Genomic DNA, 56,865 nt, shown 5'->3' on the forward strand with positions numbered 1-56,865 from the left:
GGGCATACGGGCGCGGGCCGTTGCCCTCCCCCTCTGTCCCCGCCCATGACGGGCACCTGAGAGCTTCACCCGCCCAATGTCTGTCGACACAGCGCGGGCTTGCACCGTCGGCGGGACGCGAGTGACCCCACGCCCTCTTTCCAGAGGCGTCTGTCCCGTACGGTCCTGGTGCCTGAGAGGTTCCGGGGAGGATTTGCTCCTTCGGCGCCGAACCTGCCGGTCCGGACTCTCCCGCACGGGATGTGCGACTACACGCGAGAGTTTACCCCGGCCGGGTTACCAGCCCCAGAGTTGACCGCGGCGTGTCACCTCGATCACGTTCGGCGGCCGGCCCATCCTCGTGGCCTGGCCATGCGGCGGCCCGATCCCCGCGGCCAGCCAGGCTACAGCCGGATCCTGTGGCCAGCCGAGCAGCGGCCCGATCCCGTGGCCGGCGGCCCAGCCCATCCGTGGTCAGCCGGTGCGGCGGGCCCGCCGGCGCTGCGAGAGGTCGTCCTCGACCTGCGGCTCCAGCTCCAGGCCGTCCGCGCGCTCCGCCTGGAACTCGTGGATGGTGCCGCTGATCTCGCGCATGGCCCCGCTGACCGCGATGCCGAACACCCCCTGCCCGCCCTGCAGCAGGTCGACGACCTCTTCGGGTGAGGTGCACTCGTAGACGGTGGTGCCGTCGCTGAACAGGGTGATTTTGGCCAGGTCGGCGACGCCGCGGCGGCGCAGGTGGTCGACGGCGACCCTGATGTTCTGCAGCGAGACGCCCGTGTCGAGCAGGCGTTTCACCACCTTGAGCACCAGCAGGTCCTTGAACGAGTACAGCCGCTGGCTGCCGGAGCCGTGCGCGCTGCGGATCGTCGGCGCGACCAGGTCGGTGCGGGCCCAGTAGTCCAGCTGCCGGTAGGTGATGCCGGCGATCTGGCACGCGGCGGGCCCCCGATAGCCGACGAGCTCGTCGGGCACCGACGCGTCCGGGAACAGGGCTCCCTGTTCACCGGCGCCGGCGTGCGCGGGCGCACCCTCCACCACGACAGCCTCCCCTCGACCGGCCTGACGACCGGCGACCGGAACCGACGGTCCTCCGTCCGGGGAACCGCCGGTCACAAGGTCGCAACGATGGGGGTTCACACCGTCACGACCGACTCCCCTCTGACGGTAAGTCCGCCCATGGGACGGGTCAACGCGACGCGCGGGGCGGCGAAACCGTCATGTGGAGGCGGTCGTCACGGTGACGACTGCGTGTCACTGAACCGATGACAGCGTTGACACAAAGTGTCTGACGGCCCGAGACAGCTATCGGCCAGAGATCTGCACGTGCAGGATGTCGACCGGCAGGTTGGGGAAGCCGTCGCCCGGGTTGTTCTGGTCGTCCTCGCCGCCGGCCGCGATCTTGCGCAGCACGTCCTGGCCGCCGGTGACGCGCCCGAACGGGGTGTAGTTCGGCGCCAGCTTGGTGTCCTCGGTGCAGAAGAAGAACTGGGAGCCGTTGGTGCTCGGGCCGGCGTTGGCCATCGCCACCGTGCCGGCCGGGTAGGTGGCGCCGGTCAGGTTCTCGTCCGGGAACGAGTAGCCCGGGCCGCCGCTGCCGGTGCCGGTCGGGTCGCCGCACTGCAGCACGTATATCCGCTGGGTGACAAGCCGGTGACAGTGCGTGAAGTCGTAGTAGTTGTGCTCCGCGAGGAAGCGGAACGAGTTCGTGGTGCACGGCGCCTTGTCGGTCAGCGCCTGGAAGGTGATCAGGCCCTGGTCGGTGACCAGGCGGGCGGTGTACGGCTTGGCCGCCTTGGCCGGGTCGAACGGGGGCAGCCCCTTGAATCTGTCGGCCGGCACCGCCTTCGTGTACACGCAGGCGGGATTGTCGGCGGCGGGCCTGGTCGCGGCGGCCTTGGGCTTGGCCGGCACGTCGAGCGTGTTGACGGACGGCGCCGCGCTGGCCGTGACGATCCCGGACAGGCACAGGACGGCGGCGGAAGCGGCGATCGCGAGAACCCGACTGGAGATCATCGGCACACCCTAGAGGCTGGCCCGTGACCTCGCCGCCTACGAAAGTCGGTAGCAAAGCCGCCGCGAGGCCGCGCCGCCTACGAAAGTCGGTGCCGAACGGAATGTCGCCAACAGCGCGAGGCCGCGCCGGTGCTTCGCACGGTTGCTGGATTTCGATCGCCGCCACCCGAAGCACACACCACCGAGCCGATGCGGCGGTCGAAATCCAGCAAGGGCGAGGCACCGGTCACGAGCGGCCTCGCCCGCCGCGGAACGCGGCGCAAAGTTACTGTTCCGCTCCGCGGAAGTCCTCGGGCGAAACCGAGTCCAGGAACTCGCGGAACTTCTCCACCTCGTCCTCCTGCTCGTCCGGGATGACGAGGCCGGCCTCGGCCAGCACGGATTCCTCGGCGTGGATGGGCACGCCCGCACGCAGGGCGAGCGCGACCGAGTCGCTCGGCCGGGCGGACACCTTGATTCCGCCGTCGAACACGAGCTCGGCGAAGTAGGTGCCCTCCTGCAGGTCGGTGATGCGGACCTGGGTCAGCTCCCGGCCGAGGGCGGCGATCACCTCTTTGAGCAGGTCATGGGTCAGCGGCCGGGCCGGCCGCACGCCCTGCTGTTCGATGGCGATGGCGGTGGCTTCCGCGTTCCCGATCCAGATCGGCAGGTAGCGGTCCCCATCGGTCTCGCGCAGCAACAGGATCGGGCTGTTCGCGGGCAGCTCGACCCGAACTCCGACGACGCGCATCTCGCTCATCGGGTATCGCCTCCCTCAGCGGGCTGAACCTTGGCGTCCCCGCACCTACGAGGATCCCCCACGGACTGTCTCGACGCTACCCGCCATGCGGGCACGACGCTTGCGGGCGGCACGTAGTCAAGATCACCCGCCGGCCACGCCGCGCAGTCCGGTCTTGACCAGAAGTGTATGGAGCGCAACCGAGAGCGACGCCAGTTCGCGCACGATCTCGTCCGCCCGCTCCCGCGCGTCCGGGTCGCGCTGCCGGTACATCGGGCCGACGATCTGGTGCAGCAGCCCCACCTCGCGGTCCGCGGACACCTTGAAGGTGCGCAGGTGGCGGGGCTCGATGCCGAACTCCCCCATGGCCACCACGATGCGGGCGACCAGCATGGCGTCCTGGTCGTAGAAGCCGGCCGCGCCGGACCGGACCAGGCCGTAGTTCTCCAACTCGGTCAGCAGCCGCTGATCGATGCCGGTCTCGGCGAAGAGTTCCTCACGGGTCATCCGCACCTCGTGGCCGGCGGCGAAGTCCTCTGGCGTGGGTAAGCGATCGACCCCGACCAGGGCGCGAGCCGGCTGGTCGGGGTCGGATGCCGCGTCGAGCTGTTCCTTGATCACCTTCAACGGCAGGTAGTGATCGCGCTGGGCGGCCAGCACGTAACGGAGCCGGTCCACGTCCACCTGCGTGAACTGCCGGTAGCCCGACGGCGTGCGCGCCGGACGCAGCAGCCCCTCCGACTCGAGGAACCGGATCTTGGAGATGGTCACGTCCGGGAACTCGGGGCGCAGCTGCGCCAGCACCGCCCCGATGCTCAGCCCGTCGCGCTGTGGCCGCCCGGCCGACGTCACTGGCCCCCCTGGCCCCCGGATCCCGGGCCGGTGAGGAACACCAGGCGGAACTTGCCGATCTGCACCTCGTCGCCGTTGGCCAGCACGGCCTGGTCGACCGGCTCGCGGTTGACGTAGGTGCCGTTGAGGCTGCCGACGTCGATCACCACGAACTCGCCGCCCTCGCGCCGGAACTCGGCGTGCCGGCGGGAGACGGTGACGTCGTCGAGGAAGATGTCGCTGTCGGGGTGCCGACCCGCACTGGTGGTGTCCTGGTCGAGCAGGAAGCGCGAACCGGCGTTGGGGCCGCGCTTGACCACCAGCAGGGCGGACCCGGCGGGCAGTGCGTCGACACCGGCGACCGCCGGCTCCTGGACTGGGGCCTCGACGCCCTCGGCGTCGGTGAGGAAGTCGGCCCGGAAGACAGTGGTCCGCTCCGGGGACTGCTCCGGCGGAACACCGGGCCCGTCGTTCGTGCTCACCTGAGCTCGCCTCCTGCTGGTGGATCCTTCGGGACCGCTCAAACCTACCGTGCTGGACTGACCGCGCCCCTGGCGGCTCCCCAACCAGCCGAAGAGCCTCTGGAAGATCGACATCAGCCCTGCTCCGTGAGTTCCGTGTAGTCGGCCGGCGTCAGCAACTGCTCGACCGCGGCCGGGTCCGCGACCGTCAGCTCGACGAGCCAGCCCTTGCCGTACGGGTCGGAGTTGATCAGCTCCGGCGTGCCGTCGAGCTCGTCGTTGCGAGCGGTGACCTCGCCGTCGAGCGGCGCGTAGATGTCGGACACGCTCTTGGTGGACTCCACCTCGCCCAGCGTCTGACCGGCGGCGACCTGCGCGCCGAGATCGGGCAGTTGGACGAACACCACGTCGCCGAGCTGCTGCTGGGCGTAGCCGGTGATGCCGATGCGCACCGTGCTCGGCGCGGTCACCTGCACCCACTCGTGCTCACGGGTGTACCTGAGGTCCTGTGGAACCACCTAACGAGCCTTCCTTCTTCCTGGTCATCGCCGCGTCGGCCGCACCGACGAGGATGTCACCCGGCGCCGCCGGACCGCCGCTGAGGGTGCCCACCGTACCTGGATCGTGATCAAACGGAGGCGAAGGAACAACACTGAGAGTGTTCCCGTCACCGCCCGTCCGGAGCAGTGACCCGGGACCTGCGTGAGCTCACGGCGGAGAGCGCTCTCTCTACTACTCGTTCGCATGGGCGCTTGGTCCGCAATGCCGGGTTGTCGGACGTGGGTGAACACCATTGACAGCACCGAAACGGCCGTGGACGATGCTGTGGGAGAGCGCTCTCCGAGCTCGGAATCCGCCGGGCGCTCCGGCTTCGTTCCCTGTTCCCCCTCTCGAGGAGCGTCCCCATGCACGTGTCAGCGCGGTCGGGACCGCACGGCCGAGTCGCCGCACTGCTGTTGTCCTTGCTCGTCGGCCTGACGCTGGTGACGTCGGCGGGCCCCGCCCATGCCGCCGCAACCCTGCTGTCCCAGGGCAAACCCGTCACGGCGTCCAGCCAGGAGAACGCCGGCACTCCCCCGTCGGCGGCCGTCGACGGCGACCCGAACACCCGGTGGTCCAGCGCGTTCTCGGATCCGCAGTGGCTCCAGGTCGACCTCGGCTCGGTCGAAGCCGTCGGCCAGGTGGTCGTGAAGTGGGAGGCCGCGTACGCGAAGGCGTACCAGATCGCGCTCTCCAGCGACGGCGCCAACTGGACGACCGCGTACTCCACGACCGCCGGCGCCGGCGGCACGGAAACCCTTGTCGTCGCCGGGAATGCCCGGTACGTCCGGCTCACCGGCACCCAGCGCGCCACCGGCTACGGCTACTCGCTGTTCGAGTTCCAGGTGTACGGCGACACCGGCGGCTCCGGCTCCGGCTGCGGCACCGACAACGCGGCCAAGGGCCGTCCGGCGACGGCCTCCAGCCAGGAGAACGGCGGCACGCCGCCCTCCGCGGCCGTCGACGGCGACGCGACCACCCGGTGGTCGAGCGCGGCCGCGGACCCGCAGTGGCTCCAGGTCGACCTCGGCTCGACGGCGACCGTCTGCCAGGTCGTACTGCAGTGGGAAGCCGCGTACGCCAAGGCGTATCAGATAGCCCTCTCCACCGACGGCGCCAACTGGACCACCGCCTACTCCACGACCACCGGGGCCGGCGGCACCGAAACCCTGGCCGTCAACGGAACCGCTCGCTACCTCCGCCTCACCGGCACCCAGCGCGCCACCGGCTACGGCTACTCGCTGTTCGAGTTCCAGGTGCACACGAGCGGCGGCTCCACGCCGCCGCAGCAGGGCGGCGGCGACCTCGGCCCGAACGTGCTGGTCCTCGACCCGTCCACGCCGAACATCCAGGGCCAGCTGGACGCGATCTTCCAGCGCCAGGAGTCGGCCCAGTTCGGCGCCGGCCGCTACCAGATCCTGCTCAAGCCCGGCACCTACAACGGCATCAACGCCCAGATCGGCTTCTACACCTCCATCTCCGGCCTCGGCCAGGACCCCGACGACGTCGTGATCAACGGTGACATCACCGTCGACGCCGGCTGGAACGCCGGCAACGCCACGCTCAACTTCTGGCGTTCGGCGGAGAACATGGCGCTCAACCCGGTCAGCGGCACCGACCGGTGGGCGGTCGCGCAGGCGGCCCCGTTCCGGCGGATGGACGTGCGGGGCGGGCTGAACCTGGACTCGGCCAGCTACGGCTGGGCCAGCGGCGGCTACATCGCCGACAGCCGGATCTCCGGGCAGGTCGGCAACTACGCGCAGCAGCAGTTCTACACGCGCGACAGCTCGATCGGCGGCTGGAGCAACGGCGTGTGGAACCAGGTGTTCTCCGGCGTGCAGGGCGCGCCCGCGCAGGGCTTCCCCAACCCGACCTACACCACGCTCGACACCACCCCCGTTTCCGTTGAGAAGCCGTACCTGTACCTCGACGGCACCGGCAACTACGCCGTGTTCGTGCCGTCCAAGCGGACCACCGTGCGTGGCGTGTCCTGGGCGAACGGGCACACGCCCGGCACGTCCCTGCCGCTGAGCCGGTTCTACGTCGTCAAGGCCGGCGCGACCGCCGCCACCATCAACGCGGCCCTGGCGCAGGGCCTGAACCTGCTGTTCACGCCGGGCATCTACCACGTCGACCAGACGATCAACGTCACCCGGCCGGACACCGTCGTGCTCGGCCTGGGCGAGGCCACTGTCGTGCCGGACAACGGCGTCGTGCCGCTCAAGGTGGCCGACGTGGACGGCGTCCGTGTCGCCGGCCTGCTGCTCGACGCCGGCCCCGTGTCGTCACCGCAGATGATCCAGCTCGGCGCCCCGGGTTCAACCGCGAGCCACACCTCCGATCCGACCGTGGTCCAGGACGTCTACGTGCGCATCGGCGGCGCCGGCCGGGCCGCCGCCGGCACGGCGATGGAGATCAACAGCAACGACGCCGTCGTCGACCACACCTGGCTGTGGCGGGCCGACCACGGCGACGGCGTCGGCTGGAACGACAATCCCGCCGACTACGGACTGGTCGTGCGCGGTAACAACGTCCTGGCCACCGGCCTGTTCAGCGAGCACTTCAAGAAGTACGACGTCGACTGGTTCGGCAACGGCGGCCGCACCATCTTCTTCCAGAACGAGAAGGCCTACGACGCCCCGAACCAGGCCGCCGTCCAGAACGGCCCCACCCTGGGCTTCGCGGCGTACAAGGTGGAGAACTCCGTGACCAGCCACGAGGCGTGGGGTCTCGGCAGCTACTGCAACTACACCGCCGACAAGACCATCCGCCAGGACCACGGCTTCGAGGTGCCCACCACCGCCGGGGTCCGCATGCACGACCTGACCGTCGTCTCCCTCGCCGGTGACGGCGAGTTCAACCACGTGATCAACGACGTCGGGCCGCCGACCGTCGGCACGGCGACGGTCCCGTCCACCGTGACGAACTACCCGTGATCTGACCGGGCGGCGCACACCGGCCTACTCGGTGTGCGCCGCGATCCAGTCGGCGTAGAACGGCACACTCGTGTAGATGCCGGCCTTCTCCACGCACGGGTGGCTCTGGCCGTGGCTGGTGGCGCCGACCAGCAGCCACCGGCCACCGGCCTCGACCACTGCCGGCCCGCCCGAGTCGCCGTAGCACGCGTTCGCCGTGCCGCCCTTGTTGTCCGTGCACAGCTGGCGCTCCGAATCGAAGCCCGCGCCGCAGGCCGACGGGTCGGCCGTGGTGGTGTCGAGTTGCTGGAGCGTCACCGGGTCGTCGCAGCCGTGCGTCATGCAGGTGCTCCCCCAGCCCATTTCGCGGATTTTCGCGCCGGTCGGCGGCCCCGCGCCGATCGCGATGGGCGTGGCATGGACCGGTTTCGCCAGGTGCACGAGGGCGATGTCGTTGTGCAAGTTGGTGTCCCAGCCCTCATGCCGGACGAACCTGTCCGCCTCGACCAGCTCGCCGCCCTGTGTTCGGTCGGTGGAGCCGATCCGGAACTGCCACTGCGCGGGATTCTCCACCCCGAGCGTGTCCGGATCGGTCACGCAGTGCCCGGCCGTGACGAGCCATCGCGGGCTGATCAGCGACGCGCCGCAGTGGTGGTTGCCGTTCTTGCTCTGCATGGACGCCATGAAGCCGTAGGTCTCGGTCGCGTCCGTGCCGCCGACGATCGCCGCCGCGGGCGCCGTCGATCCCAGCGTGGCCGCCGCGCCGACCAACAAGGCAAAGGTGAGGCATCGTTTCCTCATAGCGCTTCCCTTCACGAGGTCCTGCGGCGATCATGCCCAGGAACGGCTGAACGGTTCCTGAAGCAACCTGAAGAATGCTTCAGTGAGTACATTGTGGACATCCAGTCCCCGGCGAAAGGCGTGCGGTGACCCAGGAACGAGTGGCACTGGCCATGCAGGCCCGGCAGCGGCTGGAGGACCTGCGCGCCGGGGCGCAGTTCCTGAGCCTGCTGACGGCCGTGCACGAGAAGGGCTGGACGGAGTTCCTCGCCCAGTCACGGACCGTGGACGAACTGGCCGATTTCGCCGGACTGCCGGGGGCGCGCGTGCAGGACGTGCTGACGGCGCTGGAAGCGAACGGCGTGGTCGAGCAGGAGGACGGCAAGGCGCGGCTGACCGACCCGTTCGCGGCCGTCACGGCCGACGACGCCTGGATCCCGCTCGGCGACGAGCTGGCACAGATCAAGTTGGAGGCTCGGCAGGTCCGTGCCGCGGTCGAGGAGCCCGGGCCGCTGTCGCTGACCGAGGACGACGCGCTCGTGGTCGCCAACGCCGTCGGCGGCCACGCCACCGACGTCAGCCGGGCGCTGTACGCGCAGCTCCTGGCCCAGGTGCCCGAGATGCCGGAGATGGTTCGCGCCGGCCGGTGGCTGGATGTGGGGTGCGGCGTCGCCTGTGCCACCTTCACGCTCGCCACGACATTCCCGGAGATGCGGTCCGTGGCGGTCGAGCTGGTGCCGCCGGTCGCCGCCGAGGCCGTGCGCCGGGCCGAGGCCCACGGCGTGGCCGACCGCGTCGAGATCCGCCGGATGGACGCCCGTGACGTGCCGGAGCGGGACGAGTTCGTCGGCGCCTTCTGGGCGCAGCCGTTCTTCCCGGAGGCGAGCCGGCCCGCCGTGCTGGCGATGATCCTCCGTGCGCTCAAGCCCGGCGGGGTGTTGTTCCTGCAGGAGCTGGAGGCCGTGCCGACCGAGGAGGGCCGGCCCGCCTACGCCGTCCGCCGCCTGATCGGCCGCGGCCTGGGTGCGCGGTTCGGTCCGACCGCGGAGGACCTGGCCGAGGAGGCCGAGGCCGCCGGCTTCGCGCTGGACCGCATCGCCGACACCGATTTCGGCCGGATGGTGATCCTGCGCAAGCCGGCGTGAGGCCACTCAGTGGTTCGGCGGGGTCAGGCCGTAGCGGGCGACGATGTCGTCGAGCCACTCGGGGTTGCCGTACGTGAGGCCGTAGCGGGAAGCCAGCTCGGCGAACTCGGCCGTCTCGTGCAGCGCCGTCCCGGCCGGGGGCCGCACGGTGACGAGCAGCTCGCCGAGCTCTCGGAAGTAGCTCTCGAAGCCGCCCGGGGCGATGACCTCGAGGATGCGGCCGGGCTTGTCGGTGGCGTTCCACATGGCGTGCATCTGGCCGCGGGGCTTGGTGATGAAGCCGCCGGGGCCGAGCACGACCTCGGTGTCATCGGAGCGGAAGCCGATCTGGCCTTCGAGCACGAAGGAGTGCTCGTCCTCGCGGCTGTGCCGGTGCGGCGCGGTGATCGTGCCGACGGCGAACGGGTGCTCGACGATGGCGACGCTGCCGCCGTCCTTGCTCTCCAGCTTGAACGTGGCCCCGAAGCCGGGGATCGTCACGGATTCCCCGTCGCCGGGCTTGAGCGCGCGTGCGATGTCCATCAGTTGGCCCCCAGGTTCTCGGCGTGCGGGTTCTCGGCGTGCAGGTTCTCGGCGAGCCGGTCGAATTCGGCGGGCGGCAGCAGGCCCGAGATCAGCCGACCGCCGATGAGCCAGCTGGGCGTGGCCCGAACGCCGGCTTCCGCGCCGGCGAGTTCGGCCTCGGCCAGCCAGGTCTCGGCGGTGCCGTCGGAGAGCGCTTCCCGAAGCGCGTCGACATCGATGTCGGCCCGGGCGGCGTGCCGCTCGATCACGGCGGGGTCGCCGAGGTCCTGGCCGTCGACGAAGTAGGCGTGGAACATGCGGCGGTTGAAGTCGCCGGACTTGTCGGGCGCGGTGCGCCGGATCCACTCGGCCACGGAGAGCGCTCTCCGCGTGGTGGACAGCCGCGCCGGCCAGTTCAGGGCCAGCCCGGCGGCGGCCGCCTCCCGCTCCAGGTTCTCGTACATCGGCCCCACTCGCGGACCGGCCCGCAGGCCACCCTCCGGGATCTCGGGATGGATCTGGAACGGCAGGTGCACGACCTCGATCCCGTGCCGCTCCAGGATTCCGTTGCGGTGCTGCGCGATGTAGCAGAACGGGCACATGAAGTCGAACCAGTGCCGGACCATCGCGCCGCCTCCCGTCGAGGTTTCGTTACAAGTAACGACTGTAACCTAACCGAATCCGAGTTACAAGCAAGAGCTGTAACCTATCCGGTACGGTAGGCCCATGCCCCGAGCGCAGGACGACAGCGACCGCAACGTCGGCGGGCGGCCCCGGGACGCGGCCATCGACGAGGCCATCATCCTGGCCACCCGGGACCGGCTGGTGCGGGACGGCTACTCGCGGATGACCATCGGCGACATCGTGGCCGACGCCGGCGTGACCCGGCCGACGCTGTACCGCCGCTGGGCCACCAAGTTCGACCTCGTGGTGGACGCGCTCGACTACGGCTTCCGCCGGCAGCGCGACATGTACACCGTCGATCTGGCCGGGCTGGAGCCGCGGGAGGCGCTGGTCGAGGCGGTGAGGCGGCTCGATCCAACCTACTTCAACCCCGATGCCATGGTGCTGATGGGCAACTTCGCCGGCGAGGCCATCCGCACCCCCGAGCTGCTCGACATCCTGCGCACGCACGCCGTCGAGCCCCGCGTCTCGCTGGTCGAGGACGTGCTGGCCCAGCTCCAGGAGCGCGGCGCCGTCCGCGACGGCATCGACCCGCACACCATCGCGATCATGTGTTTCGGCAGCTACTTCGCCGCCTTCTACCGCGGCGAGCCGACCAAGGACCTTCCCGACCGCGTGGTGGCCGTGCTGTGGCCGGCGATCGCCGCCGACCAGGGGTGATCATGGACGTGCGCGAGGCGCTCTACACCACCCGCATGATGCGCCGGATGCGGCCGGACCCGATTCCGGTCGACGTGCAGGGCCGCATCCTCGACGCCGCGATCCGCGCCCCCAACGGCGGCAACGCCCAGCGCTGGCACTTCCTCGCCGTGGACGATCCGGCGCTGAAGGCCGAGCTCGCGACCCTGTACCGGACCGCCCGGGAGCGCGAATACGCCGAGATCGACGCCGGCACGCTCGGCCGGACCCGGCACGACCCCGTCGCGCACGCCGAGACGCTCGGCCGGATCAAGAAGTCCGGCGACTACTTCACCGAGCACTTCGAGGAGATCCCGCTGCTGCTGTTCGTGTTCGCCATCGACGACCACGGCGGCGCCAACATCTACCCCGCCATCTGGAGCGCCCTGCTCGCCGCCCGTGCCGAGGGTGTCGGCGGCACGATCACCACCGTGCTGCGGTACCAGGCCGACGAGGTCGTCAAGCTGCTCGGCGTGCCCACGGACGAGGGCTGGCAGATGACCGCCATGCTCGCGCTCGGCTACCCCCTCGGCCGCTGGGGCGTCGCCGCCAATCGCCGCCCCGTGCACGAGGTGAGCAGCCGCAACCGGTGGGATCGCCCGTACACGCCGGAAATCCCGTCGCCGCTGTGGGGGACGTCCGGTGATTGAGCTCTCCCGCACCCTCGACCTCTACCCTGCCCCCGATCCCGATGCGCCGCTCGTCCTCTACATCCACGGCGGCGGTTGGCAGCACGGAGACAAGGCCGACGACGCCGCGAACCGGTTGGCCCCCATGGCGGCGTTGGGGGTGAACGTGGCATCGGTGAACTACCGTTTGGCCCCCGGGACCACGTTTCCGGGGCCGGTGCACGACGTGAAGGGCGCCGTCCGCTGGCTACGGGCCAACGGCGAGAAGTTCGGGCTCCGTACCGAGAAGATCGGGGTCTGGGGCGCGTCGGCCGGGGCGTACCTGGGCTCGCTGCTGGCGCTGACGCCGGGACGGTTCGAAGGCGAAGGCAACCTGGACCGGTCGAGCGCGGTGCAGGCGGCCGTGCACTGGTTCGGCCAGGCCGACCTGGCGGTGTCGGCGTCACGGAGCGCCATCGAGGCCCGGCTGCTGCCTTTCGCGTTCGAGCAGGCCTTCCTGGGCGGCGACACGGCCAAGGCGGCGGACCTGAGCCTGCTGCGACACGTGTCCCCTCAGGCGCCGCCGTTCCTGATCTCCCACGGCGACCGGGACCGGATCATCCCGCCGTCGGAGAGCCAGGCGCTGCACGACGCGCTGAGCCGGTCCGGTGTGGACAGTCGTTTCCTGCTGCTGGGCGGCGCGGGCCATGAGGACCCGGCATTCGACAGTCCGGCCTCCCTGGCCATGACGGCCGCCTGGCTGCGGACCATGCTGGGCTAGTCGGCCAGCCAGCGTCGCCAGACGGCCACGTGCAGGATCACGGCCAGGCTCAAGGCGTTCAGGGTGGCGTGCGTGGACCAGCTCAGCGCCTGCCGCTCCGGCACACCAAGCGAGCCAGCGACGACAGGCAGAACCGACGACAGCACGGCCGTAGACACGACCACCAACACCAGGACAAGGCTGCGGCCAGGGACCTCGGTGAGCCGGATCGCCGGCCACGCCTCGAAAAGCATCGCCACCACGAGAATGGACCCGATCGCGGCGCCGGACACCTCGGCGATCCGACCGGGCTCCCAGCCGAGAACGTGCTCGGCGAACAGGTAGCTGACCCAGCCGCAGGCGACGACGGAGAGGTGGGCGGTCGCCAGGCGGAGGCCACGCCGGCGGATCCGGGCGAACGGCCAGCCGCGCAAGGCCACGTACCAGACCATCTGCCAGACCCCGAGCGCCGCGAACCAGCTGGCGTACGACTCGCCGGCCACCACACCGGCCGTCACGAGTCCACTGTAGAGCGCATAGCCGACGACCCCGCAGAGGACCAACGCCGCGACACCGGACCCGATCCGGCCGAACCCGCGCAGCGGCCAGCACTCGCCGACCAGCGTGAGCTGGAGGATGGCCCCGAAGATGCCGACCGCCAGGGGCACGGTCTCCGACAGCGACGGATGCCCCGGAGCGGGCGCGAAAATCCCTTGCAGGTCAACGCCTTCGACCAACGCCTGGCCGACGGTCGCCAACAGCACGCCGCCGACGGCGACGATCACCGTGTCGCCCAACCCCGACCAGCCGCCGGTCAGCAACGAGCCCGGCCAGTCCTGCCACCAGAACGCGATCATGGCGACGACGGGCAGCGCGAACGTCAGCAGCGGACCGAGCACCGTCAGCGAGTGCACCGGCCCGCCCCAGCCGACGGCCAGCAACACCGACGCCGGAATCACGAACAGCAGGCCCAGCAGCCCGCGCCGCGGCTGGGCCCGCCGGGCCTCGGCGAGCGCCTCGGGACTCATCGCGTCCGGGGCGCTCACCGAGGGGCGACTCGCGACCTCGGCTTCGACGACGTCAGATGACATGCTCGATCCGGATCGGCAGTCTGTGGTGCCGCTTGCCGGTCGCGTGGTGCACGGCGTTGGCCACGGCCGCCGCCGCGCCGACCATCGACACCTCGCCCAGCCCCTTCACCCCCACCGGGTTGAACTGGTAGTCCGGCTTGTCGATGAAGTCCACGTCGATCCGGTGCACGTCGGCGTTCACCATCACCGGGTACTCCTCCAGCGTGGAGTTCAGGAACCCGCCGAACCGGTCATCCACCATGGTTTCCTCACGCAGTGCGGCGCCGATGCCCCAGATCACGCCGCCGCGTACCTGGCTGGCGGCGGTCACCGGGCTGGCGACCCGGCCGCAGTCGGCGACGCTGACCACCCGCGGCACGCGAATGCGGCACGTGGTCGGCTCCACGTGGACCTCGACGAAGTGCGCGATCCAGCTGAACGTGACGAAGCCGGGGAACACCGGTCCGGCGATGGCCAGGTGGCCGACCTTGGACTGCGCCAACGCATCCGCCGTCTGGCCGGGGCCGAGCGACTCCACCGACACCTGCACCGGGTGCCCGACGTGGGCGACGGCCGTGGCGACGTCGACGTCACCGGTGTCGGAGACGTTGAGGTGCTTGCGCAGCTCCTGCAGTCCGGAGTGGACGGCCGGCAGCGCGGTCGCCGTGCCCCACGAACCGGCCGTGAGGTGCTGGGTGCCGACCGTGGTGTCGCCGACCTGCACGGTCACGTCGGTCACGGGGATGCCGAGATCACGGGCCACGAGGAGCGCGATGGTGGACCGGATGCCTTGCCCCATCTCGTGTCCGTCGACGGCGACGGTCACCCGGCCGTCGGTGTCGGCGGTGAGCGTCGCGACGGCGGCGGCCACGTTGCCGGGGTAGTTGCCGATGGCCACGCCCCAACCCACGAGCGACCCGTCCTCGGCCCGCATCGAACCCGGCTCGGGGTTGCGACCCGACCAACCGAACAGCTCCGCGCCGCGGCGCAGACAGTCGCCGACGTGGCGGCTGGAGAACGGCAAGCCGGTGATCGGGTCCGTCTCGGTGTCATTGGCCAGCCGCAGTTCGACCGGATCCCGGCCGACGGCGTGGGCGAGTTCGTCCACCGCTTGCTCGAACGCGAACATCGACGGACTCTCGAACGGCGCCCGCATGTAGCCCGGCGTCTGGACGTCGGTCTGCACGAGGCGTTGCCGCCCGCGGAAGGCCGAGTAGCCGTACAGCCGACCGGTGACCTCGGTGTGCATGGCGATGAACAGGTCGTGGCGGGAGGTCTGCTGGTCGACCTCGTGCACGGCGGCCAGGATCTTGCCGGTCGCGTCCGCGCCGAGCCGGATCCGGTGCTTGCTGGCCGGCCGGAAGCTGCCGTTGTGGAAGGTCTGGGTGCGGGCCAGCACGAGCTTCACCGGGCGGCCCAGCCGGCGCGACACCGCCGCCAGCGGTGCGATGTGGACCAGCAGCGAGTTCTTCTGGCCGAAACCGCCGCCGACGTACGGCGACCGCACCTCGACGTTCGCCGCGTCGATGCCGAGCTGCTGGGCCAGCCCGAACCGCAGGGCGTTGGCGTTCTGGGTGCCTTCGTGCACGACCAGCGTGTCGCCCTGCCACTCCACGACGCCGCCGTTGAGCTCCATCGGCACGGCGTGCTGCGGCGGGTGCTCGAAGGTGCTGTCGATCCGCACCGCGCTGTTCTCGATCACCGCGTCCGCGTCGCCGACCCGGATGTCGGCCAGGAACGGCAGCGGGATCGCCTCCTCCTGGACGAGCGTGGTCGCGCCCTCGGCGTCCAGGTGCAGGGCGAACGGCTCCGGCTCGTACTCGGCGGTGATCGCCTCGGCGGCCTCGGTGGCGGCGACCGGCGTCTCCGCGACCACGATGGCGATCGGCTGGCCGCGGTAGGCGATGTGGTCGTCGGTCATCGGCTGCAGGCTCTGGAAGCCGAAGCCACCGCCCATCACGAAGCCGGGACCGGTCAGTTCGTCGAACTTCGTCTCCACGAGCAGCACGCCCGGCACGGCCCGCGCCGCGCTGGTGTCCACACGGGACAGCCGCCCGCGGCCGACCTTGGCCAGCGCCAGGGCGGCGAAGGCCATCCCGGGCAGCACGCGGTCGGCCCCGTAGAGCGCTTTCCCGGTGACCTTCTCGTACGCGTCGACCCTCATCGGACGGCTCGCTCCCCGGCAGTGCGCACGGCGTCGGCGACCGTGCGAATGCCCAGCTCGACTCGGAATCCGTTGGCGCGGCCGGGCCGCGCGGCCGCGAACGCGATCTCGCCGGCCCGCCGCGCCGCCTCGGCGGTGAGCGGTCGTCCCAGCAGCGACTGCTCGGCCTCGACCGCCCGCCACGGCCGGGTGGCCACGCCGCCGAGCGCGATCCGGCTCTCGGTGACGACGCCATGGCCGTCGATCACGAGCCCGACCGCCGCCGAGGCCAGCGCGAAGGCGTAGGACTCGCGGTCCCGGATCTTCAGGTAGGTGGAGCCCCGGCCGGCGGCGCTCAGCGGGACCCGGATGCGGACGATCAGCTCGTCCGGACCCAGGACGTGTTCCCGGCTCGGGTCGTCGCCCGGCTCGACGTGCAGGTCGGCCAGTGCGATGGAGCGCTCTCCCGCCGGCCCGACCACGTCCACGACGGCGTCGAAGGCGATCAACGCGATGGCGAAGTCGCCCGCGTACGTCGCGCTGCACAAAGAACTGGCGCCCAGCAGCGCGTGGTGCCGGTCGTGGCCCTCCATCGCGGCGCACCCACTGCCGGGATTCCGCTTGTTGCACGCGAACTCCGTGCCCCGGAAGTAGCCACACCTCGTGCGCTGCAACAGGTTTCCGCCCAGCGTGGCCATGTTGCGCAGCTGCTGCGACGCCGCCCGCCAGATCGACTCGGCCAGCGCCGTGTACTCGTCGCGAACCACGGGATGGTCGGAGACATCGGCCATTCGGACGCCGGCGCCGAAGACCAGCTCCGAGTCGGTGACCGAGATGCCGGTCAGCTCGGGCAGCCGGTGCACGTCGATCACGGCCGGCGGCGCCTCGACGCCGAGCTTCATCAAGTCGTACAGGGTGGTTCCGCCGGCCAGGATCTTGGTGCCCGGCCGGGCGGTGCGCAGCGCCTCGACGACAGCGTCGACGCTGCCCGGCGCGGCGTAGGCGAAAGGTCGCATGGGGTCAGCCCTCCCGCGCCGCTGAGGCGGCCTGCCGCACGGCGGCGACGATGCCCACGTACGCGCCGCAGCGGCAGACGTTTCCGCTGAGGTACTCGCGAATCTGGTCGTCGTCGGCGGTGTGCCCCTCGGCGATACAGGCCAGGCCCGACATGATCTGGCCGGGGGTGCAGTAGCCGCACTGCAGGGCGTCGTTGTCGACGAAGGCCTGCTGCAGCGGGTGCAGCGTGCCGTCCGGGCCGGCGACGCTCTCGATGGTGCGGATCTCCTGGCCGTCGGCCTGCACGGCCGGCGTCAGGCAGGACACCACGCGGCGGCCGTCGATGTGCACCGTGCAGGCGCCGCAGTGGCCCTGGTCGCAGCCCTTCTTGGTGCCGGTCAGGGCGAGCCGTTCGCGCAACACGTCGAGCAGCGACTCCCGGGGATCCAGCCGCAGCTGGACGGATTCGCCGTTGACGGTGCAGGTCACTTCGACCGTGGTGGCGGGCAAGTCGTTCGTGGACACGCCGCCACGGTAGGTTCCCTCACCCGGTGACCGCATTCCCCTGGTTGCGGCGTGAGCGGGCGATTATTGCGACGCCGCCCGGTACTCCGACGGTGACACTCCGGTTTCGTGCCGGAACGCGGCGGTCAGCCGGGACGGCGACGCGAACCCGCACAGGTGCGCGATCTCCGTGATGGACAGGTCGTGACGGGTCAGGTGCCGCCGGGCCCGGTCGACCCGAACCTTGGTCAGATAGCGGTACGGCGTCTCGCCGGTCGCCGCCTTGAACACGCGGAGGAAGTGGAACGGGCTCAGGTCGGCCACGGCCGCCATCTCGGCCAGTGTCAACGGTTGCTGATAGTTGTCGCGGATGAACCGCGCGGCGCGGCGGACCCGGTGATCTTCCCGCCCCCATTCCAGCGGCGGCGCCGTCGCGTGCACGGTGAGCAGGTGCGCCGCGAGGAACGTGGCCGCCGACTCGGCGTAGAACTCGTCGACTCCCATCCGGGCGGCCGCGCACAAGGCGTCGACAACCGATGACAGAACCGGATCCTGAACGGCCAACGCGTCCGGCCGGCCCAACCGGGCCGCGTCCCGGCCCCACAATTCCACGCCGGTGCGGTCGATCAGGGCCGCCGGAAGCTCGACATGCGTGGTGAACGTCCTTTCCGAGCCTCGCCAGCGGATATGAGTGGACTGGCCCGGTGCGGTCAGCCCGATCATGCCGGGCCCGTAGTCCGCGCCCCGCCACCTGGCTCCGTGTCGGGACTCGATGACGGTGAGGCCCTTGTCGACCAGCACGATGGACTGGCAGTCGCTGGGCGGCAGGTGCAGCTCGGCCTGCTCGGCGTTGTCGAACTGCACCACACGTAGCGACGTCCAGCCCGCATCGGGCCACTCGTCCCGTCTTCGACGCACGTGGTCGGCACTCATGTGCCGCAGTATTCATCCTCCGCCTCGTGAAACGTGACAAATGCCGACACCGGTAGCCGCGTGGTACGGCAACGGGTGGACAAATGGTCGCGGTCGGCATATCCCAGCGACAGCCCGCACACGATCAGCTGGTCGTCGGGGATCCGCAGGTTCCGCCGCAGCACCGGGGAGAAGTCGATCAGCGACGCCTGCGCGCAGGTGGCCAGCCCCTCGGCGTTCGCCGCCAGCATCAGCGCCTGCAGGAACAGGCCGGCGTCGACGAGCGCCCCCTGCCGCGGTCGCCGGCTCACCGTGAGGATCATGCCCACCGGCGCGCCGAAGAAGTCGTAGTTGCGGCGGTGGTGGGCCAGGCGCCGCTCCGGCTCGTCGCGGCCGATGCCGAGCGCCTCTGCGTACAGGGTGTGGCCGAACGCTTGCCGCCGGCCATGGAACGGCTCCGGCCACTCCTCGGCCGGCGGCTGGTAGTCGTACTCACGGCCGCGGTCGCCGGCCTCGTAGGCCTTGAGCAGATCCTCGGTCAGGCGGCGCTTGGCCGCGCCGGTCACCACGTGCACCTGCCACGGCTGGGAGTTCGAGTTGCTGGCCGAGTGGGACGCCAGCGCCAGCACCCGTTCGACCACATCGGCCGGCACCGGCGTCGGCAGGTAGCCGCGGCAACTTCGCCTGCTCGACAACGCCTCCGCCACGTCCATTGTGGACCTAGGCGGCCGGCGGCGTGATGTCGTAGGAGATGCGCCCGGCCGGCAGGTAGAACAGCGCGATCAGCGCGCCGCCGCGAACCTCCGGGTAGTGGTGGCTGCCCGGTCCCGGCGCCGTCCAGCCCGCCGCCTGCCAGCCACGCGGGCCCATCAGCTCCGCGCCCGGGGTCAGCGGCACCACCAGGTTCAGCTCGCCGTACGGATGCTGGTGGTACTGGCCGCGGAACGGCTCGACGCTGTCCATGTAGACCGCGGTGATGCTGAAGTAGTTCAGCACGTCCGCCGGGTCGGCGATCCGGCTGCGCCGGTAGTGCGGGCCGTCCACCTCGATGTTGGCCGCCCACCCCTCGCGCACCCCGTCGGTGATCATGCGGGCCAGGTCCTCGTACAGCTCCGTGCCCGGGCCGTAGGTCTCGTTGAGCCAGGTCTCCAGCTTGCCGCCCGCGGTGCGGTTCTTGACCTCGTCGAGGAACGGGATGCTCCGGTCGATCAGCTCCTGCGCGGTTGTCACGTCTGCCTCCTCGCTGGGGGATGGCTCAACGCTAGGGCGAGGTTACGTTACAGTCAATACTTGTAACGCAACCGGCGGAAAGCGGCGGCCGGAAGCGGGCAGGGGTGAGGGCGGCCGGAAAGTGGCACGGCCGACGCGCAAGGCCGAAGGACGGCCGGAAGCGGGCAGGGGTGAAGGGCGGCCGCGGACTGCGGGCCGCCGGGTGTCGGAATGGCCCGGGCGTCCGGGCCGGGGAGGTCAGCCGCGGACCGGGTGGCGGGCGGCGTTGAGGCTCTGGAACACGTAGAGCGCGCCGGACCAGACGTGCATCGCCAGGCCCCAGCCGGCGAAGCCGTAGCCGATCGGGCCGGCGATCATGGCGGTGCCGGGGCCGACCTGGGCGAGCAGCAGGATCGGCAGGGCGTAGAGCAGGCAGAAGGTGCCGGCCTTGCCGAGGTAGATCACGTCGGGGGCGTCGTAGCCGGCGCGGCGCAGCAGCGGCAGGCATGCAGTCACCGAGACGTCGCGCAGCAGCACCAGGGCGACGAACCACCAGGGCAGGATGTCCCGCACCACGAAGGCGAACGCGGTGGCGAGGATGTAGAGCCGGTCGGCGGCGGGGTCGAGCAGCGCGCCGAGGCGGCTGGTCTGGTTGAGCCAGCGGGCGAGCTTGCCGTCCATCCAGTCGGAGATCGCGGCCAGCGCCAGCACGACGATGGCCCACACGTCCTCGCGCGGGCCGAGCAGCAGCCACAGGAACAGCGGAACGCCCGCCAGCCGCAGGATGCTCAGCAGGTTGGGGATGGTGAGCACCCGGTCGGACCGTACGTGCGCGTTGCCTTGGACCACGTGCTCAAGCCTATGTGCGGCAGAAAAGATCCCGCCCCCGGGGAGTGTGGTGTGTCGCTCACATGAGACACGCGACCCCGGGGGCGGGATTTGGTTGCCTGTGCACCCGACTCGACGGCCCGGGAGGCGGGACTGCCGGAAACCGCAATTCGGTATGCCGGAGAGCGGGACTCGCCGGGGTCAGCGGGAGCGGGACCAGCCGCGGAGCTGCAGTTCGTCACCGGTGTAGAAGCGCGGGCGGCCGCGGTCGTCGACACCGACCCAGCGGGCCCGGCCGTGCGATCCCTCCAGGACGTACGCGTGCCCGCCGCTCCACACGACGCTGCACGGCGCGGTCGGCAGCGGACGGGAGGCCCGGTTCGCCTCGGACTGGCTGGTTGCCTCGACCATGACGCTCATCTCTAGCTGAATCCTCCGTGAGGGGTTCCGTCCGGGAAGCGGGTCACCCGGTCGCTGTGCGTTACCCCGACGGCAAGGATTCTGGCCCCCTTTCCGACGCTCACCGCCGCTTTCGGCGGGGCCCGCGCCCGCCGGGGCGGATACGTCGCCCAGCTGCGATCCCCGTCACGTGATCGACTTGTGCCGGGGGTCACCGTCGATGCCGTTCGGCGCTCCTGCCCGACCGACCAACGGCGCCCCTTCCCGGTACCGCCGATCGGCCGCACTGGTCACACCGGGGCTGACCTGCCCAGTTCCGCCAGCCGGCGCCGCATCCGCCGCTGCCACGGTTCGAGGCCGGCCTTCGTGAACAGGTCCAGGGCGTCGGCCAGCCGCCGCCGGCCGAGCCGTTCGTCGCCGTCCCGCAGCGCCAGCTCGGCCAAGCTCCAGCAGCTCGTGGCCTGGCCGAACACGTCGCCGATCTCGGCGAACGCCCGCTGGCAGCCGTTGAGCACCCGTTCGGCGCGGGCGGTCTCGCCGCGGCTGACGAGGACGTGCCCGAGCTGCCGCAAGCAGCGGAGTTCACCGAGCCGGTCCCCGAAGCCCCGGTACAGCGCGGTGGCCTCGCTGACGCAGCGCTCGGCGGCGTCCTGGTCGCCCCACTTGCAGTGCGAGGCGCCGAGGAACAGCAGCACCTGGGCCTGACCGTACGAGTCGCCGAGGCCGCGGAACGCCGACAGCGCCGCCGCCATGGCGGCCTTCGCCGCGTCAGGGTCCCCCAGGTCACGATGGATCAGCCCCAGGCAGAAGCCGGCGTTGACGGCGCCGCGCTCGTCGTGCTCGGCCGCGTACCCCAGCGCCGCCTCCTCGAAGCAGCGCCGAGCCAGGTCGAGCCGGCCGTTGTGGTGGTGCACGTCCCCGAGCGCCATCAACGCGTGCGCCTGCGACAGGCGGTCGCCGGTCCACAGCTCCAACGCGCGGCTGAACAGCCGCTCGGCCAGCACGTACCGGTCCTGGGCGAAGCACAGCCGGCCGAGGCCGTACCGCATCCTCGCCTCGCCCCAGCGGTCGTTCCCCGTCACGGCGGCGACCAGTGCCCGCTCATGGCAGCGTCGCCAGTCGTCCCAGTAGCCGCGCAGCTCCAGGAAGCCTTCGCAGGCCGCCGCCAGCCGCCATGCGTGTTCGGCATGCCCCGCAGCGGCCGCCTGCTCGATCGCGATGGCCAGTTCCTGCCGTTCCAGCTCGAACCAGGCCATCGGATCGCCGGTGGCCACCGCTCCCCTGCCGGGCAGGTGCGGCAGCCAGCCGGCGTTCGGCATCACCGCCTCCGCCTCCTCGGCGGCGATCAGCCACGCCGTGAGCGCCCGCGTCAGGGCGGCGTCCCGTTCGGCGGCTTCGATCTGTTCACGGGCGTAGATGCGGACCAGGCCGTGCATCCGATACCGGTCGGCGACGCCGGTCAGCTCCAGCAGCTGCGCGTCGACCAGGTCCTCGACGAGCCGCTCCGCGCGGTGCCACGGCCGGTCCAGCACGGCGGCGGCCAGCCGCGGCGAGTACTCGGTGTTGTCGAGCGAGCCCAGCAACCGCAGGGCCCGCCGCTGTTCCTCGTCCAACGCCCGGTACCCGGTCGCGAGGCTGGCTCGGACCTGCATGTCGCCGGCCGCCAGCCCGTCCAGCCGTCGCTGCTCGTCGGCCAGCTGCGCCACCAGCCAGCTCAGCGGACGACTGGTCCGCGCCGCCAGCCGCGCGGCGGCGACGCGCAACGCCAGCGGCAGCCCCGCCGCACTGCCGGACCAGGTCGGCGGCCGCATCCGGCTCGGCGGCGATCCGCGCCGTGCCCAGCACCGTCTCCAGCAGTCGCAGCGAATCCGAGGCGTCGAGCACGGTCAGGTCAACGGTCCGCGCCCCGGCCAACCCGGTCAGCCGGTTCCGGCTGGTCACCAGCACCGCCGAGCACTCGTCGCCCGGAATCAGCGGCCTGACCTGCGCTTCGTCGACGGCGTCGTCCAGCACGAGCAGCACCCGCCGGCCGGCCAGGCGGTCACGCAGCAGCGTCGAGCGTCCCTCCACGCTGTCCGGGAGGTGCGTGCCGAGCACGCCGAGCAGCCGCAGCAGCCGGCCCAGCACCTCGGCCGGATGGATCGGGCCGGTGGCGTCGCTCAACGTCGCGTGCAGGCGGCCGTCGGGGAAGTGCGGGCGCAACTGGTGGCCGACATGGACGGCAAGGGCGGACTTGCCGACACCCGACATGCCGGCGATCACCTGCACGACCGGGATGCCGCTGTGCGGTGACGACGAGGCCAGCCGACGGGTCAGCTCGTCCGCGAGGGACGCTCGGCCGACCAACTGCACGTCCGGCGGCAGCGCCTGCGGCCGCAGCACAGTGCTGCCGGGAACCTCGGCCGTATCCGGCGCCTCGGGCCGCCAGTCCAGCGCCGGATCCCCGGCCAGCACCCCGCGTTCCAGTTCCCGCAGCCGCTCCCCCGGCTCGATGCCCAGCTCGGCCACGATGGCCGCGCGCCCGTCCCGGTACGTCTCCAGGGCGTCGGCGCTGCGACCGGACCGGTGCAGGGCGAGCATGAGCTGTGCTCGGAACGGCTCGTGCAGCGGCGAGTCCGCGACCAGGCCGGCGAGTTCGCCCAGCAGGTCGGCGTGCCGGCCGAGCCGGAGATCCGCGTCGATGCGCCGCTCCAACGCGTTGATCCGCAGCTCCGCGAGCCAGCGCCCGGCGACCGCGTGCAGCGACGGCGACGGCACGTCCGACAGCGCCGGCCCCCGCCACAGGTCCAGCGCCTCCCGCAGGCGCTCGGCGGCCACCGACGCCGGCGCGGACTCGGCCTCCGCCACCAGGGCCTTGAAGACGTCCAGGTCCAGCTGCCCCGGTTCGACCTCGATCAGGTAGCCGGGCGGCCGGGTGCGCACCGGATCCACGCCGGCGGCGGTCAACGTGCGACGCAGCCTCAGCACGTACCCCTGCAGGGTCGCCTTCGCGCTGGCCGGCGGCTCCTCGCCCCACAGCCGTTCGGCCAGCTCCTCGACCGACACCGGCCGGTTGGCGCTGAGCAGCAGCGCGGCCAGCACGATCCGCTGCTTGGCGGCCGGCAACGCTGCCGGCTCGGTGTCGATCGTGACCTCCAACGGCCCGAGCACCCCGTAACGCACCCCCACCCTTGAGATAATGCCCCTGCTGACAAGCACGAGTAGGGGGAACGAGTGTCTCCAGTCACGATCGTCACGGGCGGCAGCCGCGGCATCGGCGCGGCGGCGGTGCGCCGGTTGGCCGCCGACGGGCACGCGGTGTGCCTGTCGTTCCGCGAGGACGCCGACGCCGCCGAGAAGGTCGTCCGCGAGGTGGTCGACGCCGGCGGGCGGTGCATCGCGGTGCGGGCCGAGGTGTCCAGCGAGGACGACATCGAGGTGCTGTTCCGCACCGCCCGCGAGGAGCTCGGGCAGATCACCGGGCTGGTCGCGAACGCCGGTGTGACCAGCCCGATGATGCCGCTGGCCGACCAGCCCGTCAGCCAGCTGCGCTACGTGCTCGAGGTGAACGTGCTCGGCGCGATGCTGTCGGCCCGGCGCGCCGTGCAGTCGATGTCCACCGCCCGCGGCGGCGGTGGCGGCTCGATCGTGTTCGTCTCCTCGTCGGCCACCATCCACGGCGGGCCCGGCGAGTACGTGCACTACGCGGCGTCCAAGGGCGCGGTCGACGTGCTGACCGTGGGGCTGGCCAAGGAGGTCGCCAAGGAGGGCATCCGGGTCAACACGGTGGCGCCGGGCATGGTCGACACCGAGATCCACACCGTCTCCGGGGATCCGGAGCGGGCGTGGAAGGCGGCCGGCCGGATCCCGCTGGGCCGCCCGGGCGACCCAGCGGAAATCGCGAACGCGATCGCCTGGCTCATGACCGACCAGGCCTCCTACACCACCGGCGCGATATTCCGGATCGCCGGCGGCCTCTAGATCACACGTCGTTGTACGTGAGCTTCAGCAGGTCCGCCGCCTCCAATGTGGGCGTGGACAGGGCGGTGCCACCGGAATTGACGAGTGTGATCGGCGTTCCGGTGTTGCCGCCGACCCAGCCGGCGGTGTTCGCCAACGCCTGCGCCTCGTCGAAATACACGACGCCGTAATCGGGCAGCGTGGTCGGGGAACCGCCGACGCTCGGCGTTTCCACGATCCATTCCGCGCAGTTTCCGCGCAGCGTGGTGCCGCTGGGCGCGGTGACGGCGAAGGACACCGACTGGTCGGTGCTGTCGTTGGTCAGCCAGATCGACGCGGTCGTCGCCGAGCTGGCGCAGATCAGGCAGAACATGGTGTCGCCCGCGGAGACCGGGAAGTTCGAGATGGCGATCTCGAAGTCCGGGTACCACTCCCACCAGGCGTAGACCCGCTTCGAGCCGTTGACCAGTGAGGACTCGGTGCCGGCCTGCAGCACGTCGGGCGAGCCCCAGCCGTCGATGCCGACCCAGGACGAGGAGTAGTACGAGCTCTTGCCGCCCTTCGGGTCGGACGGGTCGGCCACCGTCCACTCGCCCTCGACCCACTTGAACGAGTCGCCGGAGGCGGCGAAGACCGTGCTGCCGGACCAGTTCGTCGAGGTCGCGTTCGCCTTGTGGGAGCCGGCCGGGCCGGCCAGTTCCGCCTCCGCGCTCGGGCCGCGCATCGGCCCGTGCACCTTGTCGGTGTTGCGCACGAAAACCGGCTCGATTCTCGTGTACTTTCTGCTGACTCTGCGCTTCCACTGCGCGTAGAGCCGCCGCTCGCGGTCCTGGTCGGGACGAGCGGGGAATCCGTGCACCAGCAGTTCCCGCTGGTCGGCGGTCAGCGGGTCGAAATCGGCCGGCGGCGGGGTGAACAATCGGACGCCGAGCTCGCTCGGCGCCATGGTGGTTTCGGTCACGAGACGCACCTCCCACGCGGCGTCGGGGCATTTCCGATCAATGCGTGAAACGACGTCGCGTGGTTCAAGGAGCCGTCCAGCCGCCGACAGATACAGTTGACCTCGCCGGACGGCGATCCTGTCCGGCGACGTGAACGACGAAGGAGGAAGGATCCCTGTGGCTGAGATCCGCCGGGTGGGCGTCGTCGGCGCCGGACTGATGGGCTCCGGCATCGCGGAGGTGTGCGCGCGGGCCGGGCTGGACGTGGTCGTCAGCGAGGCGAACCCGACCGCGATGGAGGCGGGCAGGGAGCGGATCGCCAAGTCGCTGGCGCGGGGCGTGCGCAGCGGCAAGCTGTCCGAGCAGGACAGGGACGGCGCGCTGGGCCGGATGCGGTTCACCACCGACCTCGGCGACTTCGCCGACCGCGAGCTGGTCGTCGAGGCCGTCGCCGAGAACGAGCAGGTCAAGACCGAGGTGTTCGCCACCCTGGACAAGGTGGTCACCGACCCGGAGGCGATCTTCGCGTCCAACACCTCGTCCATTCCGATCATGAAGCTGGGCATGGCCACGCAGCGGCCGGACCACGTGATCGGCATCCACTTCTTCAACCCGGTGCCGGTGCTCAAGCTGGTCGAGCTGGTGCCGTCCCTGCTGACCAGCCAGGAGACCGCGCTGCGGGCCCGCGGCTTCGCCGCCGGCGTGCTGCGCAAGGAGGTCATCACGGCCCAGGACCGGGCCGGCTTCGTGGTGAACTCGCTGCTGATCCCGTACCTGCTGTCGGCGATCCGGATGATGGAGTCCGGCTACGCCTCGGCCGCCGACATCGACAACGGCATGGTGCTGGGCTGCGCCCACCCGATGGGTCCGCTGCAGCTGACCGACCTGATCGGCCTGGACACCACCAAGGCGATCGCCGAGTCGATGTACGAGGAGTTCAAGGAGCCGCTGTACTCGCCGCCGCCGCTGCTGCTGCGCATGGTCGACGCCGGCCTGCTGGGCAAGAAGACCGGCCGCGGGTTCTACGACTACTCCGCCTGAGTCGACGCGGCCGTCCGGACGGGTAGCGATCACCCGCCGAGCGCCCGTTCGGGCGGCCGACGCCGGCTCGCGTCGCCGATGCTCGAGGCATGGCTCGCAGGCGATTGCACTTCATCGGCACCATGCCGCAGTTTCCGGACGCCCGTGCCGCGTTTTCCTGGCAGCTGGGCGAAGTCCGGGGCCTGCTGCGCCGGCTGTCCGGCGGCGAGACGGGGCCGCGGCTGTTGTGGTTCCTCCCGATGGTCAAGGAACTCAAGTCGCAGCCGGAGATCCGGTCGCTGCGCGACGGCGACTGGACCGGTTACGAGGACACCGATCTGCTGGCCGTCCGCAAAGGCCAGCAGCTGCGCATTCCGCTGCGCCTCGCGCAGTACGCCACCGAGGACCGCGCGGCACTGGCGTCCCTTGTGGACGATCCCGGACTTCCGTTGCAGGTCGGCATTCCCGGCTATCTCGACATGGCGCTGTTCACCTTCGGCCCGCCCGGCGCCGTCCGCTACAGCCGCCGGTTCCTGCTGGCCGTGGCCGACCAGATCACCCGGATCGCCGTGCCGGATGTCGTGTTCCAGCTGGAGGTTCCGGCCGCGCTGATCGCCGTCGCCGCCGCTCCCCCGCCGCTGCGCCGCCCGATGGCCGCCTTCATGGCCCACCTCGTCACGCGCCAGGTCGCCCGCGCGCCGGTCGGTTCTCGCTTCGGCGTCCACCTCTGTCTCGGCGATCTCGGGCACCGCGCGCTTCGCCAGCTGCGCGACGCGTCCCCGCTCGTGTTGCTGGCCAACGCCATCGTCCGCCGCTGGCCCGCCGGCCGGTCGCTGGAGTTCGTGCACCTGCCGATGTCCGGCGGCGAGCAGCCGCCGCCGACCGATGCCGCGTTCTACGCGCCGCTTCGTCGGCTGCGCGACATGCCGTTGATCGCCGGCATCGCCCACGAGCTCCAGGATCCCGCCGACCAGCTCCGGGTCCGCGATCTCGTGGAGACGGCCGCCGGCCGCCAGGTGGACATCGCCACCAGCTGCGGCCTCGGCCGGCGTTCCCCGTCCGAGGCGGAGAACGCCGTGCAGGCCATGCTGAAGCTCGTCGACGACTAGTCGCGGACCATCAACGTCACCGTGATGCCCGGCACCGAGGTGGACTCGACCGTGCCGTAGTACTCCAGCAGGCCGTCGATCTTCCCTTCCTCCATGCCGCCGAACATGGTGGGGTCGGTGTTGACGACCCACACCCGCTTCGGGCCGGTCCTGAGGCAGTCCGTGGGCGACGGGCATTCCGGCGGCACCCACGTGCCGCCGGCCTGCGGGCTGCCGGTGGCCAGCACGTCGGTCAGGTGCACCCGGTCCGGCAGGTTGTACTCGATACCGAGGTCGGTCAGCGGCGCCGAGCCGCGCTCGCCGTAGACCACGCCGTCGCCGGGCTGCCACTCGCCGGCGATGACCTTCGCCGCCGCCGAGTACTGGAAGGCCGGCGGCGCCGGCGGCAGCGGGTAGTTCCACCAGTCGTGGGCCAGCGGCAGCCGGACGGCCTGCTGGTCCGGGTAGATCAGCGCGGCCAACGCGACGAGGGCGATCGCCATCGCGCGCAGCCGGCTCACCGTGGCGATGCCGGCGCCGGCCAGCACCGCCCACGCCGGCACGGTGAACATGAAGTACCGCGCCATGTAGTACGAGGTGCCGAACTCCGACACGACAAGGACCGCCACGGTCGGCAGGAGCGCCATCGCCGTGCCGATCGCCGCCGCGCGCCGGCGGGTCGTCCAGGCCAGGCCGGCGAACACGATCACCGCGCCCGCGCCGATGCCGGAGCAGAACAGCATCAGCCACAGCTGGGTCACGTCGGTCAGCGGCGTGGTCAGCGCCGGCTCGGCCACGTTGCCGATCTGCGCCTTCGCCTGCGGAAGCGCCGCCAGGGCAACGGGAATCACCGGCAGCAGCGCGACCGCCACGGCGGCGATGAACCGCCAGTACCGGCGTTCCCGGTCCCGTTGCCACTGCAGCCAGACCACCGCGAGGTGGCCGGCGACGCAGCTGAGGGCGACGAGGTGGAACACGCCGCTCGCGGCGAGCGCGAGGGCGTATCCGGCCCAGCGCAACCAGACCGGGCGTTCCAGCGCCCGCAACAGCAACAACGTCGACAGTGCCACGAACATCACGACAAACGCGTAGGACCGGGCCTCCTGCCCGAACCGAGAAACGCTCGGCAGCAACGCGAACACCGTGCCCGCAGCCAGGCCGGCACGCCGGCTGAACAGCCGCTTGCCGACCAGCGACACGCACGCGGCCGCCGCGCACATCGCCAGCAGCGACGGCAGTCGCAGCGCGAGCGGGCTCGCGCCGAACACCGCCGCCACGTAGTGCAGCACCAGGTAGTAGGCGCCGCTGGACGCGTCGATGTGCGACAGCAACGTGAACAGCTCCGGCACGCTTCGTGTCGCCGCCGTCCATGAGGCAAGCTCATCTCGCCACATCTCCGGCACCGTGATGTGGTGCGTGCCCAGTGCCAGCATCACCACCACCACCGGCACCAGCCACACCCTGGTCCGCAAGGCGCGCACCAGCCACGCATGTCCCCCCATGCGCCGCCTCTCCCCCCGAGTCCCTCCCGTCGTGGGGTTCACGCGTGCGGGCGCTCGGAGGTTGCCTTCGGCCGGAAGGGCCGGGCGCGGCGGGGCTACGAGGTGATCGACCGGGCGAATCCGCTCGATCTGATCCGGAGACACGCCCGCGAGTCAAGCAGCGTCCATAGTGGATCCCGGCCCGACGCGCCCGTCACGACCGGGTGATGATCTGCCCGAGACCTACATTCGGGGTGTCTGAGCGCGTGACTCGCGGGGGGTCACTTGCGGCGGAGGTGGATGCCGTCCAGGAGCTCGGGCACCAGTTGGGCGCCGCGGGCGCTGTCGACCACGGCGGTGGAGGTGACCGGGGCCATCAGCCAGGGCTGCCGGTAGCCCAGCACCGGCGAGTAGACCGGCACGAAACCCTGGTCGTACAGCCAGATCGCGAAGTCGGTGGACAGCGTGCCCTTCTCGTCGATCGCGGCGGTCCCGTGCCACGGCAGCAGCGCGGACCCACCCAGCGCGGCGAAGCCGACCCGGCCGGGCGAGGGCATGCTGACGGTCAGGCGGACCCGGTGCTCGAACAGGGCGTCGTAGCCGAGCTCCCGGTCGGTCAGCACCGCGGACAGGTACCGCACGGTGTCGCTCCAGGCCTGCCGCAGCACCTGCTTGCGGGCCCGGACGATCTCGGTCGGGGTCGCCGGGTCGGCCAGCTGGTACGGGTCCGCGTATACCGCGCGGGCCCAGGACATCCGGTCCTTGCCGGCCGGCACGTCCAGCGCCACCGAGTGCAGGATGGACCGGAACATGTCCCGGAACGCCAGCCCGCCCGGGGTGTGCTCGGCCATCGGGTCCAGCAGCGGCACCCGGGACAGCACGCCCATCGGGTCGGACGCGATGTCGAGTTCCTCGAACGCCTTGCGGAAGGCGTTCTGGTAGTACTCGATGAGCACGATCCGCTCGCTGTCCAGCGAGGAGCCGATCTTGCGCCGGGCCACGTCGTCGATGTCGGCGAACTCCAGGAAGTCCTGGCCGCCGACCAGCCGCAGGTACTGGTTGAGCTTGCGCAGGTAGGACTCGACGATCACGGCGGGGCGGGGCCGGAAGTGGTGCCCGTCGGTCAGCACCGTGATGCGCAGGCCCGGCTTGTACAGGCACTTCACGGTCTGCTGCAGCTCACGCAGCCGCACCAGCACGCCGAGCTCGGCCAGGTCCGGCAGCACCCCGGACGCCTTCAGCCCGCTCTGGCTCTGCTTCACCGGGAACCCGGGCACCACAACCTGGATCGGCGCGTCACGCCGCAGGAACGGCATCAGGTCGTTGCGGGCCATCTCCGGGGTGTAGGTGGCGCGGGAGCCGCGGTGGAACTGCTTGCGCATGAAGACGTGGTGCAACAGCAACACGGTCCGTTCCAGCGGATCGGACACAGTGGACAGTGCCGACCGCAGGTGGCCGGGCGCGGCGGCGGCCGTGCGCTGGGCGGAGGCGTCCGCCTCGGCGACGAGCCGGTCGATGACGGACAGCGTCTGCGCCACCGACAGGTTCACCGCGTGCCCACGCGCCGGCAGCCCGACGGAGAGCTCACTGACCTGCAACTCGGCGATGGAATGGGTGTGGGACAGGGCGGGCGTGGAGCCGCCGGCCTGCCGGGGCAGGCGTTCGAACGTGGCGATCAGCGGCGCGCCGTCCGGCGGCGGGCAGCCGGGGACGCGGTCGCTGGCGAAGCCGGGGGCCTCCACGGCGATGACCATGGCGGCCGGGAAGGAATCCCGGAGCACCTGGCGGTTCTCGGTGAGGTCGTCGAACACCGCGACCACGTCCAGCCCGCCGAGCCGGCGCAGGTTCTCCACCTTCAGCTCGGCGATCGGCCGCACCCGGTCGTCGGGCAGCGTGAGCAGCCGGACGTGGTTCAGCCCGCCCCGGGCGAGCACGGCGGTGGTGTGCTCGCGGACCCGGTCGCGCCGTCCGGTGTTGAACACGACCTCGCCGCCGGCGTCTTCCACGTCCCGGACGAAGCGGACGAGGCCGGGGGCGAGCGAGTCGGAGCGCAGCCGCTCCCACGGCCGGTAGAACGCCGGGCAGAACTCGGCGTGCACGTCGTCCCACTCGACGTTCGGGTAGCGCCCGGCCACCCCGGACACCTCCAGGAACCGGTCCCAGGCGGGCTTCGAGTACGACGGCAGCGCGCGCAGCGTGTCGGGCCGGGCCAGCTCCGGGATGCCTTGCGGCGCACCCTCGCGCGGACCGGCCAGCGTGCGGGCGGCGTGCAGGGTGCGGGCCTTCGGCACCAGTCCACACAGGTCGAGGTCGATGACCACGGCCGGCGCCGGCAACGACGGGTCCCGCCGGCGCGCGGCCGAGCTTTCCTCGACCCGGCGCAGCACCTCCCGCAGCAGCCGGTCCTGCTCCTCGGGCACTGAGTGCACGTGCCGGTCCAGCGGGTGGTCGCCGCGCAGCAGATCGGCGGTCTCGGGCGTGAGGTAACGCAGCTCGGCGGCCAGCACGGACTCGACGGCGGCGCGCACGGCCCGCCCCTTGTACTGCCGGCCGTCGAAGCTGGCCTGCTGGAAGCCGGCGGCGAGCGTGCTCAGCGCGCCGTGCAGGGCGCGGGCGGCCCGGTCCACGTCGAGCGCGTCGACGTCGGCGGCCTCGCGCAGCCCGGCGACATCGGTGACCACGACGCGGCCGGTGGCCCGCACGCCCGGCGTGAGCTCGAACCTGACGCTGTCCGCGCCCAGGTCGAGCAGCACCAGCCCGTGCCGGTCCAGCAGGGCCCGCCACACCGCGACCACCGGCCGGACGAAGTGCTCGACGACGAAGTCCAGGGCGTCCATCGGCTCGTGCTGGTTGGCGATGACCTGCTCCAGCAGCGTGCGCTCGTCGGTGGCGCGCCGGTCGAGCAGCGCGGCCAGCGACACGATGCGGACCTGGTCGGACGCGCGCGGGTGCGGCGGCTGCGGGCCGTCGCCGAGATCCGCGGACAGGTCGTGCGGGGGGCGCAGCGCGAGGTGCAGGCGCAGCTCGGCGTCGCGCCGCACCAGCTCGGCCAGCCGACGCCAGCCGGCCGCCACCGCGAGGTGCTCGGCGCAGCCGTCGCTGACCAGGCGGGGCACCGCTCGCGGGGCGGCGGCTCCGTCCAACATGCTCATACCAGGGCCCTAACGAACACGTGGCTCTCCACATATTCAGCCGCGGTTCTTGGTCCCCGGAATTCGCGGCACTGCAGCCGAGTATATCGAGGACCTGTCGGCGTGGAGCGCCTCTTTCGGGTGTTACGTGATCTACATCACTCGCCTCGTAAGCGAGCTTGACATGCCGCCGCGACGGACCGCACCATGTCCGGCCGCGGGTTCACGGGATACGTTCCCGCCGGCGGGGGTAACGTTGCCCCCGGCTTTCACACCGCATTCACCGCCGGTTTCTACAATCCGCCGGTCTGCCGTCGCCCCGGTTGTTGCCACGGCAACCGTCACGATGATACGGACGGCCCCGCCCGGGCAAGCCGCGACCGCTCGGGCGCACGGGAATTACCCGATCGGGTCGGCACCGGGCCCGGAAACCGCCGTCAGGACGAACCGGCCGCGAACCGACCACCGTAAAGGGCACGCGCCGCCCTTACCCACTGCGCGCGAACGGTAAACATCGTCATCCGGTCATGCCGAATTGACACGCCCGGCCGGGTTGAATGCTCGTGACGTGAATCAGTCCTCGGGCCGCAACCGGGTGCTGAAGCTGAACCGGTCGCCGCGGAACAGCGACCGCACGCGCTCGATCGGCACCCCGTCCGGGTCGAGGGACCGGCGGTGCAGCAGCAGCATCGGCAGCGCCGGGTTGGTGCCGATCAGCTTCGCCTCCCGGGGCGTCGCCAGCACCGTCTCCACCCGCTCCTCGGCCTCGGCGAACACCACGCCGAGGCGGTTGGCCAGGCAGCTGTGCAGCGAGGTGGCCGGGTCGAAGACGTCCAGCAGCGACGGGAACCGCGCGGCGGCGAGATAGGTGGACTCCAGACCGACGTTCTGTCCGGTGGCCTCGACCGTGCGCTCGATGTGCAGCACCAGGTCGCCCGGCTCGATGTGCAGGTCGGCGGCCAGCGTCGGGTCGGCGGGGAGGTGTTCGAGCGTGACGAGCTTGCGGCTGGGCGTCGCGCCCTGCCGGCGGATCCCCTCGGAGAGGCTGACCAGCGACAGCGGCTGCACCAGCTTGGGCGGCATCACGTAGGTGCCGCTGCCGTGGCGGCGCTGCAGCTTGCCCTCCAGCACCAGCTCGGAGACGGCCTGGCGCAGCGTCATGCGGGCCACGCCGAAGCGCTCGGCCAGCTCCCGCTCGGACGGCAGCGCCGCGCCCTCGCCGAGCTTGCCGGTCAGCTCCAGCAACTGCGTCTTCACCGCGTAGTAGCGCGGCACCCGGCCGTCCTCGGGGATGCCGGCGCGGACCGGCTCGCCGGCGCGGTGCTGGGCCGGGTCGGCGGGGTCGGTGGACAGGTTCTGGATGGTCGGGTTGACGCGGGCCGCCGTGATCGGCTCACCGTCGACGAGCATCACCAGGCGGCGGTCGGCCATCGGCTCGCGCAGGCGCACGCGCAGCGTCGACAGCGCGGCGTCGATCTTGGTCGAACCGCCGGCCTCGGCCAGCGTCGCCAGCTCGACCTTCACTTCCGCGCCGGCCTCGCTGACGGCCCGGTCGGCGAACCGCGCGCCCTCCGGGTGCGTCACCTGGATCGCCAGTTCGGTCTCGTTCTGCTCGACCCACCAGATCGGATGCAGCGAAATGCCCGTGCCCACGGCAGCGACGCTACGGCCACGTCCGGGCGCAGCGGTAGCGATGTCCGGATGTTCCCACTGGTTGGCTGCGTGCGCTTGGCCACCCGGCACCGAAAGTGTGCACGAATGGTCCAGGTGGGTGTGACGCGCTTCTCCACGCGTACGCACCGAAGACGGCCGCGCCGTGGCTCCGGCGCGGCCGCGATCAGTCGATGCTCCCCCTGGGCTGCGTCGTCCGGCGCAGCCCCCGAGCCGATCCTCCCGGTCTCGGCCCGGCTTCCCCCAGTGCCGGTGACGGCCTAGAGGTCGAGGGCGAACGCCGCCGAGTTCACCGGCGCGCAGGGCCAGACCTGACCGCAGTCCTGGCAGTGCTCACCGGCCCGGACGTGCGCGTTCAGCACATCCGCGGCGACGTGGTGGTACGAGTCGAGCAGGGCCTCCAGGCCGCGCTCGCCGCTGGGAGTGGCATCGGGGTGCTGTACCGAGAGCACCATCCGTGCTCACCGCCTTCCGAGTTCGCCCCTCAACTGCTCTGTTGAGGTGTGGCAGCCGCCACAACGATTACCATCCGCGCATGCGCCGTCAAGGACATCCGCCAACCGGCGGAGAATTGTGACTGCCACTCGTAGGGGTGGTGACGCAGGGCAACCGGCTTCTCGGCAAGTGACACGCGCCACCACGCTCCGCACACGAACCGGTGAGAGCTGGCGTCCGGGTGGTGGAGAAGCGGCGCGGCTCAAGATCCGTCTACCCTCACAGCATGGGCCCAACCGCGGCGACGGAGACCTTCGTGGGAAGGCACGCCGACGTCGCCCTGCTCGGTCGGCTGCTGCGGGAGGTCGTTGCCGGGCGTGGCCAGTCCGTGCTGGTCGAGGGCGACCCGGGCATCGGCAAGTCGGCGCTGCTCGCCGCCGGCCTGCGCACCGCCCGCGACCTGGGCTGCGAGGTGTTCTGGGCGGCCGCCGACGAGCTCGGCCAGCCGTTCCCGCTGCGCGCCGTGCTGGACTGTCTCGACGTGGTCGGCCGGGCCGAGGACCCGTGGCGGGCCGACATCATCCGGCTGCTGCGCCAGGAGCACTCCCCCGGCGTCACCGGCACCGGCGACCCCGTGCTCGGGGCGGCCGAGCAGCTGCTGGCCCTGGTCGACCGGGCGTGCGAGGCCAAACCCGTGCTGATGGTGCTCGACGACCTGCAGTGGGCCGACACCAACAGCCTGCACGTCTGGCACCGGCTGACCCGGGCCACCGAGCAGCTTCCTTTACTCCTGGTCGGCGCGTACCGGCCGGTGCCGCGGCGCACCGAGCTGGACCAGCTGCGGCGGAGCTCCTCCGCCCGCGGCGGCGTGCAGCTGGCGCTGCGACCGCTGGCCGCCGACGAGGTGGCCGAGTTGATCGCCGTGCGCACCGGTGGCCGTGAGGTCGGGCCGGAGCTGGCCCGGCTGGCCGAGCGGGCCGCCGGCAACCCGGGCTACCTGACCGAGCTGGTCGACGCCCTGCTGCGCGAGCACGCCATCCGCGTCAGCGGCCGGGTCACCGAGCTGGCCGGCCGGGCCGTCGGCTGGAGCGCGCCGGCGTCGCTGGCCGCCGCGATCGCCGACCGGCTGGGCTTCCTGTCCGACGAGACGACGGAGGCGCTGCGGGCGGCGTCCCTGCTCGGCGCCGAGTTCGCCGTGCACGACCTGGCCGTGGTGTCCCGCAAGCCGGCGTCCGAGCTGGCCCTGCTGCTGGCCGAGGCCGTCGGCGCCGGCGTGATCACCGAGGCCGGCAACCACCTCGCCTTCCGGTACCCGCTGATCAGGCAGGCGTTGTACGACGGCACTCCCGTCGCCGTGCGGACCGCGCTGCACCGGGAGGCCGCGCGGGCCCTGGCCGACTCCGGCGCGCCGACCTCGCAGGTCGCCGAGCAGCTGCTGCCGGCCGCCGGCAGCGAGGACGAGTGGTTCCTCGACTGGCTGGCCGGCGCCGCGTCGATCCTGACGCACCGGGCCCCGCAGACCGCGATCGAGTTGCTGCGGCGGGCCATCGACCAGGTCGGGTCCGACGATCCGCGGCGGGACGTGTTCGCCAGCTGGCTCGCCACGTCGCTGGCCGGCATGGGCCGCAACGCCGACGCCGCCCAGCAGGCCCGCCAGGTGCTGAGCCGGACCACCGACCCGGATCGGGTCGCCGAGATGAGCTGGGTGCTGGCGTACACCTCGCTGCGTACCGGCCGTTCCGCCGAGGCGTTGGAGGTGCTGGCCCAGGGCCTCGCCGCCGATCTCGCACCCGGCTGGCGGGCTCGGCTGCTGTCGTTGACGGCGTTGGTGCAGGCCGTGGACCTGGACACCGCCACCGCGTTGACCACCGCCAGCGAGGCGATCGGGGCCGGGCAGGCCGCGCCGGACCGGTTCGCCGTCGGCATGGGCCTGCACGTGATGTCCCTGGACCGCAGTTTCGTCGGCGACGAGCGCGGCAACCGGGCGCTGATCGATCAGGCGCTGACCGTGCTCGGCGACGACCGTGAGCATCTGGACCTGCGGCTGCTGCTGTTGTGCAACCGGATCGTCGCCGACGTCAACCTGGACGAGACCGACGGCATCGACGAGCGGATCACGCTCGTCCGGGGGCTGGCCGAGCAGGCCGGCGCCGCCCGGTTCACGCAGGTGCACGTCATGATGGCCGCGCACTACTTCCTGCTGGGCCGGTGGGACGACGCGCTGAGCGAGCTGGAGTCGATTCCCGAGCTGAGCGAGGGACGGTATTCGTTCCTCACCCTGCACGGGCTGTTGGCCCTGATCGCCGGACATCGCGATGACCGCACCACTGCCGCCGTGCATCTGAAGGCCGTTCGGACCGAGCCGCTGGCCATCGCCGACGACCGGCGCAATGCCGGTTATGTGTTGTTGGCCCGGGCTTTGGCGTGCGAACGGGACGGTCTGCCCGGTCAGGCCGTCGCCGAGCTGGCGCCGGTGCTGCTCAGTCCCGGAACCGCGCTGGAGATGAACGTCAGATATATGTGTCTCCCCGAGCTCACCCGCCTGGCCCTGGCCGCCGGCGACCGGGAGACCGCGTTGTCCGCCACGCAGCAGTGCCAGGCCGAGGCCGACGAGGCGCCGATGCGGGTGAAGGATGCCGCCGCCGCCCGGTGCCAGGGTTTGCTGGAACGGGATCCGCAGCGGTTGCTCACCGCCGCCGAGCACTACCGTTCCGCCGGTCGTCGTCTGGAGTTGGCCCACGCCTTGGAGGACGCCTCCGTGCTTTTCGGCGAGGCCAATGATCTGGTGCGGGCCCGTTCGTCGCTGGCGGAGGCCATCGAGGTCTACACCGAGTTGCGCGCCGACTGGGACATTCGCCGCGCCGATGCCCGTACGCGTCCCTACGGCGTTCGCCGTGGGCAACGCGGCCGGCGCGCTCGTCCCACCACCGGCTGGGAGAGCCTCACCCCCACCGAGCTTCGTGTCGCTCACCTGGTCGCCCAGGGCCGGTCCAACCCCGACATCGCCGCGGCCCTGTTCCTGTCGCGCCGAACCGTGCAGACCCACGTTTCGCACATCCTGGTCAAGCTCGCCGCCCACTCCCGCAGCGAGATCGCTCGCGAGGCCGCGCACCACCCCGTGTCCACCGTGGACTAGGCGACGGGGCCGGGTGAAGCGGGGCCGGCGTCAGGCGTTTTGTTCCAGCCACGGGACTACCGCCCGCACGAAGCCGTCGGGGCTGGTCATGGGGCGGCCGTTCAAGGTGGCTACGAGGTGGCCGACGCCGAACAGGGCGTCCCAGGTGCGGGCGCGGTGGTAGGTGTCGGACGAAACGGCTCGGCGAACGGTGTCCCAGCCGTGCCAGGCCATCAGCGCGGCGTCGATGGCGGGGTCGAAGGGCATGGCCATGTCCCAGTCGAGAACACCGACGAGTTGGCCGGAAGGGGACCAGAGGACGTTGGAGCCGCCAAGGTCGCCATGTACCAAGGAATCCGGCACGGGATCCAGGGCGAGGGCGGCGTCCAGGCGGCGCAGCGCCTCGGACTGCCAACGGGCCGGAAGGCGAGGGACCACGTCCTCCAAGACGATCGCGGACCAGTGACGGCCGGAAGGGCGGCCGTCCAAGGCGCGAAGCAGGGAAGGAGTCAACTCAACGGAGCGGACGGCTTCCAGGACGGAGGCGATCTGCTCCACGGAACCGACGCCTGGTGGAAGGGGCGAGCCGTCGATCCACGAGACCGCCACGGCGGCGCGGTCGCCGAACATGGTGACGGGGGTCAGCGGCTCGGGAATCTGGAAAGGGAGGTCGGAAGAGGCGAGCAGGTGCAGGACCTCGACGTGACGAGGCATGGTGGCAGCGGCGAGGGCACGTTTGCTGACCCGGACGGCGGCGACGCCGGGGATCAGCAACACGTCATGGATATTGCCGTCGGCAGCCACGGAGGCGGAGTCGAGGCGGACGCCGGGCAGCAGGGCGTCGGCGATCTCCAGGAGGTCGTCCACGACACTACCGCCGGATCAACCGGGCGATCTCGGTGCGCAGCCGCACGAAGGCATCGCTCCCCCGGGTGGCGATCTGGTCACGAGGCGAAGGCAGATCGACCTTCAGCGTCTCGACGACGGTAGCAGGCGACGGCGACAGGACGAGCACCCGGTCGGCCAGGTAGACGCTCTCGTCGATGTCATGGGTCACCAGCAGCACGGTCATGCCGGCGGAGGCCCGAACCTGGAGGACAAGGTCCTCCAGATCGGCCCGGGTCTGGGCGTCGACGGAGGCGAAGGGCTCGTCCATGAGCATCAGAGCGGGCCGGTACGCCAGGGCACGGGCGATGGACACCCGCTGCTGCATGCCGCCGGACAGCTCATGGGGATGCTTCGACGCAGCACCGGAAAGCCCGACCCAGGACAGGGCCTCCTCGACCCGCGATCGGCGTTCCACAGTGGACAGACCACGATCCCGGAGAGGGAACTCGACGTTGCCGAAGACGGTGCGCCAGGGCAGCAGGGACCGGCTGTAGTCCTGGAACACCACGGCGAGGTCCGACGGCACACCGGAAACGCGGTCGCCGTGCAGGGACACAGTGCCCCGAGAAGGCGGCAGCAGACCGGCGATGCACCGCAGCAGCGTGGACTTGCCGCAGCCGGACGGCCCGACGATGCAGACCAACTCCCCCGGCTCGACGGCGAAGGACACGTCCGAAACCGCGTCCACGGACCCGTACGTGTGGCCGAGGCCGACCACGTCCAGCATCGGCACGCTCACGACCGGCTCCAGGCCAGCGCCCTGTGCTCCACGGCGAGCAACCCCCTGTTGAGTAGGTATCCGAGCAGGCTGATCAGCGCGATCCACGACCACATCCCGGGCAGGTCGGACGCGCCCTGGGCGGTGCCGAGCTGGTAGCCGATGCCGCTGGTGGCGCCGACGACCTCCGAGATCACCATCAGGATCAGCGCGATCGACAGGCTCACCCGCAGCCCGGCGAAGATCTTCGGCCCGGCGGCCGGCAGCACGACACCGAACAGCCACCGGAGGCGGGACAGACGGAACACCCGGGCGGTGTCGGCCATCACGGGATCGACGGACCGGGCGCCGTCGACGGAGTTGAGCAGCACGGGCCACACGGCGCCGAACACGATGGTGGCCACCTCCATCTCCGTGCTGATGCCGAAGATCAGCATGAACACGGGCACGAGCAGCGGCGGCGGCAGCGTGCGCAGGAAGGTGAACACGAACTCGAAGTAGTCGGCGGCGGCCCGGGAACGGCCGAGCAGCACGCCGATCACAATGCCCAGCACGGAAGCCGCGGCCCAACCGCCGAGCACCCGAAGCAGACTCGGCAGCACGTCGAGGGTGAAATGCTCGGACGGCCACAACCGAACGGCGGCCTCGGCGATTCGCAGCGGTGGTGGGAAGTACGGATTGCCGACTTCCACCGACACCAATTGCCACAGGAGCAGCGCGCAGAGGAGAACGCCGGCGCGGATCCAGCCGTTCACGCCGCCACCTCCCCGCTGCCCCACGACACCCAACGCCGTTGTACGGCGAGGAATCCGGCGTTCACCAGACACCCGAACAACCCGGCGAACACCGTCGCGGCCAACACGACGTCCATTCGGCCGCCGCTGGTTCCCTGCAGGAACGCGTACTGCCCGAGACCGATGCTGCCGCCGGCGAGAAACTCCGTGCCGACAACGGCGATCAGCGTGATGGACGCGGAGATCCGCACGCCGGTCACCACGAACGGCCCGATGCTGGGCAGCGTCACGCCGACCAGCCGCCGCCACCGGCTGACCCGGAAGCACCGCGCGGTCTCCACCAGCCGCGGGTCGACCTCGCCGAGCGCGTAGCTGGTGTTGAGCAGGATCGGCCAGGTCGCGGCGAACGCGGCGAGCACGATCTTGGTCTGCGCGTCGGTGCCGAGCAGCGCGATCGCCAGCGGGATCAGCGCGACCGCCGGCAGCGGCCGCAGGAACTCCACCACCGGCATGCTGATCAGCCGCAGCACCGGCACCGAGCCGAGCAGCAGCCCCAGCGCGACGCCGATGCCGGTGGCGCACAGCAGGGCGATCAGCCAGGACAGCACGGTGGAGATCGCGCCGGCGACGAAGCGCTGGTCGGTGAACAGCAAACCGAAGCGCACCAACACATCGGACGGCGGCGGCAGCACGCGGTCGTCGACCAGTGACAGCCGGCTGGCGGCCTCCCACACGAGCAGGAAGCCGACCAGCCCGACCACTTTGCGAACGAACGGCACGATCGTCAGCTGTTCGGCGTGGGCACGACGAGGCCGCTCGCGTCCATCGACTGCTGCAGGTAGCCGTAGGTCTTCATCAACGTGACCACCCGCTGCAGCCGGGTGGCGTCCACCGAGGTCGGGAACACGCCGAGCTTGAGCAGCGACGTGGTCTGCTTGTCGACGCCGGTCAGGTCGGGCAGCACGGAACCGATGGCGCTGCGGTCGGCCGCGGCCTTCTGCGCCTTGACCATCGCCCGCTGGAAGGCCGCCACCACGTCGGGGTGCGCGCCGATGAACTTGTTCGACGCCACGTAGCCGGACAGCGGGATGTTGTCCGTGGCGCCGGTCACGATCTTGAACGTGGGCTGCACGCCGAACTGCTGCTCGCCCTGGGTGATGTACGGCTCGAGGTCGCCGCCGGCGTCGATCTGCCCGTTGGCCAGCGCGGCGGGAATCTGAGGGAACTTCACCTCTAGGTAGGTGACCGAGTTGGGGTCGACGCCGTTGTCCTGCAGCACGGCCTTGAGCAGCAGCTCCACGATGTTGCCCTTGGAGTGCACGGAGACCTTCTTGCCGGCGAGGTCCTTCGGGGTGCGGATGCCGGAGTCGGGCTTGGCCAGCAGCACCAGGGAGTCGGGGGTGCCCTGGTAGGCGTCGGAGACGACCTTGGCGTCGATCGTCTTGGCCGCCTCGGCCTGAAAGAAGGAGACATAGTTCATCAGCGTGACGTCGATCTCGCCGGATTGCAGTGCCGGCATTGTCTGGGTCACGGAGGGATAGACCTTGACGTTGGCGTCGAGGCCCTCCTGGGTGAAGTAACCCTTGGCCTGGGCCAGCTTCACCGGCGCGTCGTCGACCGTGGCGATGATGCCGACATTGATCTTCGCGTGGCCTGCGGCGGGCGCCGATGTGTCGGCGCCGCCACCGTTGAGCAGGCTGCATCCGCTCGCGGTCATGGCGGTGACGGCGATCACGGTGGCCCATCGAGTGGCGCGGGTAGCCATCGGCGGACTCTCCTTTAATCAACAGTTTTGAGCGGTACTCGGGGGTGAGGTTGTGAAGGGAATGACCCATTCACGGGCAGATCTGACCCGGAACGGCGACCACCGTAGCCGACCGAACACCCTGCGTGATTCAATCACGGGCGCGGATGTCACCTGACGGAGCGAGCCAAGGAAGTGTCACTGTGCGGTAGTTGCCAATTCTTCCTCCCCTGCCGCGGCATCACTACCACCCGTCACCGCCCCTACACGGTGCAGGATCATCCCGACCGGTCGCCACCGCCGTCCAGACCCCCGAATGCTTGATCAGATTGGCCCGAAGGCACCACGATGCGCGTGACTGTCGTCTCCAGTACTCCGATCGGCGGTACGGAATGAGCCTGACGCACTCCAAGATCCACCTTCGGCGATGGACCGAGCTGACCGTGGGGGAGTGCTGACCGTGCGTGGTCCGGCCGATGAGGCTGAGTTCGACCAGCGCCGGCACAGCGACTCCGACGCGGGCCGCGCCGCCGGTGCTGGTGTCGACGTGAACGCCGGTGACGACGGGTCGGCGGGTGGTGTCGCCGCGGGCGGCAAGTCCTCGGGCTGGCGGCTGCGCAACTGGAAACTGGGCCGCAAGCTGGTGGTCATCCTGCTGGTGCCGGCGCTGAGCACGCTGACTCTGGCCGGGCTGCGGCTGTCCAGCCAGCTCGACGACGCCCGCCAGTACGGCGACGAGCGCCAGCAGCTGGCGGTGGCCGGGCAGGCGGCCAAGGTGGTCGACCTGCTGCAGGCCGAGCGTGACTCGGTTGTGGCGTACATCGCCGCCGGCCGCGTCGACCAGCCGCCGAAGTTCGGGCCGGTGGACACCGCCGCCGACGCGCTGCGCGGCGAGCAGGCCAGCGTCTCCGGGCCGGTGCGCGACGCCGTGGACAACGCCGTCGAGCAGCTGGACGAGCTGTCCTCGCTTCGCAACAGCGTGGTCACCACCCGGCTGCCCGACGTCGCCGCGCTGACCACGTACACCCAGGTCATCGACGCCCTGCTGGAGATCGTCCGGGTCGCCGCCACCAACGTGAGTCATCCTCAACTGTCGCCTTTGGACAGCTCGGTGCAGGCGCTGACCGACGCCAAGGAGCAGCTGCGGCTGCAGAGCACGATCGTGGTGTCGGCGGGCCTGCACAAGCAGTTCCCGTCCGATCTGGTCGACCAGCTGCGCGCCGCCCAGTCCCGGTTCGCGGCCGACATGGAGGACTTCACCAACGCCGCGGACGCCGACAACCGGCAGCTGGTGCAGGACACCATCAGCGGCCCGGACGTCGACGAGCGCAACCGCGTCGTGCAGCTGGCCCTCGTGCAGTCCGGCGACGGCACCGGCCAGGTCACCGTGCGACCCGCCGACGTGCAGGCGCTGACCACGACCACCGCCGCGCTGTTCACCCGCGTCGTCGGGCAGATCCAGCAGCAGGCCGACACCGTGGTGCGCACCCTGGTCCGGTCCGCCCGCCGAGACGCGTTCCGGGACAGCGCGCTGGTCCTGCTGTCGCTGCTGATCGCGTTGGCGATCACGGTGTTCGTCGCCCGCTCGATGCTGGTCCCGCTGCGGGTGCTGCGGCGCAGCGCGCTGGAGGTGGCGCGGACCAAGCTGCCGGCGGCGATCGAGCGGATCATGCGGGACCGGGAGGCCGAGGGCGACCCGGTCGAGCCGGTGCCGGTGCACACCACCGAGGAGGTCGGCCAGGTCGCCCGCGCGTTCGACGCCGTGCAGCGGGAGGCCGTCCGGCTGGCCGCCGAGCAGGCGGCGCTGCGCGGCAACGTGAACGCGATGTTCGTCAACCTGTCGCGGCGCAGCCAGGCGCTGGTGGAGCGGCAGATCGGCGTGATCGACCGGCTGGAGCAGGACGAGCAGGACCCCGACCAGCTGGCCAGCCTGTTCGAGCTGGACCACCTGGCCACGCAGATGCGGCGCAACAGCGAGAACCTGCTGGTGCTGGCCGGCACCACGCTGACCCGCCGGGTGACCAAGCCGGTGCCGGTGTCCGACGTGCTCGGCGCGGCCGTGTCCGAGGTGGAGAAGTACGCCCGGGTGCAGGTCGCCCCCGCGCCGGACCTGACCATCCAGGGCCGGGCCGTCAACGACATCACGCACCTGATCGCCGAGCTGATCGACAACGCCACCGCGTTCTCCCCGCCGACGAGCAAGGTCACCGTGCGGTCGGCGAGGATGCGCCGCGGCGAGGTGGCCATCGAGATCCACGACCGCGGCGTCGGCATGCAGGAGGCGGACCTGGCCGCCGCCAACGCGCGGCTGGCCGACCCGGGCGAGGTGGACGTCACCGCGTCCCGGCAGATGGGCCTGTACGTGGTCGCGCAGCTGGCCAAGCGGCACGACATCAAGGTCCGGCTGCGGGACAACGCCGACATCGACGGCGGCGTCACCGCGCACGTGATCGTGCCGGCGACGCTGGTGGACGTGGCCGACGCCGTGCCGACGCCGCCCGCCGCGCCGCCGACCGTGGCGGCCGCCGCCACCCAGCGCACTCCCCTGCCCGAGCCGGACCTGCCGCAGGACATCGTCGGCCTACCCAAGTGGACCCCGGGCCAGCTGCCGCCGATCCTCACCAACCCGCCGGCCGAGCCGGGCGTGACGGAGTCCGTCGACCTGTTCGCGCCGCGCCGCAAGACTCCGCCGGCCGAGCCGGAGGTGACGCCGGCGAGCAGCGTGGAGCCGTGGCCGACGCCGCAGCGCCGCTTCGACTACGACGACCCGCCGACCGAGCGGCTGCCGATCTACCAGGAAGTGCTGTCCCAGTGGTTCCAGGTGCCCACGGGCGACAAGGCCTCCACGGAAGAGCAGGCCGTGCCGACGCCCCGGGCCGAGGACGAGCAGACGGCCGAAACCCCGGCGGCCCCCGAGCCCGCGGAGACCGTCGAGGCCACGGAAGTACCGGAGACCAACGGCAACGGCTGGCACTCCGCGGGCGACGACGGCTGGGCGGCGGCCAACACGCTGCTGGCCAAGGAGCCGGACGCCGTCACCGAGGCCGGCCTGCCCAAGCGGGTGCCGAAGTCGCAGCTCGTGCCGGGTTCGGCCACGCCGCGGCCGCAGGCCGTGTCGGCCCGGGGCGCCGCGCCGGCGATGCCGCGCCGCTCCCCCGACGCGCTGCGCAACCGGATGTCCACCTACCAGCACGGGGTCAGCCTCGGCCGGCACTCGGCCCCGACGTCCGCCCCCGACGAGGCCATCGACGCCGGCTACACCCAGCCGTCGTCCTTCGGGCCGGCACCCGAGCAAGGCAAGGAGCAGTCGTGAGTTCCCCGTCCGACCAAGAGATCGCCGACTTCAGCTGGCTCATCGACGACTTCGTGGACCGCGTCGCCGGCGTCGCGCACGCCGTCGTGGTCTCCGCGGACGGCCTCGTGCTGGCCGCGACCGACGGTCTGCCGCGGGATCGCGCGGTGCAGCTGGCGGCGGTGTCGTCCGGTCTGGTGAGTCTCGCCGCAGGGGTCGCACGCTGCTTCGAAGCCGGAACGGTGAACCAGACGGTCGTCGAAATGGAGCGCGGGTATCTTTTCCTGATGTCCATCAGCGACGGGTCGTGCCTCGCCGTGCTCGCGGCGCCCGGCTGCGAGATCGGACTGGTCGGGTACGCCATGGCCAGGCTGGTGGAACGGGTCGGCCAGCAGCTCACCCCCGAGCTGCGGGAGCAGTTGCAGTTGGCCGCGGCGCGCAGGTGAGCGACGCGGCGGTTCTAGAGGGCTGGAGCCGAGTGGAATCAGGACAGGGCCGGGGCGCGCAGGTCGCCCGGCAGGCGACGACGTCGGCCAAGATCGTGGTCGCGGGCGGGTTCGGTGTCGGCAAGACGACCTTCGTGGGGTCGGTGTCCGAGATCGTGCCGTTGACGACCGAGGCGGTGATGACCGAGGCCAGTCTGGGTGTGGACGACCTGTCGGCGACGCCGAACAAGGTCACCACGACGGTGGCGATGGACTTCGGTCGGGTGTCGCTGGACAGCGACCTGATCCTGTACCTGTTCGGCACGCCCGGCCAGCACCGGTTCTGGTTCATGTGGGACGACCTGGTGCGGGGTGCGATCGGCGCGGTGGTGCTGGTGGACACCCGGCGGTTGGCCGACGCGTTCGCGTCGATCGACTTCTTCGACGACCGGCAGCTGCCGTACGTGGTGGCGGTGAACTGCTTCGACGGGATGCTGCACCACCGGATCGACGACGTGCGGGAGGCGTTGACGATCGACCAGTCGGTGCCGATCGTGACGTGTGACGCCCGCAACCGGGAGTCGACCAAGCAGACGCTGATCACGCTGGTCGAGCACTCGATGCGCAAGTGGATGACCGTTCGCGCGTGACGGATTGAGGGTGTCCGGCGCGTGGACGCCGGGTTTCGCGGGGCCCGCATGGCACGATGTGCCGTAGCGGGCCCCGCGGTGTGTCGGGGCGCCGGGGACGCAACCCCCGTTGCGGTGGCACGTCCCGAAACACGTAGTCTGAGAAGTGCTTAAGATCTTGCTGTCGTGATGATGGGTGGCCGATGGATCCCAGGAACACCGGTCTGGACGTGTCGTCCAGCCACCTGAACGGCGAGCTGCCGACCCGGACGGCGGCCGCGGTGGCGGCGGGCAACCTGGCGGCCCGGCTGTCCAAGGTCGCGGGCGGTGGCGGCGGCATCATCGGCGGCCGCGTGACGCTGGCGCTGGACCCGAACGCGCTGGCCCGGCTGTGCCGGGACCGCACGGTCGCGCTGGTCACCGGCACCAACGGCAAGACCACCACGACCATGATGCTGGCCAAGGCGATGAGCGTGATCGCGCCGGTGGCCACCAACCACAGCGGCGCCAACATGCCCGACGGCCTGGTCGCGGCGCTGTCCACCGACCAGACCGCGCCGGTGGGCGTGCTGGAGATCGACGAGAACTACCTGCCGAAGATCTCCGACGCCGTCCAGCCGGCGGTGATCGTGCTGCTGAACCTGAGCCGGGACCAGATGGACCGGGTCGGCGAGGTCCGGCACACCGAGCGCAACCTGCGCACCGCGATCGCCCGGCTGCGCAACACCACCGTGGTCGCCAACTGCGACGACGTGCTGGTCACCTCGGCCGCCATCGACGCCGACAACACGATCTGGGTGAGCGCGGGCGGCAACTGGCGCGGCGACTCGACCTCGTGCCCGCGCTGCGGCATGCGGGTGCACGGCGGCGCCACCGACTGGTACTGCGACTGCGGCTTCGCCCGTCCCACCCCGAGCTGGTCGGTCGCCGACGGCAAGATGACCAGCCCGAACGGCGAGTCCTTCGAGCTGCGGCTGCGGCTGCCGGGCAGCGCCAACGAGGCCGACGCCACCCTGGCGCTGGCCGCGTCCACCCACCTGGGGGTGCCGCTGCGGCCGGCGCTGGAGCGGATCCGCACCATCACCGGCGTCGGCGGCCGGTACACCACGCTGCACCGCAACGACCGGATCGTGCGGCTGCTGCTGGCCAAGAACCCGGCCGGCTGGGCGGAGACGCTGCCGCTGCTGGCCAAGAGCCCGGACCACCCGGTGATCATCGCGATCAACGGCCGGGAGGCGGACGGCCGGGACAAGTCATGGCTGTGGGACGTGCCGTTCGAGAAGCTGCAGGGCCGCACGGTGATCGCGACCGGCGAGCGGTCGGCGGACCTGGCGGTGCGGCTGACCTACGCGGACGTGGCCCACACCCACGTGCCCGACCCGTACCAGGCGATCGACTCGGTGGCGCCCGGCGCCGTCGAACTGGTCGCCAACTACACCGCGTTCCGGGACCTGAAGTCGGGGTTGAGCAATGGTTCGTGACTCTGTCGTGCGCATCGGCCTCGTGCTGCCGGATGTGCTGGGCACCTACGGCGACTCCGGCAACGCCACCGTGCTGCGCAAGCGGCTGGAGTGGCGGGGATACCGGGCGGAGATCGTGGACTTGGCGGTCGGCGAGACGGTGCCGAACTCGCTGGACTTCTACCTGCTCGGCGGCGGCGAGGACCGGGCGCAGACGCTGGCCGTCGCGCACCTGACCGCCAACCCCGGCATGCAGGAGGCGGCCTCCCGCGGCGCGGTCGTGCTGGCCATCTGCGCCGGCCTGCAGATCCTGGGCCACGACTTCACCGGCACCGACGGCGTCACGCACCGGGGCCTGAGCCTGCTGGACGTGCGGACCACGCCCGGCACCGCCGCCCGGGCCGTCGGCGAGCTGCTGACCACGCCGGACCCGGCGCTGCTCACAGCGACGATGACCGGCTTCGAGAACCACCAGGGGCACACCAAGGTCGGGCCGAACGCCAAGCCGCTGTCCAAGGTCGTCTACGGCACCGGCAACGGCGACGGCGCGGACGGGGCGTACGCGGGCCGCGTGGTCGGCACGTACATGCACGGCCCGGTGCTGGCCCGCAACCCCGCGTTCGCGGACCTGCTGCTGAGCTGGGCGGTCGGCGAGCCGCTGGCGCCGCTGGACATCCCGGTGATCGAGAAGCTGCGGGACGAGCGGAAGCGGGCCGTGCAGGCGCTGGCCAACCGGCGCAAGCGGCTGCTCCGGTTCTGACGGCTGTGGCCGAGTCCCGACCGACGCTGCCGTCGCTCGGGCTGAGTCCGCTCAGCCCGGTGGCCAGCCGCGCCGACCTGGTGGCCGAGTCCATCCGGTCGGCGATCCTGGCCGGCCGGATCCGCCCCGGGGACACGCTGGTGGAGCGGCGGCTGGCGGCCGAGCTGGGCGTGTCCAAGACGCCGGTGCGGGAAGCGTTGATCATGCTGGCGGCCGGCGGCCTGGTCGTGTTGACGCCCAGCCGCGGCACCTCCGTGCGGTTGTTGGACGGCCACGACCTGCGCAAGATCCAGGAGGTCCGGCTGCTGCTGGAGCCGTGGGCCGTCGCCGCGACCACCCGGCTCGGTCTCGACGACGCCGTCGAGCGGGCGCGGGCGGCGCTGGCCCGGTCGGCCGCGCATCTGGACACCGTCGATCACGGCGAGCTGAGCATGGCCAACCGCGACTTCCACCGGGCCCTGTATGCCGGCTGTGGCAACGAGTTCGTGGTGGCGAGCCTCGACGGCGTGCGGGACCTGGCCGCGCTGGCGGCCGTGAGCCTGCTGTGGCCGCACTGGCCGACCTGGCGCGAGGAGCACGTGGAGCACGAGCGCATCCTCAAGGCCGTCGAGGCCGGGGACGCCGAGTCGGCGCAGAGGCTGACCCGACAGCACATAGAACTGTCGGGCCAGCGAGCCGCGGACGTCGTCGGAGCGGTCTGATCACGCGTGGCCGATGTCCTCAGTTCACCGACTTCAGCCAGTCGGCGACCTCCGCCTGGCCGGCGGTGGGGAGTTCGCTGATCGGCGGGCGCACGGTGCGGGCGCACAGGCCGAGCTGGGCGAGGGCCTCCTTGACGACGGTGACGTTGTCGGCGCTGCCGTTGGCGGCGCGGAGGTCCTCGAACGGCTTGAGCTGACGCCACAGCGCCATGGCGCCGTCGCGGTCGCCGGTGTGCAGGGTCGCGAGCAGCCGCAGCGACAGCTCGGGGGTCACGTTGGCCAGGCCGGAGGTGAAGCCCTCGGCGCCGACGGGCCAGAAGAACGGGGCCCAGGTCTCGGCCAGCCCGCAGATCCACACCAGCCGGCCGGCGCCGGCGGCGTCGTCGACGACGGTGACGGCCTGGCCGAAGGCGACCGGGTCGGGCACGGCGTACTTGACGCCGACGAAGTTGGGGGCGACGCGGGCCAGCTCGGCCAGGGCCCCGGCCGGGATGTGCGGGCTGCGCAGGTAGCAGACGACGCCGAGTTCGGGCACGGCGTCGGCGACGGCCCGGTGGTAGTCGACCCAGCCGGCGGCCGACAGGTAGGGGTGCACCGGCTGGTGGACCATGATCGCCTGAGCACCGGCGTCACGGGCCTTGCGCGCCGACTCTGCGGCGGTCCGCACGTCGTAGCCGACGCCGGCGACCACGAGCGCCCGGTCGGCGGCCTCCTCGACGGTCAGCTCCAGAGCCCGGTCCCGCTCGGCGGCGGTGAGCGAGTAGAACTCGCTGGTGTTGCCGTTCGGCGTGACCACGTCGATCCCCGCGTCCAGGGTGCGCCGCAGCACCGACCGGTAGCCGGGGGCGTTGACCTCTCCGGCCGCGTCGAACGGGGTGACGGTGATCATCACCACGGAGCGCAACGCCCGCTTGACGTCCTCCAGCATCACGGTCCTCTCGCGTTGGTATCTGGTATACCAACATAGACGACCAGGCCGGCGGCGGCAATAAGGGACGTCGAATGGCGCATTGCGACACACGTTCACATGCACGTTCACATGCACCTATCCGAGGTATTCACCCCGCGTCCGCGCTCCAAAACCGCCATCCATGCGATACGGTGGGAATGAGCGTCAGTTAATGGTCGTACGTCAGGTGGAGCAACCATGGCACAGAAGACGATCGTCGAACTCGTCGACGATCTGGACGGCGGTGTTGCCGCGGAGAGCGTCGCATTCAGCCTGGACGGTGTCGAGTACAACATCGATCTGTCGACGGAGAACGCGAAACGCCTGCGGGATTCGCTGTCGGCCTATGTGGACAAGGCGCGCAGGGTGGGCGGCCGCAAGCAACGCGCGATCGGCCGGCCCGCCGGACGCACCGGCGACAAGGCGCAGAACCAGGCCATCCGGGAATGGGCGCGCAGCCAGGGCGAGAAGATCTCCGACCGCGGCCGGATCCCGGCCGAACTGGTGACACGTTTCCAGGCCGCGCATTGAGAGCGAGTGGATGGGCGAGGTGTGCCCTGGCATGAAGCCGCCAGGGCACACCTCGCTCTCAATGTGTTTTGTGGGGCTCACGCCCCACACCCCAGGCAGGGCGGGCTTCGCCCCCCTGCACCCCCCCGACACGGCGTAGCGAATACGCGAACCTTTCCCGGAATCGTTGATAGGTCACGTTTCCCAGCCGTCGAACTTAGTATAGCCTCACCTTACCCACGACGGGAGAGGGAGGCGCGGGTGAGCACGACCGGACGGGACGTCCTCCGCCGTTCGATCGCCGGACAGCGACGGTCGGTGACGCTGGCATCGCTGCTGACGGCGGGCCACCAGGGCGGCGAGGCGCTGGTGCCGGTGGTGATCGGCGTGGTGATCGACCAGGCGGTCGCGGGCGCCTCGGCGCTCACGCTGGTGGTCTGGCTCGCGGTGCTGGGACTGCTGTTCGCGGCGCTGTCGACCAGCTACCGCTGGGGCGCGCGGTTCGCCGAGCGGGCCGCCGAACGCACCGCCCATGAACTGAGGCTGGACCTGGCCCGGCGCGTGTTGCACCCGGCCGGCGGCGCCGAGACCGGCAACCTCGCCGGCGAGTTGGTCAGCATCGGCACCTCGGACGCCAAGCGGGTCGGCGCGGTCAACGGCGTGCTGCCGTTCGGCGTCGCCGGCCTCGCCGGCCTGCTCGTGACCGCGATCGTGCTGCTGACCCGGTCCGTGCCGCTCGGGCTGCTGGTGCTGCTCGGCACGCCGCCGATGCTGTACGTGGCCCACCTGATCGGCAAGCCGCTGGAGCGCCGCAGCGAGGCCGAGCAGGAACGGTCGGCGTTCGCCTCCGGCGTCGCCGCCGACCTCGTCGCCGGAATCAGGGTGCTCAAGGGGATCGGCGCCGAGCGCGCCGCGATCGACCGGTACCGCCGGACCAGCCAGGACTCGCTGCGGGCCACGTTGCGCGCCGCCCGGGCCCAGGCGTGGCACAACGGGGCGCTGCTGGCGCTGACCGGGATCTTCATCGCGGTGGTCGCGCTCGTCGGCGGCAACCTCGCCGCGGCCGGCTCGATCAGCGTCGGCGACCTGGTCGCCGCGGTGGGCCTCGCCCAGTACCTGATCACGCCGTTCTCGCTGTTCTCGTGGGTCAACGGCGAACTGGCCCAGGCTCGCGCCTCGGCCGGCCGTATTGCCGACGTCCTGAACGCTCCGCCCGCGGTCGGTTCCGGCGAAGCGTCGTTGCCGAAGCCGGCGGCCGGGCACGTGCGGGTCACCGGCTTGAGCCGGGGCGCGCTGCGTGACGTCGAATTCGAGGCCAGGCCCGGAGAACTGCTCGGTGTGGTGGCCACCGATCCCGCCGCGGCGACGGATCTGCTCGACTGCCTCGGCCGCGCGGCGGACCCCGTTGCCGGCACGGTGTCGGTGGACTCGGTCGATCTGTCCACTGTGGATCCCAGTGACGTCCGCGAGGTGGTGTTGGTCGCCGCGCACGACGCCGACCTGTTCGCCGGGACGATCGTCGAGAACGTGTCGACCGGGCCCCGCGTGGACGAGGCGCTGACCGCGGCCGCCGTGGACGAGGTCGCAAGCGCGCTGCCCGACGGCGTGGCCACGGCCGTCACCGAGCGCGGGCGGTCACTGTCCGGTGGGCAACGCCAGCGGGTCGCGCTGGCCCGGGCGCTCGCGGTGGACGCCCCGGTGCTCGTCCTACATGACCCGACAACCGCCGTGGACACCGTCACGGAGGCGCGAATCGCGGCCGGCCTGGCGGAATTGCGGCGGGGTCGCACGACCATCCTCGTGACCACCAGCCCGGCCCTGCTGTCGGCGACCGACCGGGTCGTGCTGCTCGATGACGGCCGGGTCGTCGAGCAGGGCAGCCACGCGGCGTTGGCCGTGCGACCCGACTACCGAGCGGCGGTGCTGGCGTGACCCGCGAACTCCTTCCCGTGGCCGACGGCCGCCGCGTTCGCGCCGTCGTCGGTGAACTCCTGAGCCGGGCCAAGGGCCGTACGGCGGCGGCGTTCACGATGCTCATCGCCTCCACCGCGATCGGACTGCTGACCGCTCCCCTGCTCGGCCGGGTCGTTGACATCGTGGCGTCCCACCGGCCGGCGACCGAGCTGGTGACGCCGGTGGTCGAGCTGGTGGTGGTTGCTGTCGCGTCGGCGGCCGCGACGGCGCTGGGGGTGTCGCTGGTGGCGCGGCTGGGTGAGACGATCCTGGCCGAGCTGCGCGAGCGTTTTGTCGAGCGGGCCCTCGGACTGCCGCTCGACCAGCTGGAGCGGGCCGGCTCCGGCGACCTCACCACCCGTGTCACCAACGACGTCTCGGTGGTCGCGGACGCCGTCCGGCAGGCGCTGCCCGAGCTGGGCCGCTCGGTGCTGACCGTGGTGCTGACGTTGGGGGCGCTGGCGGTCCTGGACTGGCGGTTCCTGCTGGCCGCCCTGGTCGCCGTGCCGCTTCAGCTGCACACCGTGCGCTGGTACGTGCCGCGAGCCGAGCCGCTGTACGCCAGCCAGCGCGAAGCCGTTGGCACGCAACAACAACAGCTGCTCGACACCATCGGCGGCGCCGCCACCGTGCGTGCCTTCCGGCTGGCCGACACGCACCTGGACCGGGTGCGGGACCGTTCCACCGGCGCGGTCGACCTGGCCCTACGGGGCGTCCGGCTGGTGACGCGGTTCTACGCGCGGCTCAACCTCGCCGAGTTCGTCGGGCTTTCCGCCGTACTGGCCATGGGCTTCCTGCTCGTCGGGGCGAACGCCGTGACGGTCGGCGTCGCCACCGCCGCCGCGCTGTACTTCCACAGCCTGTTCGGGCCGATCACCACGGCACTGGCGCTCGTCGACGACGCGCAGGCGGCCGCGGCCGGCCTGGCCCGGCTGATCGGCGTCGCCGACCTGCCGGCCGTCGCGGAGCCTACCCGCCCGGCGCGGCCGGTCGACGCCTCCGTGAAGACCGCGGGCGCCGGATTCTCCTATGTGGACGGTCATCCGGTGCTGCGGGAGGTCGACCTCGACGTCGCCCCCGGCTCGCGGGTCGCGCTGGTCGGCGCCAGCGGGGCCGGCAAGACCACGCTGGCCAAGCTGATCGCCGGCATCCACCGGCCGTCGGCCGGGTCCGTCACCCTCGGCGGCGTGCCGCTGGACGAACTCGGGCCGGACGGCACCCGCCGCGCCGTCGCGTTGATCAGCCAGGAGGTGCACGTCTTCGCCGGCCCGCTGGCCGACGACCTGCGCCTGGCCCGGCCGTCCGCCACCGACGAGGAACTCCGGACCGCGCTGGCCAAGGTGGGCGCACTGTCCTGGGTGGACGGTCTGCCCGACGGCCTGGCCACGGTGGTCGGCGAGGGCGGACATCAGCTGACCGTCACGCAGGCCCAGCAGCTGGCCCTGGCGCGGCTGGTGCTCGCCGACCCGCCCATCGCCGTCCTCGACGAGGCGACCGCCGACGCCGGCAGCGCCGGTTCCCGTGTGCTGGAAGCCTCCGCCGCCGCGGCATTGGAGGGCCGGACCGCTTTGGTTGTGGCGCACCGGCTCACACAGGCGGCGGCGTCCGATCGCATTGTGGTGCTGGATGCCGGCGCCGTCGTGGAAACCGGTACGCACGAGGAATTGGTGGCAGCCGGCGGCCAATACGCGAAGCTCTGGACGGCCTGGTCAGGACAAAGAGCCTGAAATACACGACGACCCGCCGGGAGGAATCTCCCGGTGGGTCGTCCGGCCAGAGGGTTCTACTGACCCATGGCGTCCGCCAACGACTTCGGGCGCATATCCGTCCAGTTCGCCTCGACGTAGTCGAGGCAGGCCGGCCGGGTGTCGGGGCCGAACGCCGTGGTCCAGCCGGCCGGCACGTCGATGGCCACCGGCCACAGGCTGTGCTGGTTCTCTCCGTTGACCAGCACGAGGTAGGTGCCGTCCTGGTCCTCGAACGGATTGGTCACTGGCCCACCTCGCTAACGCTCGACGGGTCTGCGACCCAGGTCCCTGTGCTCATTGGTGCCCTCGCAAGCTCGGTCACAGTGGCCTCCTCATGCGGTGATGTCCGTGCGGGCGTTCTTGACGACCGCGGTGAGCTGTTGGATGACCGGGGCGGCCAGCACGGGGTTGAAGCGCGGCTCCGCCGACCAGTCGCCGAGCTGGTTGGCCTTGACCGCCGGCAGCTGTGCCCAGGTCGGGATCTGCGCGAGCTGCTGGCGGGTCAGGGCGTACGTGCGGCTGTCGGTCAGGATCAGGTCCGCCGCGTACTTGCCGGCCTGCTCCCAGCTGAGCGTCTCGTAGTAGTCGTCGCTGCCGCCGCCGTTGACGATGTCCATGCCCAGGTCGCGGTAATACGACAGGTCGGCGAAGAACTCGGGCTTGCAGACGTAGAGGTTGTCCTTGTCGCTGGACACGACCAGCACCTTCAGGCCCGGCTTCGACTTGATCGCCGCCCTCAGGTCGTCGGAGGCCCGCTGGAAGTCGGCCTTGCCCTGGGTGATCGCCGCCGAGTTGGCGTCGCCGCCCAGGGCGACGGCGAGCTGCTCGTACCGCTGCATCACCTTGGGCAGCGTGACCTTGTACTCGGACAGCGCGACGATCGGCGCCACCTGCTGCACCTTGGCGGCCAGGTCGTCCTTGATCACCCACAGGTCGGTCGGCTTGGCGCCGGTGAGGCCGGTGACCACCAGATCCGGCTTCAGCGCGGCGAACTTCTCCATGCTGAAGTCGTCCCAGGCGTTGCCGATCGACGTCTCGGCGCTCAGGTCGATGTTGCCGGCCTGGATCTCCTTCTTGCCGTCGGCGGTCTTCTGCGGCCCGAACACGCCGGTCGCGTGCACGCCGTAGTCCCACAGCGCCGCCGCCGAGCTCGCGTAGGCCACCACCCGGGTCGGTCGCTGGTCACGGGAGGCCTTCTGGCCGCGGTCGTCGGTGAACGCCCACGGGCCGCTTCCGGCCGCGTTCGCCGGTCTCTCGCCGTCGCCACACGCCGCCAGCGCCAGTGTGGCCGCCGCTCCGCCGGCAGCGACCAGGAATCCACGCCTGCTCAGGCCGGCGCCTCGAAACACGGACATGATCACCCTTCGCCGATTTAGGTTAGGCATACCTTATTTGGGAGACGGGGTGGGGACAACCGGCGGGGGCGGCGAGTTGGGCCGCCCCTTCACCGCCGACCCGACAGCTGGGCCTGTGCTCCGGGCACCGGCTCGGCCGGGTCGTGGCCGAGGTGGACCTGGCGGTTGTCGGCGTCCACGTGCACCACCCGAGGCCGGTGGTTCGGGCGCTCGGACTCCTCGACCTGGGCGTAGGTGATGATGATCACCAGGTCGCCGGGGTGCACGAGATGCGCGGCGGCCCCGTTGACGCCGATCACGCCGGAGCCGGGGGCGCCGGTGATGGCGTAGGTCTCCAGGCGGGCGCCGTTGGTGATGTCGACGACCTGGACCTTCTCCCCCTCGACGATGTCGGCGGCGGCCATCAGCTCGGCGTCGATGGTGAGGGAGCCGACGTAGTGCAGGTCGGCCTGGGTGACGGTGGCCCGGTGGATCTTGGCGTTCATCAGCGTGCGGTGCATGGGCTACCTCGCGTCTCGGGTCAGCAGCGCGGCGAGTCCGGCCGCGGTGGGGGTACGGAAGAACTCGGCGATGGGAATCTCGGTGCCCACGCGCGCGGCGATCCGGTTGCGCAGGACCACCAGCAGCATGGAATGGCCGCCGAGCCCGAACAGGTCCTCGTCGGCGCCGACGGCGTCGACGCCCAACACCTCGGCGAACACGTCGCAGAGAGTCTGCTCCAGCGGCGTGGCCGGCACCCGGCCGCGGGTGCCGAGCTCGGGGACGGGCAACGCGGCCTTGTCGAGCTTTCCGTTGCGGGTCACGGGAAAAGCCGCCAGCGGCACGATCGCCACGGGGACCATGTACTCGGGCAGCGACCGCGCGACGTGGTCCCGTACGAGCCGGGGATCGACGGTCTCGGGCGTCGTGTACGCGACGAGCCGCTGGTCGCCGGGCCGGTCCTCGCGGACGACGACCAGGGCCTGGTCGACGTCGGCGTGCCGGGCCAGCACAGTCTCGATCTCGCCGGGCTCGATCCGGAAGCCGCGGATCTTGACCTGGTCGTCGGCCCGGCCGAGGTACTCCAACTGCCCGTCGGCGCGCCACCGGGCCAGGTCGCCGGTGCGGTACATCCGCTCCCCCGCCGGCCCGAACGGATCGGCCACGAACCGTTCGGCGGTGAGCTCGGGGCGGCCGAGGTAGCCGCGGGCCAGGCCGGCGCCGGCGATGTACAGCTCGCCCCGAACGCCCGGCGGAACCGGATTCAGTCGGCTGTCCACGACATACGCGCGGGCATTGGCCACCGGGCGGCCGACGACCGGACGGCCGGCATCCCGGACGCGGCCAACGAGGGCGTCGACGGTGGTTTCCGTTGGACCGTAGAGGTTGTACGCCTCGGTGCCGGGCAATTCTCGCAGCGTTTCCCACAGCGGCTGGGGGACGGCCTCGCCGCCGACGCCGACGACCCCCAACGAGCACCTGCCGTCCTTGACCACGCCGGCGGCGGCCAGCTGGGCGA

Annotated in this window: 53 protein-coding genes and 2 riboswitches (1 of these 55 running past the window's edge); of the genes, 18 read left to right on the forward strand and 35 right to left on the reverse strand. The window is 71.3% G+C overall.

Translation table 11 applies throughout. The features are described 5' to 3' along the window. Positions 1-23: 23 nt before the first annotated feature. Positions 24-150, reverse strand: a riboswitch (glycine riboswitch). Next, positions 151-244: riboswitch (glycine riboswitch) on the reverse strand. It abuts the riboswitch before it with no gap. A 209-nt stretch (positions 245-453) separates the two neighbouring features. The 6 genes from BJ998_RS00820 to gcvH form a co-directional block, all read right to left on the reverse strand. After that, the gene (locus tag BJ998_RS00820; protein WP_184857542.1) at positions 454-1,020 is read right to left on the reverse strand and encodes a MerR family transcriptional regulator; all 567 of its coding nucleotides are present in this window, start codon (positions 1,018-1,020) and stop codon (positions 454-456) included. A 264-nt stretch (positions 1,021-1,284) separates the two neighbouring features. After that, on the reverse strand, positions 1,285-1,995 hold the full coding sequence (locus BJ998_RS00825) for a peptidylprolyl isomerase (RefSeq protein ID WP_184857544.1): 711 nt from the start codon (positions 1,993-1,995) through the stop codon (positions 1,285-1,287). Positions 1,996-2,260: 265 nt separating this feature from the next. After that, positions 2,261-2,734 (reverse strand): bifunctional nuclease family protein, encoded by a 474-nt coding sequence (locus BJ998_RS00830; RefSeq protein ID WP_043715722.1) that lies wholly within the window; start codon positions 2,732-2,734, stop codon positions 2,261-2,263. A gap of 123 nt (positions 2,735-2,857) precedes the next feature. After that, positions 2,858-3,565 (reverse strand): transcriptional regulator FtsR, encoded by a 708-nt coding sequence (gene ftsR, locus BJ998_RS00835; RefSeq protein ID WP_184857546.1) that lies wholly within the window; start codon positions 3,563-3,565, stop codon positions 2,858-2,860. Further along, positions 3,562-4,026 (reverse strand): glycogen accumulation regulator GarA, encoded by a 465-nt coding sequence (gene garA / locus BJ998_RS00840; protein WP_184857548.1) that lies wholly within the window; start codon positions 4,024-4,026, stop codon positions 3,562-3,564. The genes ftsR and garA overlap by 4 nt, the downstream gene beginning before the upstream one ends. Positions 4,027-4,139: 113 nt before the next feature. Then, positions 4,140-4,523 (reverse strand): glycine cleavage system protein GcvH, encoded by a 384-nt coding sequence (gene gcvH, locus BJ998_RS00845; protein ID WP_184857550.1) that lies wholly within the window; start codon positions 4,521-4,523, stop codon positions 4,140-4,142. A 387-nt stretch (positions 4,524-4,910) separates the two neighbouring features. On the opposite strand from gcvH, the gene BJ998_RS46960 reads away from it, so the two are divergent. Further along, a complete protein-coding gene (locus BJ998_RS46960) occupies positions 4,911-7,481 on the forward strand; it encodes a discoidin domain-containing protein (protein WP_184857552.1) in 2,571 nt (856 codons plus the stop codon). A 24-nt stretch (positions 7,482-7,505) separates the two neighbouring features. Here BJ998_RS46960 and BJ998_RS00855 read toward each other — a convergent pair whose 3' ends face one another. Continuing rightward, positions 7,506-8,261 carry a S1 family peptidase gene (locus BJ998_RS00855; protein ID WP_184857554.1) on the reverse strand — a complete coding sequence of 252 codons (756 nt, stop codon included), beginning with the start codon at positions 8,259-8,261 and terminating at the stop codon, positions 7,506-7,508. Positions 8,262-8,386: 125 nt separating this feature from the next. Here BJ998_RS00855 and BJ998_RS48945 point away from each other — a divergent pair, with 125 nt between their 5' ends. Further along, positions 8,387-9,385: a methyltransferase domain-containing protein gene (locus BJ998_RS48945; protein WP_184857556.1), complete on the forward strand. Its 999-nt coding sequence runs from the start codon at positions 8,387-8,389 to the stop codon at positions 9,383-9,385. Positions 9,386-9,391: 6 nt separating this feature from the next. On the opposite strand, the gene BJ998_RS00865 is transcribed toward BJ998_RS48945, so the two are convergent. Further along, positions 9,392-9,907: a cupin domain-containing protein gene (locus tag BJ998_RS00865; protein WP_184857558.1), complete on the reverse strand. Its 516-nt coding sequence runs from the start codon at positions 9,905-9,907 to the stop codon at positions 9,392-9,394. Then, positions 9,907-10,515 carry a DsbA family oxidoreductase gene (locus BJ998_RS00870; protein WP_184857560.1) on the reverse strand — a complete coding sequence of 203 codons (609 nt, stop codon included), beginning with the start codon at positions 10,513-10,515 and terminating at the stop codon, positions 9,907-9,909. Before BJ998_RS00870 ends, BJ998_RS00865 begins: the two co-directional genes overlap by 1 nt. 100 nt (positions 10,516-10,615) lie before the next feature. Here BJ998_RS00870 and BJ998_RS00875 point away from each other — a divergent pair, with 100 nt between their 5' ends. The 3 genes from BJ998_RS00875 to BJ998_RS00885 are packed head-to-tail and all read left to right on the forward strand — an operon-like array spanning position 10,616 to position 12,640. Further along, positions 10,616-11,233 (forward strand): TetR/AcrR family transcriptional regulator, encoded by a 618-nt coding sequence (locus BJ998_RS00875; protein ID WP_184857562.1) that lies wholly within the window; start codon positions 10,616-10,618, stop codon positions 11,231-11,233. 2 nt (positions 11,234-11,235) lie between these two features. Next, positions 11,236-11,901, forward strand: a complete 666-nt coding sequence (locus tag BJ998_RS00880) for a nitroreductase family protein (protein WP_184857565.1) — start codon at positions 11,236-11,238, stop codon at positions 11,899-11,901. Then, positions 11,894-12,640: an alpha/beta hydrolase gene (locus tag BJ998_RS00885; protein WP_221337831.1), complete on the forward strand. Its 747-nt coding sequence runs from the start codon at positions 11,894-11,896 to the stop codon at positions 12,638-12,640. Before BJ998_RS00880 ends, BJ998_RS00885 begins: the two co-directional genes overlap by 8 nt. On the opposite strand, the gene BJ998_RS00890 is transcribed toward BJ998_RS00885, so the two are convergent. From BJ998_RS00890 to BJ998_RS00940, 11 genes are all read right to left on the reverse strand, one after another. Then, entirely contained in the window at positions 12,637-13,710 is a 1,074-nt protein-coding gene (locus BJ998_RS00890) for a hypothetical protein (RefSeq protein ID WP_184857567.1), read from the reverse strand. The two genes, BJ998_RS00885 and BJ998_RS00890, sit on opposite strands and share 4 nt — an antisense overlap. Then, complete coding sequence (locus tag BJ998_RS00895) at positions 13,700-15,853, reverse strand: xanthine dehydrogenase family protein molybdopterin-binding subunit (RefSeq protein ID WP_184857569.1); 2,154 nt, start codon at positions 15,851-15,853, stop codon at positions 13,700-13,702. The genes BJ998_RS00890 and BJ998_RS00895 overlap by 11 nt, the downstream gene beginning before the upstream one ends. Continuing rightward, positions 15,850-16,848: an FAD binding domain-containing protein gene (locus tag BJ998_RS00900; protein ID WP_184857571.1), complete on the reverse strand. Its 999-nt coding sequence runs from the start codon at positions 16,846-16,848 to the stop codon at positions 15,850-15,852. Before BJ998_RS00900 ends, BJ998_RS00895 begins: the two co-directional genes overlap by 4 nt. A gap of 4 nt (positions 16,849-16,852) precedes the next feature. Next, positions 16,853-17,353 carry a (2Fe-2S)-binding protein gene (locus tag BJ998_RS00905; protein WP_312889862.1) on the reverse strand — a complete coding sequence of 167 codons (501 nt, stop codon included), beginning with the start codon at positions 17,351-17,353 and terminating at the stop codon, positions 16,853-16,855. A 63-nt stretch (positions 17,354-17,416) separates the two neighbouring features. Then, positions 17,417-18,265: an AraC family transcriptional regulator gene (locus BJ998_RS00910; RefSeq protein ID WP_184857574.1), complete on the reverse strand. Its 849-nt coding sequence runs from the start codon at positions 18,263-18,265 to the stop codon at positions 17,417-17,419. Next, positions 18,262-18,957, reverse strand: coding sequence for a nitroreductase (locus tag BJ998_RS00915; protein WP_184857576.1), 696 nt, complete (start codon positions 18,955-18,957; stop codon positions 18,262-18,264). Before BJ998_RS00915 ends, BJ998_RS00910 begins: the two co-directional genes overlap by 4 nt. A gap of 7 nt (positions 18,958-18,964) precedes the next feature. After that, a complete protein-coding gene (locus BJ998_RS00920) occupies positions 18,965-19,474 on the reverse strand; it encodes a DUF4863 family protein (protein WP_184857578.1) in 510 nt (169 codons plus the stop codon). A gap of 237 nt (positions 19,475-19,711) precedes the next feature. Continuing rightward, positions 19,712-20,302 (reverse strand): cardiolipin synthase ClsA, encoded by a 591-nt coding sequence (gene clsA / locus BJ998_RS00925; protein WP_184857580.1) that lies wholly within the window; start codon positions 20,300-20,302, stop codon positions 19,712-19,714. A gap of 180 nt (positions 20,303-20,482) precedes the next feature. Beyond that, on the reverse strand, positions 20,483-20,701 hold the full coding sequence (locus BJ998_RS00930; protein WP_184857582.1) for a hypothetical protein: 219 nt from the start codon (positions 20,699-20,701) through the stop codon (positions 20,483-20,485). A gap of 269 nt (positions 20,702-20,970) precedes the next feature. Next, the gene (locus tag BJ998_RS46970; RefSeq protein WP_312890531.1) at positions 20,971-22,116 is read right to left on the reverse strand and encodes a tetratricopeptide repeat protein; all 1,146 of its coding nucleotides are present in this window, start codon (positions 22,114-22,116) and stop codon (positions 20,971-20,973) included. After that, positions 22,085-23,848 carry an AfsR/SARP family transcriptional regulator gene (locus BJ998_RS00940; RefSeq protein ID WP_184857584.1) on the reverse strand — a complete coding sequence of 588 codons (1,764 nt, stop codon included), beginning with the start codon at positions 23,846-23,848 and terminating at the stop codon, positions 22,085-22,087. Before BJ998_RS00940 ends, BJ998_RS46970 begins: the two co-directional genes overlap by 32 nt. 45 nt (positions 23,849-23,893) lie before the next feature. Here BJ998_RS00940 and BJ998_RS00945 point away from each other — a divergent pair, with 45 nt between their 5' ends. Next, positions 23,894-24,640: an SDR family oxidoreductase gene (locus BJ998_RS00945; RefSeq protein WP_184857586.1), complete on the forward strand. Its 747-nt coding sequence runs from the start codon at positions 23,894-23,896 to the stop codon at positions 24,638-24,640. Position 24,641: 1 nt separating this feature from the next. On the opposite strand, the gene BJ998_RS00950 is transcribed toward BJ998_RS00945, so the two are convergent. Then, positions 24,642-25,580 (reverse strand): G1 family glutamic endopeptidase, encoded by a 939-nt coding sequence (locus BJ998_RS00950; protein ID WP_184857588.1) that lies wholly within the window; start codon positions 25,578-25,580, stop codon positions 24,642-24,644. Positions 25,581-25,737: 157 nt separating this feature from the next. On the opposite strand from BJ998_RS00950, the gene BJ998_RS00955 reads away from it, so the two are divergent. Together BJ998_RS00955 and BJ998_RS00960 are read left to right on the forward strand one after the other, a co-directional pair. Continuing rightward, positions 25,738-26,601 carry a 3-hydroxybutyryl-CoA dehydrogenase gene (locus tag BJ998_RS00955; RefSeq protein ID WP_184857590.1) on the forward strand — a complete coding sequence of 288 codons (864 nt, stop codon included), beginning with the start codon at positions 25,738-25,740 and terminating at the stop codon, positions 26,599-26,601. 89 nt (positions 26,602-26,690) lie between these two features. Continuing rightward, positions 26,691-27,689: a hypothetical protein gene (locus tag BJ998_RS00960; RefSeq protein ID WP_184857592.1), complete on the forward strand. Its 999-nt coding sequence runs from the start codon at positions 26,691-26,693 to the stop codon at positions 27,687-27,689. On the opposite strand, the gene BJ998_RS00965 is transcribed toward BJ998_RS00960, so the two are convergent. From BJ998_RS00965 to BJ998_RS00980, 4 genes are all read right to left on the reverse strand, one after another. Next, positions 27,686-29,170 carry a glycosyltransferase family 39 protein gene (locus BJ998_RS00965; RefSeq protein ID WP_184857594.1) on the reverse strand — a complete coding sequence of 495 codons (1,485 nt, stop codon included), beginning with the start codon at positions 29,168-29,170 and terminating at the stop codon, positions 27,686-27,688. The two genes, BJ998_RS00960 and BJ998_RS00965, sit on opposite strands and share 4 nt — an antisense overlap. A gap of 260 nt (positions 29,171-29,430) precedes the next feature. After that, positions 29,431-32,301 (reverse strand): L-tyrosine/L-tryptophan isonitrile synthase family protein, encoded by a 2,871-nt coding sequence (locus tag BJ998_RS00970; protein WP_184857596.1) that lies wholly within the window; start codon positions 32,299-32,301, stop codon positions 29,431-29,433. Between the two features lie 552 nt (positions 32,302-32,853). Beyond that, complete coding sequence (locus tag BJ998_RS00975) at positions 32,854-33,711, reverse strand: GntR family transcriptional regulator (RefSeq protein ID WP_376775979.1); 858 nt, start codon at positions 33,709-33,711, stop codon at positions 32,854-32,856. A 500-nt stretch (positions 33,712-34,211) separates the two neighbouring features. Beyond that, entirely contained in the window at positions 34,212-34,406 is a 195-nt protein-coding gene (locus tag BJ998_RS00980) for a hypothetical protein (protein ID WP_116180605.1), read from the reverse strand. A gap of 266 nt (positions 34,407-34,672) precedes the next feature. Here BJ998_RS00980 and BJ998_RS48430 point away from each other — a divergent pair, with 266 nt between their 5' ends. After that, the gene (locus BJ998_RS48430; protein WP_184857598.1) at positions 34,673-37,522 is read left to right on the forward strand and encodes an ATP-binding protein; all 2,850 of its coding nucleotides are present in this window, start codon (positions 34,673-34,675) and stop codon (positions 37,520-37,522) included. A 30-nt stretch (positions 37,523-37,552) separates the two neighbouring features. Here the strand turns inward: BJ998_RS48430 and BJ998_RS00990 are convergent, their stop codons facing one another. From BJ998_RS00990 to BJ998_RS01010, 5 genes are read right to left on the reverse strand one after another with little or no spacing between them, the layout of a single operon-like run. Next, positions 37,553-38,368, reverse strand: coding sequence for a phosphotransferase family protein (locus BJ998_RS00990; protein ID WP_184857600.1), 816 nt, complete (start codon positions 38,366-38,368; stop codon positions 37,553-37,555). 4 nt (positions 38,369-38,372) lie between these two features. Further along, a complete protein-coding gene (locus tag BJ998_RS00995) occupies positions 38,373-39,116 on the reverse strand; it encodes an ABC transporter ATP-binding protein (protein WP_184868336.1) in 744 nt (247 codons plus the stop codon). An 8-nt stretch (positions 39,117-39,124) separates the two neighbouring features. After that, on the reverse strand, positions 39,125-39,862 hold the full coding sequence (locus tag BJ998_RS01000; protein WP_312889863.1) for an ABC transporter permease: 738 nt from the start codon (positions 39,860-39,862) through the stop codon (positions 39,125-39,127). After that, entirely contained in the window at positions 39,859-40,620 is a 762-nt protein-coding gene (locus BJ998_RS01005; protein WP_184857603.1) for an ABC transporter permease, read from the reverse strand. Before BJ998_RS01005 ends, BJ998_RS01000 begins: the two co-directional genes overlap by 4 nt. A 5-nt stretch (positions 40,621-40,625) precedes the next feature. Then, on the reverse strand, positions 40,626-41,606 hold the full coding sequence (locus BJ998_RS01010; protein ID WP_184857605.1) for an ABC transporter substrate-binding protein: 981 nt from the start codon (positions 41,604-41,606) through the stop codon (positions 40,626-40,628). A 406-nt stretch (positions 41,607-42,012) separates the two neighbouring features. Between BJ998_RS01010 and BJ998_RS01015 the strand changes: the two genes are divergently transcribed. The 6 genes from BJ998_RS01015 to BJ998_RS01040 all read left to right on the forward strand — a co-directional run bounded on the left by BJ998_RS01015 (position 42,013) and on the right by BJ998_RS01040 (position 48,852). After that, positions 42,013-44,898 (forward strand): sensor histidine kinase, encoded by a 2,886-nt coding sequence (locus BJ998_RS01015; protein WP_184857607.1) that lies wholly within the window; start codon positions 42,013-42,015, stop codon positions 44,896-44,898. Then, positions 44,895-45,323: a roadblock/LC7 domain-containing protein gene (locus BJ998_RS01020; RefSeq protein ID WP_184857609.1), complete on the forward strand. Its 429-nt coding sequence runs from the start codon at positions 44,895-44,897 to the stop codon at positions 45,321-45,323. Before BJ998_RS01015 ends, BJ998_RS01020 begins: the two co-directional genes overlap by 4 nt. 32 nt (positions 45,324-45,355) lie before the next feature. After that, the gene (locus tag BJ998_RS01025; RefSeq protein ID WP_184857611.1) at positions 45,356-45,952 is read left to right on the forward strand and encodes a GTP-binding protein; all 597 of its coding nucleotides are present in this window, start codon (positions 45,356-45,358) and stop codon (positions 45,950-45,952) included. A 182-nt stretch (positions 45,953-46,134) separates the two neighbouring features. Further along, the gene (locus BJ998_RS01030; protein ID WP_184857613.1) at positions 46,135-47,412 is read left to right on the forward strand and encodes a DUF1727 domain-containing protein; all 1,278 of its coding nucleotides are present in this window, start codon (positions 46,135-46,137) and stop codon (positions 47,410-47,412) included. Next, on the forward strand, positions 47,402-48,151 hold the full coding sequence (locus BJ998_RS01035; protein ID WP_184857615.1) for a type 1 glutamine amidotransferase: 750 nt from the start codon (positions 47,402-47,404) through the stop codon (positions 48,149-48,151). Before BJ998_RS01030 ends, BJ998_RS01035 begins: the two co-directional genes overlap by 11 nt. A gap of 5 nt (positions 48,152-48,156) precedes the next feature. Continuing rightward, positions 48,157-48,852 (forward strand): GntR family transcriptional regulator, encoded by a 696-nt coding sequence (locus tag BJ998_RS01040; RefSeq protein WP_184857617.1) that lies wholly within the window; start codon positions 48,157-48,159, stop codon positions 48,850-48,852. 19 nt (positions 48,853-48,871) lie between these two features. Here the strand turns inward: BJ998_RS01040 and BJ998_RS01045 are convergent, their stop codons facing one another. After that, a complete protein-coding gene (locus BJ998_RS01045) occupies positions 48,872-49,780 on the reverse strand; it encodes a dihydrodipicolinate synthase family protein (RefSeq protein WP_184857619.1) in 909 nt (302 codons plus the stop codon). A 219-nt stretch (positions 49,781-49,999) separates the two neighbouring features. Here BJ998_RS01045 and BJ998_RS01050 point away from each other — a divergent pair, with 219 nt between their 5' ends. From BJ998_RS01050 to BJ998_RS01060, 3 genes are all read left to right on the forward strand, one after another. Further along, positions 50,000-50,332, forward strand: coding sequence for a histone-like nucleoid-structuring protein Lsr2 (locus BJ998_RS01050; RefSeq protein WP_184857621.1), 333 nt, complete (start codon positions 50,000-50,002; stop codon positions 50,330-50,332). A gap of 240 nt (positions 50,333-50,572) precedes the next feature. Beyond that, positions 50,573-52,243 (forward strand): ABC transporter ATP-binding protein, encoded by a 1,671-nt coding sequence (locus tag BJ998_RS01055; protein ID WP_184857623.1) that lies wholly within the window; start codon positions 50,573-50,575, stop codon positions 52,241-52,243. After that, on the forward strand, positions 52,240-53,991 hold the full coding sequence (locus BJ998_RS01060) for an ABC transporter ATP-binding protein (RefSeq protein ID WP_184857625.1): 1,752 nt from the start codon (positions 52,240-52,242) through the stop codon (positions 53,989-53,991). The genes BJ998_RS01055 and BJ998_RS01060 overlap by 4 nt, the downstream gene beginning before the upstream one ends. Before the next feature lie 56 nt (positions 53,992-54,047). On the opposite strand, the gene BJ998_RS01065 is transcribed toward BJ998_RS01060, so the two are convergent. The 4 genes from BJ998_RS01065 to BJ998_RS01080 form a co-directional block, all read right to left on the reverse strand. After that, positions 54,048-54,257 (reverse strand): MbtH family protein, encoded by a 210-nt coding sequence (locus tag BJ998_RS01065; protein ID WP_184857627.1) that lies wholly within the window; start codon positions 54,255-54,257, stop codon positions 54,048-54,050. Positions 54,258-54,344: 87 nt separating this feature from the next. Continuing rightward, positions 54,345-55,367, reverse strand: a complete 1,023-nt coding sequence (locus BJ998_RS01070) for an ABC transporter substrate-binding protein (protein ID WP_184857629.1) — start codon at positions 55,365-55,367, stop codon at positions 54,345-54,347. Between the two features lie 89 nt (positions 55,368-55,456). Then, positions 55,457-55,867, reverse strand: a complete 411-nt coding sequence (panD, locus tag BJ998_RS01075; RefSeq protein WP_184857631.1) for an aspartate 1-decarboxylase — start codon at positions 55,865-55,867, stop codon at positions 55,457-55,459. Positions 55,868-55,870: 3 nt separating this feature from the next. After that, positions 55,871-56,865, reverse strand: the final stretch of a protein-coding gene (locus tag BJ998_RS01080; protein ID WP_312889864.1) for a non-ribosomal peptide synthetase. The gene runs 17,122 nt beyond the window's last position; 995 of the gene's 18,117 nt are visible here — the last part of the coding sequence; its start codon lies off the right edge, out of view; its stop codon occupies positions 55,871-55,873.

This window comes from Kutzneria kofuensis (assembly GCF_014203355.1).
GTDB lineage: Bacteria > Actinomycetota > Actinomycetes > Mycobacteriales > Pseudonocardiaceae > Kutzneria > Kutzneria kofuensis.

Excerpts from the sequence above, each read along its gene's own strand:
- BJ998_RS00825 (WP_184857544.1), bottom strand. The coding sequence starts at position 1,995 with ATGATCTCCAGTCGGGTTCTCGCGATCGCCGCTTCCGCCGCCGTCCTG.
- BJ998_RS00830 (WP_043715722.1), bottom strand. The coding sequence starts at position 2,734 with ATGAGCGAGATGCGCGTCGTCGGAGTTCGGGTCGAGCTGCCCGCGAAC.
- BJ998_RS46960 (WP_184857552.1), top strand. The coding sequence starts at position 4,911 with ATGCACGTGTCAGCGCGGTCGGGACCGCACGGCCGAGTCGCCGCACTG.
- BJ998_RS00855 (WP_184857554.1), bottom strand. The coding sequence starts at position 8,261 with ATGAGGAAACGATGCCTCACCTTTGCCTTGTTGGTCGGCGCGGCGGCC.
- BJ998_RS00865 (WP_184857558.1), bottom strand. The coding sequence starts at position 9,907 with ATGGACATCGCACGCGCGCTCAAGCCCGGCGACGGGGAATCCGTGACG.
- BJ998_RS00870 (WP_184857560.1), bottom strand. The coding sequence starts at position 10,515 with ATGGTCCGGCACTGGTTCGACTTCATGTGCCCGTTCTGCTACATCGCG.
- BJ998_RS00875 (WP_184857562.1), top strand. The coding sequence starts at position 10,616 with ATGCCCCGAGCGCAGGACGACAGCGACCGCAACGTCGGCGGGCGGCCC.
- BJ998_RS00880 (WP_184857565.1), top strand. The coding sequence starts at position 11,236 with ATGGACGTGCGCGAGGCGCTCTACACCACCCGCATGATGCGCCGGATG.
- BJ998_RS00890 (WP_184857567.1), bottom strand. The coding sequence starts at position 13,710 with ATGTCATCTGACGTCGTCGAAGCCGAGGTCGCGAGTCGCCCCTCGGTG.
- BJ998_RS00895 (WP_184857569.1), bottom strand. The coding sequence starts at position 15,853 with ATGAGGGTCGACGCGTACGAGAAGGTCACCGGGAAAGCGCTCTACGGG.
- BJ998_RS00900 (WP_184857571.1), bottom strand. The coding sequence starts at position 16,848 with ATGCGACCTTTCGCCTACGCCGCGCCGGGCAGCGTCGACGCTGTCGTC.
- BJ998_RS00910 (WP_184857574.1), bottom strand. The coding sequence starts at position 18,265 with ATGAGTGCCGACCACGTGCGTCGAAGACGGGACGAGTGGCCCGATGCG.
- BJ998_RS00915 (WP_184857576.1), bottom strand. The coding sequence starts at position 18,957 with ATGGACGTGGCGGAGGCGTTGTCGAGCAGGCGAAGTTGCCGCGGCTAC.
- BJ998_RS00930 (WP_184857582.1), bottom strand. The coding sequence starts at position 20,701 with ATGAGCGTCATGGTCGAGGCAACCAGCCAGTCCGAGGCGAACCGGGCC.
- BJ998_RS46970 (WP_312890531.1), bottom strand. The coding sequence starts at position 22,116 with ATGCACGGCCTGGTCCGCATCTACGCCCGTGAACAGATCGAAGCCGCC.
- BJ998_RS00960 (WP_184857592.1), top strand. The coding sequence starts at position 26,691 with ATGGCTCGCAGGCGATTGCACTTCATCGGCACCATGCCGCAGTTTCCG.
- BJ998_RS00965 (WP_184857594.1), bottom strand. The coding sequence starts at position 29,170 with ATGGGGGGACATGCGTGGCTGGTGCGCGCCTTGCGGACCAGGGTGTGG.
- BJ998_RS00970 (WP_184857596.1), bottom strand. The coding sequence starts at position 32,301 with ATGAGCATGTTGGACGGAGCCGCCGCCCCGCGAGCGGTGCCCCGCCTG.
- BJ998_RS00975 (WP_376775979.1), bottom strand. The coding sequence starts at position 33,711 with ATGGCCGACCGCCGCCTGGTGATGCTCGTCGACGGTGAGCCGATCACG.
- BJ998_RS00980 (WP_116180605.1), bottom strand. The coding sequence starts at position 34,406 with ATGGTGCTCTCGGTACAGCACCCCGATGCCACTCCCAGCGGCGAGCGC.
- BJ998_RS48430 (WP_184857598.1), top strand. The coding sequence starts at position 34,673 with ATGGGCCCAACCGCGGCGACGGAGACCTTCGTGGGAAGGCACGCCGAC.
- BJ998_RS00995 (WP_184868336.1), bottom strand. The coding sequence starts at position 39,116 with ATGCTGGACGTGGTCGGCCTCGGCCACACGTACGGGTCCGTGGACGCG.
- BJ998_RS01010 (WP_184857605.1), bottom strand. The coding sequence starts at position 41,606 with ATGGCTACCCGCGCCACTCGATGGGCCACCGTGATCGCCGTCACCGCC.
- BJ998_RS01015 (WP_184857607.1), top strand. The coding sequence starts at position 42,013 with ATGGACCGAGCTGACCGTGGGGGAGTGCTGACCGTGCGTGGTCCGGCC.
- BJ998_RS01030 (WP_184857613.1), top strand. The coding sequence starts at position 46,135 with ATGGATCCCAGGAACACCGGTCTGGACGTGTCGTCCAGCCACCTGAAC.
- BJ998_RS01035 (WP_184857615.1), top strand. The coding sequence starts at position 47,402 with ATGGTTCGTGACTCTGTCGTGCGCATCGGCCTCGTGCTGCCGGATGTG.
- BJ998_RS01045 (WP_184857619.1), bottom strand. The coding sequence starts at position 49,780 with ATGCTGGAGGACGTCAAGCGGGCGTTGCGCTCCGTGGTGATGATCACC.
- BJ998_RS01050 (WP_184857621.1), top strand. The coding sequence starts at position 50,000 with ATGGCACAGAAGACGATCGTCGAACTCGTCGACGATCTGGACGGCGGT.
- BJ998_RS01070 (WP_184857629.1), bottom strand. The coding sequence starts at position 55,367 with ATGTCCGTGTTTCGAGGCGCCGGCCTGAGCAGGCGTGGATTCCTGGTC.
- panD (WP_184857631.1), bottom strand. The coding sequence starts at position 55,867 with ATGCACCGCACGCTGATGAACGCCAAGATCCACCGGGCCACCGTCACC.